Source organism: Streptomyces sp. NPDC033178 (genome assembly GCF_055577685.1).
The window spans coordinates 57672-114488 of sequence record NZ_JBVIPT010000026.1; the positions used below are offsets into that span (position 1 = coordinate 57672).

Sequence of the window (56817 nt, forward strand, 5' to 3'; positions counted from 1 at the left end):
CGCCGGGGTGGTCGCCGGGCGTGGCGCCCGCCGGGACGCTCACGGTGAACGGAACGTCCGCGCGGGTACGGGCCGGGATCCGCACCGTCCGCTCGGCGAAGGTGATCCAGGCACCGGTGTCCGTCGCCCTGGTCCGCACGGAGAATCCGCCGCTCCTCGTGTTGTCGGCGTCCGCACCCCGGAGCCGTACGGTGAGCGGCCTGCCGCCCGGATTGAGCACCGACACCGTGTCCTGCAGGACCGTGCCGGGTGCGCCCTCCGCGTAGAAGTACGGCCGTGAGTCCCGCCCGCCCGCCGACGGCACGACGGACCAGCCGCCGTCGGCCGCGGCGGTGGGGGCGACGGCCAGAAGTACGACGGCGGCGAGACAGAGCACACGGGCGGCGGGCGGTACGAACGGCATCGGCGGCTCCGAAACCAGAGGGGGCGGCGCGCAGCGCCTCGTTGAGGGGCGGTGGTCGGGCGACGGGTGGGCGGGTCGTGCGAGACGTGCAGGTCGTGCAAACCGTGCGGTTCGCACGGGCCGCGCACTTGTACGAGACGTGCGGGTCAGCGGTGGGCCTGGTTCCTCCGGGTCAGCCACAGCACTCCCGCCGCACCCGCCAGCAGCACCGTGCCGCCGAGCGTGCCGAGGGCGATCGCGGAGTCCTCGGGGCCGGTCTGCGGGAGTTCCTCGCCGCCCGCGGGGGCGTCCTGCGAGGAGCCCGTGGTTCCGCCGCCGGCCGCCGTGACGTCCAGGGTCAGCGAGACCTTCGGGCTGTTGGAGGGCGTGCACGTGGTCGTCGTACCGAGGGCCTTGATGGTCAGCACACCCGGCGTGAAGGTGACCTTGCCGGTCTTCTTCGGGGTGTACGTACCCGTGAGGTCGGTGATCTTGATCGGGGTGTTGGCGGGCACGGTCTCGGGGTTGGCGGGTCCCTTGACCGCCAGCGTGCCGGTCTCGGCGCCGCCCAGTTTGATGACGGCGCTCGGGTTCATCGCGCCCTTGCCCAGGTCGACGGGGCTGGACGAGACGCCCTTCTCGAAGGTCATCGTGATCTGGTAGCCGCTGCCGCTCTTGACGCCCTTGATGTCGATGGGCGAGACGGCGGACTTGTCACCGATGGGTGTCTTGCACTGGTAGTTGACGTCCACCACGTCGGCCCGGGCAGCGGGGGCGGCCATCAGCACCGCCGAGCCGGCCAGAGCCGCGGCGGACGCGAGCGCGGCGGTTCGTTTCGGGTACATCCGGTATGACACGGTCCCCTCATTCCTGAAGGCTTTCCTGATGGCGTTCCTGACGGCACATCAGATCGGCCGTCAAGGTACGCCCGGGGCCTTGCCGAGGGAAGACAAAGTGCGCGCCCGATCCGTGGGGATCCGGCGCGCATCAAGTGAGGGAAGGGGAAGAACCCGAACCGCGGGTAACCCCCAGAGGGGCCAGGAGGTTGGCCCTACGCAGGTCCGGCAATGTCTGGCTGCGGCTCGACCGCGCCCCAAAGGGGCGCGGGGCGGTGACATGTGCGGCTCCGCCGCAGGGCGCGCCCAGCCACAACGCATCGCAGGCAAGAAACCGCAGGCCACGCCAATCAGCCAAACCAAGCCGAGCGCTAAGCCGGCGCCCCGAGCTCCGCCCAGACCGTCTTGCCCGCAACCCCGTTCGTACGGATCACACCCCAGTCCAGACACAGCCGCTGCACGATGAACATGCCGTGACCACCGGGCCGGCCGGCCCGGTGCGGGGTGCGCGGAGCGGGCTGACCCGTCCCCCGGTCGGAGACCTCGACGCGGAGCACCTTGTTCTCGCACGCGATCGAGAGCTCGTCCGGACCCTCGGCGTGCAGGCAGGCGTTCGTGACCAGCTCGGAGACGACCAGCAGGACATCCTCGGCCGCGGCCCGTTGGTCGGCGGTGGCCGCGGGCAGCCAGCCCCACTCGTACAACGCCTGACGGGCGAAGTCGCGGGCGAGCGGGACGACTCCGCTCGCGCCGTCGAAGTTCAGCCGACGGGCCCGACGCACGACAGGCGTGCCGCCCGGAGGCGTCCCGGAAGCGCCGCCGTCGCCCGGTTCCGGGCCGCGGTCGCCCGGCGGGTAAGGCCGGGTGGTGCTCATCAGCGCTTCACCTCACCGATTCACCAGTTCACGATTCAAGACTCAGCACTCAGCACATTCAGGACATTCGGAAAGCTCAGGGACACTCGGGATCCGGGAGTCGTCCGGGGACTGCCGCGCGCTTGCCGTTCGGTCTGTTGACATATTCAGGATGTCTCCTGCCCGACCGAACCGTCAGAACACCCACTTATTCGGCATGGATGCTGTGACTCTGGTAACGCGCTGATCACACGGACACAACCGAGGCATAACTTTGCCTCAGAGGAGTGCCGCGCGGCGACTACTCGCCCCGGTCGGGCTCGGGTTTTCCCGCCTCGGACCCGTCGGACCCGGGATCGCTCAGAGCCTCTTCGAGCGTGTCGTGGAGGGTGAAGACGGCTTCCGCCCCGGTGATCTCGAAGACCCGGGACACCACCGGCAGCATGCCCGCCAGATGGACCCCGCCGCCCGCGGCCTCGGCCTTCAGCCGGGCACCGAGCAGCACGTTCAGCCCCGTGGAGTCGCAGAACTCCAGCCGCGAGCAGTCCACGACGAGGCGCGCGAACCCGCGGTCGAGGCATTCCTCGATGGGTTCACGCAGTAGATCCGCCGTATGGTGATCCAACTCACCGGCCGGGGTCACGACGGCGCTAGCGCCCTCTTCCCGCACCTCGACCAGAAGCCGGCCCGACTGTGCGCTGCCGACCGTCCCGCGGTCCATGCCGTGTCTCTCTTCCGACCGTCGTGGCTGTTGATACGCCCTCGAACCCTACGCCTTCCCTGCACCCTTCAACACCCGAACAACCGCCAAGAAACGGACATTTCTCCATGAAACACACTTGCGAGAGAGTCGCGAAAGCGGGTAGGGCTAGTAGAGACAGTTTTCGACACGGCCGGCTTTGGAGGCGCCGCACACCGCAGTGCACGTATTGGCATCGGCAGCCATATGCCGAGAACGATGGAGGACATCATGTCACCCCGGCTCGACGCATCGCAGACCCAGAGGGCGACGTCGACACCCCCTCTGGAACGACTGGAAGACGAGTCCGCCGACGAGAACGTCGGCCTCGCCGGACTTCCGGAGATCCCGCCTTTCGACGAGGTCGGGCCAGTGGACGCACGGGCCCTGTCCAAGACCCTCTTCGAGCGGCTGGAGTCGCTGGAAGAAGGCACCCACGAGTACTCGTACGTACGCAACACCCTGGTGGAACTCAATCTCGCCCTGGTGAAGTTCGCCGCCTCCCGGTTCCGCTCCCGCAGTGAGCCGATGGAGGACATCATCCAGGTCGGCACGATCGGCCTGATCAAGGCGATCGACCGGTTCGAGCTCAGCCGTGGCGTCGAGTTCCCGACCTTCGCGATGCCGACCATCGTCGGCGAGATCAAGCGCTTCTTCCGCGACACCTCATGGTCCGTGCGGGTACCGCGCCGACTGCAGGAACTCCGCCTCGACCTGGCCAAGGCGGGCGACGAACTCGCGCAGCAACTGGACCGCGCTCCGACAGTGGGAGAGCTGGCGGAACGTCTGGGCCTGTCGAACGACGAGGTCGTCGAGGGCATGGCCGCGTCGAACGCCTATACGGCAAGCTCGCTCGACGCCCAGCCCGAGGAGGACGACTCCGAGGGCGCGCTGGCGGACCGGATCGGCTACGAGGACCACGGGCTCGAAGGCATCGAGTACGTCGAGTCGTTGAAGCCGCTGATCGCCGAACTCCCGCCGCGCGACCGGCAGATCCTTTCCCTGCGGTTCGTCGCCAACATGACCCAGTCCGAGATCGGTGACGAACTCGGCATCTCGCAGATGCACGTCTCGCGGCTGCTCTCGCGGACGCTGGTGCGGCTGCGGAGGGGACTGACCGTCGAGGAGTGACGGTCGCCGTCGCCACCACCACCGCACGACCGCGCAGGGTGCGTGGTCGTACCGGCGCACGAGGCGCGTAGGTGTGCGCTCGGGGCCGGGCCGGATGATCCGGCCCGGCCCCGAGTGCGTTGCCCTCGGGTCACACGGGTTCGCGCCCGCGGATCACGCGCCTCCCGCCCGCGGCTCACGCGGGTTCCGGCACGCGGATCTCGCCGCTTCACGCCCTCGGAGCGCCCGGGTCCGTGCCCCCGCATCCCCCGAGTTACCCACGGGAACCCCTTTCTTCACTGTTCACCTTCCATCACTATGGTCACCCACCAAACTGGCTGGTATGTCAGTTGTCCGGCGGGGGTGGCACGGGGGTGCAGGGAGGCACGTGGATGGTTCGGGGCGAGGGGCAGGGAACCGGCGATGACGCCGGGAACGGGGGCGCGGGCGAGGGCGGCGTGCACGCGGGTGCGGCCGACGCGCGGCTCACCGAGCTGCTGCGCGCGGACACCAAGACCGCGTACGCGGCACTGCGCGAACTGCGCGTGCGCCACCGGCCGGCGGTCCTCGCGTACGCCCGCCTGTGCACCACCGTCGACTCCGCGGCGCGGCAGCTGACGGACCGGGCGTTCGCCCTGGCGGCCCAGGAGACCGCGCGCGGCTCCGACCCGGGCGGTCCCTGGCGGCACCAACTCCTGCTGCTGGCGGGGCGGGTGGCCGTCACATGGGCCGGGGACGAACGGGCCGGCCGGCTCGACCCAGGGCTGCTCGCGAGGCTGCGCACGGCCGGTCCCGAGGGCCCGACGCCACCGCTGCTCGACGCCTTCCGGTCGCTCCCCTCCCGGGTCCAGGGCCTCGCCTGGTACGGGATCGTGGAGCAGGAGCCCGAGGAGAACACGGCGGGCCTCCTGGGACTCACTCGCGAGGACGTGACGTACGGAACGGAGCCCGCGCTCCAGGCACTGCGCGCATCCTTCCTGAAGAGCCATCTCGCCGCCTCCGGCGATCCGCGCTGCCAGGACTTCCGCCGGCTGATCGAGGAGTCGGTACGCCCCGACAGCCCGCGCCACAGCACGGATCTGCGCGCCCACATGGCCGAGTGCGCGCACTGCGCCACCGCGTACGAGGAGTTGTCCGCGCTGCGGGACGACCCGCACACGGGCCTGGCCGAGGGGCTGTTGCCGTGGGGCGGCACGGCGTACGGCACGGGCGCGGCGGCCCGCTCGCGCGCCACCGCCCGGACGGAGTCGGCCAGTTGGGGGTCCCTGGCGGCCTGGCCGCCCTCCCGTCGCCTCGTGCTGGCCTCCGCGGCACTCGGGGTCGCCCTGGTCCCGCTGCTGCTCTTTCTCGTCCCCTCGGGCGGCTCAGGGCCCGACACGGCGGGAAACGCGGGGAGTCCGGTGCCCCCGCCGGCGGTCACGGTGACGGCCACGGTCCCCACGGCACCGTCCGCGTCCCCCACGGGCAGCGGCAAGTCCCCGTCCCCGACGAAGAGTTCGCACCCGTCGAAGTCGGCCTCCCCGAGCCCGTCCCACCCGACGTCCGGCCCGCCGTCCGCCCCGGCGCCGCCTCCCAACGGCAGTTACGCCCAGGTCGTGAACCGCTCCACCGGCCGCTGTCTGGACATCCTGGACGGCGACATGGAGAAGGGCACGGACGTCATCACGGCACCGTGCTCCTCGTCCGGCACCCAGCGCTGGCGCGTCGACACCGACCGGGGCGCGCTGCAGTCGTACGCGGACCCCGACTTCTGTCTGGACAGCCGCGGCGCGACCGACGACGGCGTGGGCATCTGGGAGTGCGACTCGCTCGGCGGCCGCAACGCCGTGAACCTGCGGTTCGCGGTGACCGCCGACGGCGCGATCCGCCCGGCCGTCGCACCGGACCACGCGCTGACTCCGTACGGCGACGACGGCCTGGACCTGGCCCCGGACACGGAACGGACTGAGCAGTTGTGGCGGGCGGGGGCGGGGCCTGCCTGAGCCTATGGGCGGACACCGGGCCCGGATTCCGGGCCGGGATTCCGGGCCGGGATTCCGGGCCGGGATTCCGGGCCGGGGTGCCTCGCCGGGATTCCTCGCCGGGTTCTGACCGAGGGGGGCGTTCGGCGGCGACTTTGGTCGCGGTCCTCCGGCTCGGTGTCATCCCTTGGTCGGTCGGTGCTGGACCGCCGACCGATATCGACCAGGTCACGGGCTTCCTAGCTTGGGGTCATGACGACCACGAGCGAAGAGACGCCGGTGCGACGCGGGGGCGTGCGGGCCGAGGAGCGGGCGCTCGCACCCGACCTCGCACGCGGGATCATGCTGTTGCTCATCGTTCTGTCCAACACCGCCTTCCACCTCTGGGCGGCCCGGCGCGGGCCCTCGGGCTGGCAGCCCGCGGACGGCTCATGGCTCGACCACGCGGTGCAGTTCACCATGATCATGGTGCTGGACCTGCGGGTCTATCCGCTCTTCGCGTTCCTCTTCGGCTACGGGATGATGCAGCTCTTCCTCCGGCAGACCGCCGCCGGCAACTCCGAGCGGGGTGCCGCCAGGATCCTGCGCAGGCGCAGTCTGTGGCTGATCGTCATCGGGCTCCTGCACTCCACCCTGCTGATGGCGGGCGACATCGTCGGCTACTACGGAGTGCTGAGCCTCGTCCTCGGTCTGGTCTTCCTGCGGCGGAGCGAGCGCGCCCTGAAGCGGTGGATCTGCGTCGGCGCCGTACTGATCGTGTTCTTCGCGGCCCAGCCCGTCGTGTCGGCCCTGCTCCGGGGCGAGTTGGGCACGCTCGGGGACGCGGGCGCGGAGCCCGGCTTCATGGCGTACGCGGCACAGGAGGGGAACTGGCTCACGGCGGCCCAGACCCGGCTGGAGACCGGGCTGTTCGTCACCTTCCTGGCCTCTGCGCTGGCCCTGGTCGGCGGCGGGTACGTCGTCTTCCTGCTCGGCTTCTGGGCGGCCCGCCGCCGCGTCCTGGAGGAGCCGGGACGCCATCGGACCCTGTTGCGCCGCACGGCCGTCATCGGCATCGCTGTCGGCTGGCTCGGCGCCCTGCCCGCCGCGCTCGCCCACGTCGGCGCCCTGGACGTACCGGCCGACGCGCAGAGCGAGGAGGGGGCCCTCACCCTGCTCCGGGACGTCACCGGCAACGCCGCCGGGCTCGGTTACGTCGCAGCCGTCGCGCTCTTCGTGCACTGGTGGAGCAGTCGCGGGGCGCGGGTGGGTGAGGGTGAGGGTGCAGTTGCGGGTGCGGGTGCGGGTGCGGGTGCGGGTGCGGGTGGGGGTGCGGGTGGGGGTGCGGGTGCGGGTCAGGTTGCGAGGGCCGGGGCGGGTACGAGTGTTGGGGTTGGGTTTGGGGCCGGCGCCACGGTCGTCGCCGCGGTGTCGGCGGTCGGCAAGCGGTCCCTGTCCTGCTACCTCGCGCACTCGCTGCTCTTCGCGCCGGCGCTGGCCGCCTGGGGCCTCGGCCTCGGCGAGCACCTGTCCAGCTGGACCATGGCACTCTTCGCGGTCGGCGTCTGGCTGCTGACGGTGGCGGGGGCGTACGCCCTGGAGCGCGCGGGGCGCAGGGGCCCGGCCGAGGCGGTGCTGCGGCGGCTGATGTACGGGGCCAAGGGCAAGGCAGGCCGAGTGGCCAAGGCGGGCTGAGTGACCGGCCCGCCCGGGCTCGCCTCAGGCCACGCGTACGCCCCGCCGCCACACCTGGTCGACCAGCGGTACGCCCGGCCGGTAGGCCAGGTGGACGTGGCTCGGAGCGTCGAGGAACGCGAGGTCCGCGTACGCGCCCGGGGCGAGGCGGCCGACGTCGGTGCGGCGCAGTGCCCGGGCTCCGCCCGCCGTGGCCGACCACAGCGCCTCGTCCGGGGTCATGCGCATGTCCCGTACGGCCAGGGCGATACAGAAGGGCACGGACGACGTGAAGGACGAGCCCGGATTGCAGTCGGTGGAGAGCGCGACGGTGGCACCCGCGTCGAGGAGGCGGCGTGCGTCCGGCCATTCGGCACGGGTGGAGAACTCCGCGCCGGGGAGCAGGGTCGCCACGGTGTCACCGCTCGCGAGGGCGTCGACGTCCGCGTCCGTGAGGTGGGTGCAGTGGTCCGCCGAGGCGGCGTCCAGCTCCACGGCCAACTGCACTCCGGGGCCGTACGAGAGCTGGTTGGCGTGGACGCGCGGGTGCAGACCCTTCGCCTTGCCGGCCGTGAGGATCGCGCGAGCCTGGTCACCGTCGAAGGCGCCCTTCTCGCAGAAGACGTCGACCCAACGGGCGTACGGGGCACAGGCGTCGAGCATCTCGCCGGTGACGAGCGCGACGTATGCGGCGGGGTCGTCGGCGAAGTCCGGGGAGACGATGTGGGCGCCGAGGTAGGTGACCTCGTCGGTGTGCGCGGACGCGATGCGCAGGGCCCGGGCCTCGTCCTCGACCGTCAGCCCGTAGCCGGACTTCGTCTCGAACGTGGTCGTGCCCTGGCGCAGGGCCTCGGCGAGGTAGTGGGTGAGGTTGCGCTCCAGCTCCTCGTCGCTCGCCGCCCGGGTGGCGGCGACGGTCGTACGGATGCCGCCGGCGCTGTAGGCCCGGCCGGACATCCGGGCGTTGAACTCCTGGGTGCGGTCGCCCGCGAAGACGAGGTGCGAGTGGGAGTCGACGAAGCCCGGGATCACCGCGCGGCCACCGGCGTCGACCCGATTGTCAGTGGCGGGTGCTTCTCTTGAATCACCGGTCCACGCGATGCGGTCGCCGTCGATGACGACGGCCGCGTCCTGGATCAGACCGAGGGGGGAGCCGTCACCGAGGGAGGGATCGTTGGTGACCAGACTGGCGATGTTGGTGATGACGGTCGTCGTGCCGTTCGTGGTGCTGCCTGTGCTGCTCATGGCGTCCTTGTCGGGGCTCGGGCTGGGGACAGGGGCGGGAATCAGGCGCGCAGGGCTTCGACGGCGTCGGCCAGGGCCCGCGGGACGTTCGGCACGAGGGCATGGGCCCCGTCGCGTACGACATGGCGGCCGCCCACTACCGTGTGGCGCACGTCCGCCGCGGTCGCCGCGAATACAGCCGTCTCGGCGCCGAGCCGCGGCACCGGCCCCGCTGTTCTGACCGAGTCGAGCGCGATCGTCGTGAAGTCGGCGAGCGCGCCGGCTTCGAGCGTGCCCGCGTCGTCCCAGCCCAGGGCCGCATGACCGTCCGCGGAGGCGGCGCGAAGGAGCGCCGCCGCCGTCCAGTGGCCGCGGGTGCGGGTGCGCAGGCGCTCGTTCAGCTCCATGGCGCGTGCCTCTTCGAGCAGGTCGATGACGGCGTGGCTGTCGGAGCCGAGGGACAGCGGCGAGCCCGCCCGCTGGAGCGCTACGGCCGGTCCGATGCCGTCGGCGAGGTCGCGCTCGGTGGTGGGGCACATGCAGGTGCCGGTCGTGGAGCCGCCGAGCAGCGCGATGTCCTCGTCGGTGAGGTGGGTGTTGTGGACGCCCGTGGTGCGCGGGCCGAGCACCCCGTGGTCGGCGAGCAGCCGGGTCGGCGTGCAGCCGTGCGTCTCCAGGCAGGCGTCGTTCTCCGCCGTCTGCTCGGACAGGTGCACATGGAGCGGGGCCCGCCGCTCCTCGGCCCACCGCGCCACGGTCTCCAACTGCCCCGCGGGCACGGCCCGTACGGAGTGGATGGCGGCCCCGATCCGTGCGTGATCCCGGTCCTTGAGAACTGAACAGCGTTCGGCCCAGGCCTCCGCGGTGCCGTCGGAGAAGCGGAGCTGGTGCCGGTTCGGGGGCTGCCCGGTGCGCTTGTTGAGGAGGCCGGCGGCGAGGTAGGCGGTGTCGAGGAGGGTGATGCGGATGCCCGCCTCGGCGGCGGCCTCGACGAGGGCTTCGCCCATCGCGTTCGGGTCGGCGTACGGGGTGCCGCCCGGCGCGTGGTGGACGTAGTGGAACTCGCCGACGGCCGTGATCCCGGCGAGGGCCATCTCGGCGTACACCGCACGGGCGAGCGCGTGGTACGTGTCCGGGGTCAGCCGGTCCGCGAAGGAGTACATGATCTCGCGCCAGGTCCAGAAGGTTCCTGAGCCCACCTGGACGGTGCCGCGCAGGGCGCGGTGGAAGGCGTGGCTGTGGGCGTTGGCGAGACCGGGAAGGGTCAGCCCGCGCAGGATCTCGGCGCCCGGGGGCGGGCCGTCGACGCCCGTGCGGACGGCGGCGATCCGCCCCTCCGAGTCCACGTCCAGGGCCACGCCCGGCTCGACGAAGGAGTCGAGCCAGGCGTGCTCCAGCCAGTAGGTCGTGCCTCGCGCGCTCACGTGCAGGCCAGCCCTTCCAGTACGTCGGCGAGTGCGGTCACCCCGGCCACGCAGTCGTCCTCGGCGGCGTACTCGGCCGGCGAGTGCGAGACGCCCGTGGGGTTGCGTACGAACAGCATGGCGGTGGGGATGGATCCGGAGAGGATCCCGGCGTCGTGTCCCGCGCCCGTTCCGAGCACGGGGACCTTGAGCTCCGCTTCCTTCTCCCTGCCCAGAATGCGGGCGATCTCGTCCCGCAGGGCGTGCTCGAACTCGACGACGGGGGTGAACGACTCCCTGACGATGTCCAGTTGGACCCCGTGTTCGTCGGCGTACTCGCGGGCGGCCTTCTCGATGCCGCTCACGACCGTGTCGAGGGTCGCCTGGTCGGCGGCGCGGGAGTCGAGCCAGCCGCGCACGAGGGACGGGATGGCGTTGACGCCGTTCGGCTCGACCGAGATCTTGCCGAAGGTCGCCACGGCACCCGCGAGCCGCGCCTCCCGCCGGGCGGCGAGCACGGTCTCGGCGTAGGACAGCATCGGGTCGCGGCGGTCCACGAGCCGGGTGGTCCCCGCGTGGTTGGCCTCGCCCCGGAAGTCGAACCGCCACCGCCCGTGCGGCCAGATGGCGCTCGCGATGCCGACCTGGTCGCCGGAGAGGTCGAGGGCACGGCCCTGCTCGACGTGCAGTTCGACGAACGCGCCGATCCGGGCCAGGCGCTCGGGGTCGGCCCCGATGGCGTCCGGGTCGTGGCCGGCGGCCTCCATGGCCTGCGGAAGGCTGACCCCGTCACCGTCCCGGAGCTGCCGCGCCTGCTCGACGGTCAGCTCCCCGGCCGCGAGCCGGGACCCCACACAGGCCAGCCCGAACCGGGCCCCTTCCTCGTCACCGAAGTTCACGATGGCGAGGGGCTTGGTGAACTCCGGGTTCCTGCTCCGCAGTTCGTCCAGCGCGGCGAAGGACGACACGACACCGAGGGGGCCGTCGAAGGCGCCGCCGTCCGGGACGGAGTCCAGGTGGGACCCGGTGACCACGGCGTCCCCGGCCGAGGGGTCCCCGAGCCAGGCCCACTGGTTCCCGTTCCGGTCCAGCTCGTAGGTCAGTCCCCGCGTCCGGGCCTGCTCCTCGAACCAGTCCCGGCAGTCACGGTCGGCCCCGGTCCAGGCGAACCGCCGGTAGCCACCGGAGTCGGGGTGGCGCCCGATGGGCTGCAGCTGCCGCCACATGTCGTGGAAGGAGGGAGGCGCTGAGCGCGGCTGAGCCTTCGAGTCCGCTCCAGGCATTTTCAGCCCGTCCGGCGATTGAGGACGAGGCCGTTCAGGCCGATCGGGGGTCTGGGGGCGGAGCCCCCGGCGGGGTCCAGGGGCAGAGCCCATGGTTTCGGGAAGGGGCGGGGTGGGGGAAGAGGAGTCCCGCTCTCCACCGAACGGCAGGCTCACGCGGACTCGCCTTCCCGCATGGGAACCCGCACGCCCCGCTCGTCAGCGACCGACTCCGCGATGTCGTACCCGGCGTCCACATGCCGAATGACACCCATCCCGGGGTCGTTCGTCAGCACCCGCCGGATCTTCTCCCCGGCCAGCTTCGTACCGTCCGCCACCGACACCTGCCCGGCGTGGATGGACCGCCCCATCCCCACACCGCCACCGTGGTGGATGGACACCCAGGACGCCCCGGAGGCCACGTTCACCATAGCGTTCAGCAGTGGCCAGTCGGCGATCGCGTCGGAGCCGTCGAGCATGGCCTCGGTCTCCCGGTAGGGAGAGGCGACGGACCCGCAGTCGAGGTGGTCGCGCCCGATGGCGAGGGGAGCCTGCAGCTCACCGCCGGCCACCATGTCGTTGAACCGCTCGCCCGCCTTGTCCCGCTCTCCGTAGCCGAGCCAGCAGATACGGGCGGGCAGGCCCTGGAAGTGCACGCGCTCGCCGGCCAGCTTGATCCACCGGTGCAGGGACTCGTTCTCCGGGAAGAGGTCGAGGATCGCCTTGTCCGTCTTGTGGATGTCGGAGGCCTCGCCGGACAGGGCGGCCCAGCGGAAGGGGCCCTTGCCCTCGGAGAAGAGGGGGCGGATGTAGGCGGGGACGAAGCCGGGGAAGGCGAACGCCCGCTCGTAACCGGCAAGTTGGGCCTCGCCCCGGATGGAGTTGCCGTAGTCGAACACCTCGGCACCGGCGTCCATGAAGCCGACCATGGCCTCCACGTGCCGGGCCATGGACTCGCGGGCACGGGTCGTGAACCCGGCCGGGTCCTTCGCGGCGTACGAGGCCATGTCGTCGAAGTCGACGCCCACGGGGAGGTAGGCCAGCGGGTCGTGGGCCGAGGTCTGGTCGGTCACGATGTCGACGGGGGCGCCCTCGGCGAGCATGCGCGGCAGCAGTTCGGCGGCGTTGCCGAGGAGTCCGATGGAGAGCGGGCGGCGGGCGTCGCGGGCCTCGACGGCGAGCTGGAGGGCGTGCTCCAGGGAGTCGGCCTTCACGTCGAGGTACCGGTGCTCGATGCGGCGCTCGATGGCGCGCGGGTCGACGTCGATACAGATCGCGACGCCGTCGTTCATGGTGACGGCGAGCGGCTGGGCGCCGCCCATGCCGCCGAGGCCGGCGGTGAGGGTGATCGTGCCCGCGAGGGTGCCGCCGAACTTCTTCGCGGCGACGGCGGAGAACGTCTCGTAGGTGCCCTGGAGGATGCCCTGGGTGCCGATGTAGATCCAGGAGCCGGCCGTCATCTGCCCGTACATGGTGAGGCCGAGGGCCTCCAGGCGGCGGAACTCCTCCCAGTTCGCCCAGTCGCCCACCAGGTTGGAGTTGGCGATGAGGACGCGCGGGGCCCACTCGTGGGTCTGCATGACGCCGACGGGCCGGCCGGACTGGACGAGCATCGTCTCGTCCTGCTTGAGGGTGCGCAGCGTACGGACCATGGCGTCGAAGGAGCGCCAGTCGCGGGCGGCCTTGCCGGTGCCGCCGTAGACGACGAGCTTGTCGGGGTGCTCGGCGACCTCGGGGTCGAGGTTGTTCTGCAGCATCCGCAGCGCGGCTTCCTGCTGCCATCCCAGGGCGCTCAGTTCCGTACCGCGCGGTGCTCGGACGGGGCGGGGTCCTGACATGGTCTGCCTCCTGGCGGCTGGTGAGTGCTCCGGGTGGTGCCGGTCATTCAGTCGATATTCACATCCTGATCTCCTGAATAGAACTAGTCAATACCTCCGTGGGCCAGCACGGGCGCGGCGCGGATGTTTGGCTGGATGTATGGCGGCATACACAGGCACGGGAGACGCGGACGCGACGGGCGAAGAACCGGACGGATCTCCGAAGGGTCCGGTCGCATCTCCGAAGGGTCCGGTCGCATCTCCGAAGGTCCCGGGCGGATCCCCGAAGGGTCCGGACGAGGTTCCGACGGGGCTGAACAGGGTTCCAACGGGGTCGGACAGGGTTCCGACGGGGCCGGACGGCGTTCCGCACGGACCGGGCGGAGGTCCGGACGAGGAGCCGGGAGGCGCTCCGGACGGGGAGCCGGGACGCACTCCGGAAGGGGAGCCGCGCCCGGCCCTGGACGGGGGCCTGCGGCGGGACGAAGCCGTTCGCGCGGCCGTGGAACAGGGGCTGGTCGGTCCCGGCACCCCCATCGTCGGGCTCCTCGACATCACCGGTATCCGGGCCTCGGCGGCGGCCCTGCACGCGGCCTTCGACGCGGTGACGGCACCGGGGACGCCCGTGCTGCACGCGTTCGCGGTGAAGGCGACCCCGCTCGTGCCGGTGCTGCGGCTGCTGCACCGGGAGGGCATCGGCGCGGAGGTCGCGAGCCCGGGCGAGCTGGCCCTCGCCCGCGCGGCCGGGGTCCCGCCGGCCCGTACGGTCCTCGACTCGCCCGCCAAGACCCCGGCGGAGCTGCGGGAGGCGCTCGCCCTGGGCATCGCGGTCAACGCGGACAACCCGCAGGAGCTGGACCGCCTCGACGCGCTCGTACGCTCGGCCTCGACCCGCTCCCCCATCGGGATCCGAGTGAACCCGCAGGTCGGCGGGGGTTCGATCGGAGCGCTCTCGACGGCGACGGCGACCTCGAAGTTCGGGGTGGCGCTGCGGGACGAGGGGGCGCGCGAGTGGGTCGTGCGGGCGTATCTGGACCGGCCGTGGCTGACGCGGCTGCACGCGCACTCCGGTTCGCAGGGGATGCCGCTCGAACTGATGGCACGCGCGGTCGCGGAGACGTACGGGCTGGCGGAGGAGATCAACGAGCGGGCCGGGCGGCGGCAGATCGACACCCTCGACATCGGCGGCGGACTGCCGGTGAACTTCGGGTCGGACGCGCACACGCCCACCTACGAGGAGTACGCGCGGCTGCTCGCGGAGACCGTGCCGGGGCTGTTCGACGGGCGGTACGGGCTGGTCACGGAGTTCGGGCGGTCGCTGCTCGCCAAGCACGGGGTGGTGCTGGCGCGGGTCGAGTACGCGAAGTCGGCCGGCGGGCGGGCGATCGCCGTGACGCACGCGGGGGTGCAGGTGGCGGCACGCACGGTGTACGCGCCACGGTCCTGGCCGCTGCGGGTGGCCGCATATGACACGAAGGGGCGGCCCAAGGCGGGGCCCGACGTGGTGCAGGACGTGGCGGGTCCCGCGTGCTTCGCGGGTGACCTGCTGGCGGAGGGGCGCTCGATGCCGTTGCTCGAACAGGGCGACTACCCGGCCGCGTTGGACACGGGCGCGTACTACTTCGCGCACCACTACGCGTACAACTCCCTCGCGCGGCCCGGGATCTACGGCTTCGGGCCCGACGGGGCGGGCGGGGTGCGGTTCGCCGTGGTGCGGACGCCGCAGACGCTCGACGAGATCGTGGCGGAGTCGGGAGGGGCGCATGCGGGGTCGCTGACCGGCATGCTCTGAGGCGCCCGACGACGTGCCCACGCGGGTGCGAAGCTTCGATGAAGCTCTGAGAAAGCTCTGAGACGAGGTCCCACAGGCATCCCGCGGGCGCCCTCGGGAAGAAATCCCCCGGACGGATCACCGATCGGGGGAGGTTCTCTTGTCCACCGCAGAAACCACCGCGGGCACACCGTCGCCCGCCGAGGAGCCGGGGCTCAAGCGGGTCCTCGGCCCCAAGCTGCTGATCCTCTTCGTGATCGGCGACATCCTCGGGACCGGCATCTACGCCACCACCGGCAAGGTCGCCGGAAAGGTCGGCGGGGCGCTGTGGCTGCCGTTCGCCATCGGCTTCGTCGTGGCGATCCTGACGGCCGCGTCGTACGTGGAGCTGGTCGGCAAGTATCCGAAGGCGGCCGGGGCGGCGCTCTACACACAGAAGGCGTTCAAGGTCCCCTTCCTGACCTTCATCGTCGCGTTCATGGTGATGTGCTCGGGCCTGTCGTCGGCGAGCGCGGCGGCCCGCGCCTTCAGCGGCGACTACCTGTCGGAGCTGACGGGCGACGCGCTGCCGCCGACGCTCGTCGCGATCTGCTTCATCCTGCTGCTGGCCGCCCTGAACCTGCGGGGCGTGTCGGAGTCCGTGAAGACGAACGTGGTCCTGACGCTGGTCGAGCTGACGGGCCTGGTGATCATCCTCGCGATCGGCGCGTGGGCCGTGCTGAACGGCGACGGGGAGCCGTCCCGGCTGAGCGAGTTCGAGGCGAGCGGCACCGGATACGCCCTGATGACAGGGGTGTTGGGCGCGACGGCTCTCGGCTTCTTCGCGTTCGTCGGGTTCGAGGACTCGGTGAACATGGCCGAGGAGACGAAGGATCCCGTCCGCACCTTCCCGCGGGCGATCTTCGTCGGCGTGGCGGTGACGGGCACGATCTACGTTCTCGTGGCGCTGGTCTCGTCGCTCCTGGTCGACTACAAGGTGCTGGAGGGTTCGAGCGGCCCGCTGCTGGAGGTCGTGAAGGCGGGCGGTGTCGACTTCCCGCACAAACTCTTCGCGCTCATCGCTCTGTTCGCCGTCACCAACTCCGCGCTCATCAACATCATGATGGCCTCGCGCCTGTGCTACGGCATGGCCAACGAACGCATCCTGCCGCGTGGCATGGCCCGCGTCCTGCCCACGCGTCGCACACCCGTGGTCGGCATCGCCTTCGTGACGCTGCTCGCGATCGGGCTGGTCTCCACGGGCGAGATCGAGGGCCTGGGCGACACGACGTCGTTCCTGCTCCTGTGCGTGTTCGCGGTGGTCAACATCGCGGTTCTCGTACTGCGCCGCGACCCCGTCGACCACCAGCACTTCCGTACGCCGACCGTGCTTCCGGTGCTCGGCGCGCTCACCGCCCTGATCCTCGCCAGTCCGCTGGCCGACCGCCCCGCGGACGTCTACATCCGCGCCGGGGTGCTGCTGGCCGTCGGGGTGGGCCTGTGGGCGCTGAACAAGGTGGTGCTGCGTGTAAGGAGCGAGGACTGAAAGAGAAAATCCACACACTCTAGCCAGCCGCTGGCATGTTCCTCAGGAAAATGCCAGAACCATCACCCCTCGCGCACACGTTGCGTAGTTTCGGCGTCACTCAGCCGAACCACAACGGGCGGGAGGGAAGCACCGTGCCCGGAATCGACGAGTGCCTGCTGGAGGCCATGAGACTGCCCGGAGCCCGGGGAGCCTCGGTGGTCGACTGGACCAGCGGACTGGCTCTTGGCACGGTCGGGGACTCACCCAACGGAGACCACGAGGCCACCGCGGCCGAGGCGGCGGAACTCGCCCGCCTGGCGGCGGAGCACAAGGCCTTCGCCCCCGAGGAAGGAGCCGACTGGTCCGGCGGTCAGCCGCCGGTCGAAGATCTCATCATCTGCAACAAGGACAGCTACCACGTCCTGCGTTTCGTCCGTACGACGTTCGACAGCAGTGTGTTCCTGCATCTGTGGCTGGGTCGTTCGGACGGCAATCTCGCCCTGGCCCGCATACGCCTGGGCGAGATGGCGGAACGGCTGGTGGTGGGGTGACCACGGTGGAGGCACGCCCCCTGCCCGGCCGCGACAGAGCCGACGACGGCAGAGCCGATGGCAACACGGCGGATCCCGTCAGGACGGACCACGTCCCGGCGGGTCGCACCACCCCGGACCGCGGCTCCCCGAACCGCGCGGAACCCCGGTCCGGCATACCGCCCACCCTCAGCCCGATGCTCAGCCGTCTCGCCGAGGAGCGCGCCACCGGCGTCCTGACGCGGGAGCGCGGTGTGCTGTATCTGGTCGAGGGCCAGGTCGTGCACGCCGAGAGCCCGGCGACACCCGGGCTCGACGTGCTGCTCACCACCCGCGGCGCACTGGGCTCGGACGGCTGGTGGGAGGCGGTCTCGGAGGCGGGGGCCGAGCGGCGGGTCGGACGGTTCCTGGTGGACAGCGGGCGACTGACGGCGGGCGCCCTTGAGCTGTGCCACCTGGGCGCGCTGTACGACGCGGCGTTCTTCACGCTCGGCCCGAGCAGCGGTCCGGCGCGCTTCCGGTACGGGGTCGCGCACTGGATCGGTCCCGTGCGGCCGGTCTCCGTGGACGCGGTGGAGCGGGAGACGCTGCGGCGCCGCGAGCTGCTGCACCGCATCTGGCCGGAGCCGGGCACGGACACCGAGCCGCTCGTACGGACCGGCCGTGCCGTCGACTCGATCCTCCCTCCGCGTCAGCGCACCGTCCTCGACCAGGTGGACGGTGAGCGCACGGCGTCGGACATCTCGCTGGTGCTCGGCCGTCCGGGGTTCCACACCCTGGTCGACCTCCGGCGGCTCGCGGCCGCCGGGATCGTGACGACGCGATCGCCGACGGTCGCGTCCGGGCCGCTCCCGTCCGGGTCCCTCGCGTCCGGTCCGGACGAATCCGGGCTCGCCGAATCCGGGCCGGTCCCGTCCGGACCGGACGGAGCCGGGGCGCCGGAAGCATCCGTACCACCCCCCTTGCCCCCCGTCTCCATGGTGGTCGCGCAGGCCGCGGAGGCGGCGCAGGCGTCGGCCGATCCCGACGTCGCCCTGCTGCGCCGGCTCAGAGACGCCTTGGAGGCCTTGTGATCCGCGCGCTCCGACAGCGTGCCGAGAGGAGACAACTGATGGCGGCCGAGGCCGAAGTCCTCGACGAACTACACCGGTTGCGGGCCCGAGTGCCCCAGCTGACGGGTGCCCTCGCGGCCAGCGTCGACGGCCTCGTGCTGGCCCAGGACACCCCGGGCGTGGAGGCGGAGGGACTCGCCGCGCTCACCGCCGCCGCGCTGGGAGTCGCCCTGCGCATGGCGGACGCGACCGGGCAGGGCGATTTCCGCGAACTGCTGGTGCACGGCGAGCACGGCTATGTCGCGACCTACGCAGCGGGACCGTCCGCCGTGCTGACGCTGCTGGCCGGCGACCGGGCGAACGTCGGCCGGCTGCACCTCGAAGGGCGCCGCTCCGGCACCCGCATCGGGGAGCTCGTCGAGGCCGCGGCCGAGAGCCGGCCCGCCCCGGCCGCGCGGGCCCCAAAGCCCACCGCGCCCCGCACCCGAACCGCGCGCGTCGCGCGCACCACCACCGAGCCGACCGGCAAGAGCCGTTGAGCACCGGCAACAGCCGTTGAGCACGGATCCACCGGACCGCACTCACCGGTCCGACCTCACCGAACCGAAAGGACGGGCACGACCATGGCCAACACCGAAACCGCTCTGAAAGAGGCACTGGCCTCCATCGAGGGCGCGACCGGAGCCGCTCTCGTCGACTACACCAGCGGCATGGCGCTCGGCACGATCGGCGGCAGCAAGGGCTTCGACCTCACGGTCGCGGCGGCCGGCAACACCGATGTCGTACGCGCCAAGATCCGCACCATGGAGCACCTGGGCCTCAAGGGCGACATCGAGGACATCCTGATCACGCTGTCCGACCAGTACCACCTGATCCGCCTGATCAAGGGCCGCGGCGGCAACGGTCTCTTCCTCTACCTGGTGCTCGACGCCAAGCGCTCCAACCTCGCGATGGCCAGGCATCAACTGAAGAGGATCGAGGCGGATCTGGAGGTCTGACCCCGCCCCGAGGCTCAGACGAGCACGCCACCCCGACGCCGCGCCCCACCGGGCGCGGCGTCGCCCGCGGCGATCCCCGTGGCGCGATAGCCCTTGACCCGCTTGCCCGCCGGAACGCCGGCGCCGCGCCCGAGCCAGTCGACACGGACCCAGACGAGCGACTCGGCCGCCCGTTCGAGCCGTCCGATCCGGGCCGCCTTGAGGCGAAGGCCCGCCCCGGCTCCGGCGAGCAGCATCCCTCCGGCCGCGGGGACGGCGAACGCCGAGCCCAGTGCTCCCACGAGGGCGAGCAGCAGCCACCACCGGTGCCCGCGCCGCCAGTTCCGTACGGTCACGGCCCGGTCCTGGAGCACATCGTGCTTCCCGGCCCGGGCGGCCCCGCCGACCAGCGCCACGTACCGCTTGTGCCGTACCAGGGCCACCACGGCCGCGGTGATCAGGAAGAGCGCGGCTCCCGCCATCACCCCGATCCGGCGCCCGGTGATCCCGGGCACCAGCACACCCACACCCGCCGAGATCACTCCGAGCCACCACAACGGTGCCGCCCCGGCCCGTACGACGACGGCCACCCGCGCCAGTCCCTGCCCTCCGCGCGTCACGATCCGCTCCTCACCGACTCATCGACGCCTCTTTTGGGCACGCAGGTTAGCGAGCAAAAGTGAGACACGTCTGAGAGCGCCCAAAAAAACCACGCGGTACCGCTACTCGACGAACAGGCCCCGTGCGGCGGCCCGCGCGTCGAACTCCTCCAGGCGTGCCTGTGCCTGGGGCAGCCCGTCGCACATCGCCTCAAGGAGCACCCGCCCGAGCAGCATCGGCGCGCACGCCGTGTCGAAGGCGAGCCCGGTCCCGACGGCGGCGGGCAGCAGCAGGTCGGACACCTTGGCCACCGGCGCGAACGCCGAGTCCGCCACGGTGACGACGGTCAGCCCGGCCTCCTTCGCGTAGGCCAGCGTGTCCACGACCTCCCGCGGGTGCCGGGGCAGCGCGAAGCACAGCAGGGTCGTGGCCCCGGCCCGTACGGCCGAGTCGATCCGGTCGTGGACCATCGTGCCGCCCTCGTGCAGCAGCCGTACGTCCGGATGGACCTTGGCGGCGAAGTACGCGAAGCCGTAGGCCTGGGACGCGGCGGCCCGCAGTCCGAGGACGGGCAGCGGCCGTGAGGCGGCGAGCAGCCGTCCCGCCCGCTCCACGGGACGCGGGTCCGCGAGCACGGAGGCGAGATGGCGCAGGTTCTCGATCTCGGCCTCGACGGCCTGCTGGTACTCGTTGTACGAGCCCGTGTCCGCCGCGGGTTCGGCGGGCGCGACCTCGCGCAGGTGCTTGCGCAGCGCCGGATAGCCGTCGAAGCCGAGGGCCACGGCGAAACGGGTGACGGACGGCTGGCTGACCCCGGCCAGCTCCGCGAGCTCCACACTCGACAGGAACGGCACCTCGGCGGCCCGCCGCACCATGCTGTGCGCGATGCGCCGCTGCGTGGGGGTGAGCCGGTGGCCCTCGAAGAGCGTCTGCAGACGCCCGGCAGGACTGTCCGTCACACCCGCGCTCCCGTCGCCTGCGCCCGTCTCGCCGGCCGGGCCCGTGTCCATGCTCGTGTCCATGTCACTGTCCATGCCCATATTCACGCTCATGTTCCCGTCCACGCTCATGCCGTGCTCCCCCTCCAGATGTCCGTGAACCGGTCGAGCAGCGCGGCCGCCGCCGTCACGTCGTCCGTGAGCGGCCGGTCGGTCGGGTCCGCGTCGAGCACCGACTCGGCGAGTTCCAGCGCCCGCGCCACCGGCAGCTCCGGATCGGGCCGCAGCTCGCGCTGGCGCAACGCCCGTACGGCGGCGACGAGTTCGCAGCCCACGACGAGCCGGTACGCATCGCACGCGCGCAGCGTCTGACGGGCGGCGAGCGAGGCGAAGCTGGCCTGCTCCTCGACGCCCCGGGAGAGTACAGCGTGGCCGAGCGAGGCGGGCGCGGAGAAGGCCCGCAGATCACCGAGGGCGGCCCCGGCGGCGTACTCCAGGATCATCACGCCGGAGGAGGCGGGCTCGTGGTCGGCGAGGAAGGGGCGCAGCCGGGTGTAGGCGGGTTCGTTGAGGGTCGACAGGCGGGAGGTCGAAAGGCGGGCCACCTGGGTGAGGGAGAGCCTGAAGTGGTCCAGGGCCAGGGCGAGTTGGGCCTGGTAGAAGCCGCCGTGGTGGTAGGCGGCCATGTCCTCGGCGCAGATCAGCGGGTTCTCGGCGGCCGCGTTGATCTCGACGGCGAGGACCTCTTCCAGGGCGTCGGCGGCGTCGTGCGCGGGCCCGTGGATCTGCGGCAGACACCGGAATCCGTACGGGTCCTGGATCCGGCCGAGCGGCGGCGTCGGGTGGTCGGCCGCGCCGATCAACTGCCGCATGCGGCGGGCCACTTCGCTCGAACCGCGGTGCGGACGCGCGGCGTGCACGGGCGCCGCGTAGGCCTCGTACGAGCCGTCCACCGCGACCAGTGACAGTGCGGCGACGACCTGTGTGGCCCCGATGAGCCCGCGCAGTTCGTGCAGCGCGAGGGCCGCCTGTCCGAGGGTGAGGGCGTTGCTGCTGATCAGCGCGAGGGCGTCGTTGTTGTCGAGCGGCTGGGGCTCGGGCGCCCCCACGGACTCCGGCGTACCGGTGACCGCGCCCGTGGCCGCTCCCGCGATCGCCCCGCCGAGCACGCCGCCGCCCACACTTCCCGAGGCACCGGCGCCCACGACCGCGCGCACACCGGTCGACGCGTCCGCACCCCGCCAGGGGTGCTCCCCGGCCAGCGCCAGCCCCAGCTGCGCGAGCGCCGCGATGTCCCCGGTCCCCACCGAGCCGAACTCGTTCACGACGGGGTACGCACCGGCCTCCAGCGCCTCGCACAGCGCCGTGACGACGGTGGGCCGCAGGCCCGCGCCGCCCGCGAGGAGCTGGTTCGCACGGACGGCGAGCATGGCCCTGACCTGCCGGGCGGGCAGTTCCTCGCCGATGGCGCCGGCGTGGCTGCGCAGCAGACGCAGACCGTGTTCGGCGGCCGCCTCGGTCGGCACGTCCTCGTTCCGGTTGGCGCCGACCCCGGTGGAGCGGCCGTACACGCGCCCGGTCGCGGCGATCCGCCGGGCGGCGTCCCAGGATTCCTCGACGCGTTTCATCGCCTCGGTGCCCGGAACCGGCCGCGCGGTCCCGTCGGCGAGCCGTACGACGTCGGCGACGCCGGTGCTGCAACCGTCCAGCACCACGAGGCCGGTGGTCACCGCACCCGGTGCGTCCACATCCCGAGACGACATAGAGCGCGAACTCCCCTCAATCCGGACATTGGATCTTGCCTGACGGTCATAAGTAACCGGCGATTAACACCGAACCGTTGACAACCTATTCAGATACAGAGAACTCTGCATGACGATATGCAGCCGGGCAAGGGACACCTCATGATCCAGTTCGACGCGGTCCACAAGCGCTTCCCGAACGGCACCACAGCGGTCCACGACCTCTCCCTGGAGATGCCAGAAGGCGGCGTGACCGTCCTCGTGGGATCTTCCGGTTGCGGCAAGACGACCACCCTGCGAATGATCAACCGCATGGTCGACCCGACCTCCGGGACCATCCGGGTCGGCGGCCGTGACGTGCTGGACCAGGACGCCGCCGACCTTCGCCGTTCCATCGGTTACGTCATCCAGCAGTCGGGCCTCTTCCCGCACCGCACGGTCCTCGACAACATCGCGACCGTGCCGCTGCTCCTCGGCCACGGCCGCCGCAAGGCACGGGCCCGGGCCGCGGAGCTCCTGGAGACGGTCGGCCTGACCGCCGAGTCCGGGAAGCGCTACCCGCACCAGCTCTCCGGCGGCCAGCAGCAGCGCGTCGGCGTGGCCCGCGCGCTCGCCGCCGACCCGCCGGTACTCCTGATGGACGAGCCCTTCGGCGCGGTCGACCCGGTCGTGCGAACCCAGCTCCAGGACGAACTGCTGCGGCTCCAGAAGGAGTTGAGCAAGACGATCGTCTTCGTCACGCACGACATCGACGAGGCGGTACGGCTCGGCGACCAGATCGCGATCTTCCGCACCGGCGGCCACCTCGTCCAGTGCGCGACCCCCTCCGAACTGCTGGCCCGCCCGGCCGACGACTTCGTCGCGGACTTCCTCGGCGCGGAGCGCGGCCTGAAGCTCCTGTCCCTGACACCGCTCAAGGGCATACCGCAGGCGCCGGCCCCCGAGGGCGGCACCTGGGAACTGGCCCTCGACGCGGCCCGAAGGCCCCTGCACTGGCGCGCCAGGAACACCGGGGACACCGAACTCCCCGTACGGCCGCTGCGCGACACCGACTCCCTGCTCGCCGCGCTCAACGAGTCCATCGCCTCCCCGACCGGACTCGTGGCCCGCGTCGACGCCGACGGCGCCCTCACCGGCGTGACCTCGCGCGACGAGATCCACCAGCACGCGGGCCAGGCCCACGCGGAAGCCCGGGTGGCCTCGTGACCATCGACTGGTCGTGGATAGGCGACCACACCGACGACCTCACCACCCTGACCGTCTCGCACCTCCAGGCGGCCCTGTCCGCGGTCTTCTTCGGCCTGCTGATCTCCCTCCCGCTGGCCGTGGTCGCCCACCGGATCCGCCCCCTGCGCGGCGTGCTCCTGGGCCTCTCGAACGTCCTCTTCACGATCCCGTCGATCGCGGTCTTCGTACTGCTCCTCCCGGTCTCCGGCCTGACCCGCACCACCACGGTCGTCGGCCTGACGATCTACACCCTCGTCGTCCTCCTGAGGAACACGGTCGAAGGCCTCGACTCGGTCCCCGCGAAGACGAAGGAGGCCGCGAAGGCCATGGGCACACGCCCCCTGCGCGCCCTCCTCACGGTCGAGCTCCCCCTCGCGCTCCCCGTGATCATGGCGGGCGTCCGTATCGCCACGGTCATGTCGATCTCACTGGTCTCCGTGGCCACGTACATCGGCGACGGCGGCCTCGGCCAGCTCTTCACGGACGGCTTCCAGCGCAACTTCCCGACCCCGGTCATCGCCGGCGTCGTCCTGACGCTCCTGCTGGCCCTGGTCGCGGACGCGCTCCTGGTAGCCGTCCAGTACGTACTCACCCCGTGGACGAGGCGGCGAGCCTGACATGTACGAACTCTTCAAGGACCTCGGCGACTGGCTGGTCAGCGGCGAGCAGTGGACCGGCCCCGACGGCATCGGCCACCGCCTCGCCGAACACCTCCAGTACTCCCTCCTCGCCACCCTCGTGGCCGCCGCGATCGCCCTCCCCCTGGGCCTGCTGATCGGCCACACGGGCAAGGGCGCGTTCCTCGCGATCAACCTCGCGTCCTTCGGCCGCGCGCTGCCCACCGTCGGCCTGGTCGTCCTCGTCTTCCTGGCGAGCGGCCTGTCGATGTGGCCGGTGTACGTGGCGCTGGTCGCCCTCGCCGTCCCGTCGATCGTGACGAACACGTACGCGGGCATGACCGCCGTCGACCCGGACGTGAAGGACGCGGCGCGCGGCCAGGGCATGCGCTGGCACCAGGTCCTGTTCCAGGTCGAACTGCCCCTCGCGCTCCCGCTGATCATGACGGGCCTGCGGCTGGCGCTGATCCAGGTGGTGGCCACGGCCACGATCGCCGCGTACGTCTCCTTCGGCGGGCTGGGTCGGTATGTGTTCGACGGGCTTGCGCAGCGGGATCTTGTGCAGGTGCTGGGCGGGGCGGTGCTCGTGGCTCTGGTTGCCGTTGTCCTCGACCTCGGCCTGAGCGGCCTCCAGCGGGTGCTGTTCCGTCATCGCCCCGCGTGACCCCGCCGCTGACGCCGTCCTGACTCCGCGGGCCGTATGCGGCCGGTCGCGCCCACGCGGCGGAGCCACAGTCTGCCAAGCCCCGCGCCCCTGACGGGGCGCCCCTCGACCTCTGCAACTCCCCTCAGGAGCTTCCTCCCATGAATCGACGTACTCTCCTCGGCGGGCTCTTCGCCGCCGCGTCCGTTCCCGCTCTCGCCGCGTGCAGCAGCGGGATCACCTCGCTCGACGGCGGGGGCAGTGCCGGTGGCGGAGGCGGGTCCAGCAAGGACGGTGTCACCATCGGCACCGCCAACTTCACCGAGAACCAGGTGCTCGGCTTCCTCTACGCGGCCGTGCTGGAGGCCGCCGGTGTGAAGACGAAGGTCCGCCCGAACCTCGGCACCCGCGAGATCCTCATCCCCGCCCTCAAGGGCGGCGACATCGACCTGCTCCCCGAGTACCAGGGAGCCCTCCTGCACTACCTCTCCCCCAAGGCGGAGGCGACGGAGGAGGGCGAGATGCAGAACGCCCTCGCGATGGCGCTGCCCGCCGGGCTCCAGGTGCTGCCGTACGGCAAGGCCGAGGACTCCGACGCGTTCGTCGTCACCCAGGAGACGGCCGACAAGTACGGTCTGGTCTCCCTCGCCGACCTGAAGAAGGAGAACGGCAAGCTCGTCATCGGCGCCGCGCCCGAGGTGAAGAAGCGCGAGGTCGGCTCGGTGGGCCTGAAGGACGTGTACGGGGTGGAGTTCAAGGAGTTCAAGTCCCTCGACTCCTCCGGACCGCTGGTGAAGGGCGCCCTGAAGAAGGGCGACGTGGACGTGGCGAACCTCTTCACCACCGACACCGACATCGTGGCCAACAAGTGGGTCGTCCTCACCGACCCCAAGAACCTCATCCCCGGCCAGCACATCGTCCCCCTCATAGCCGACCGCAGGGCCGACTCGACGGTCCGCAAGGCCCTCGCCGAGCTGGGCAACGTGCTCACCACCGCGGATCTGACCGAGCTGAACCGTCAGGTCGACAAGGACAAGAAGGACCCGGAGGACGTGGCGAACGCGTACGCGAAGGAGAAGGGCCTGACGAAGTAGGGCCTGAGCCGGCGGGACCCGTCGGCGGCGGCCCCACCTGGTGGGGAACAGCCCAGCAAGGACAGGGGGGCTAACCCCCGTGCCAACCGGGCTCCGGCTCTCTACCGTTGGATTATGACCGGTATGGAAGCCCGCGACGCCGAACTCAAGAAGGAACTCGACGCCACCTTGCACGCACGCAAGGAACTGGGCGAAGAGTACGAGTCCGCGCTGGTCGACTCGTTCCTGGAAAAGGTCGAGCAGCGCCTGGACGGCGCGGTCGACCGCCGGGTGCGTCGTCAGCTCGCGGAACAGCAGATGGTGGTGGCCCGGGGCTCGCGCTCCCCGCAGGGATCCTCCGATTCCTTCGGCGAGCGCTTCGGCTTCGGCATCGTCTCGCTGGTCCTCGCGATCCCCCTGTCCGCGATCGGCGGCGGAGTCGCGGACCTGCCCGGCCTCCTCGTCGCCTGGGCGGGCATCGCGGGGGTCAACGTGGTCCAGGCCGCACGCAACTCGCCGAACTTCTTCGGCCGCCGCCGCAAGTCCTCCCAGGACAGCGAGTGGGAAGAGTGAGCCACCGCTGACCGCCAACGCGCCCCGTAAGGGGCGCGGGGCTGTGACAATTTGCGGCTCCGCCGCGTGGGCGCGACCAGCCCTCACCGGCCCGCAGCACAGCAAACGACCCAAAAGCGGAACACCCAAACGCCAAAGGGGCCCGGTGCCGCAAGGCACCGGGCCCTTCGCGAGCTTGCGCGGGGACCGCCGCACCCCCGTTGCCGGGGGGCGGGACGACGGCGGTCCCCGCGAGGGACGCGGGCCGGGTCAGGGCCAGGCTTACGCGTCCGTGGCGTCCATGGAGGTCCGGGAGCCGCTCCGGAGGTCCTTGGCGCCGTTTCGGTGCCGGCCGGGGCGGGGAGCCGCTCCCGCCCTTGCCGACATCCACCAATGTGCCGGACGCGTGTTAAGCGTGTGCTGCGCGGACGTGACGCGCTCGTACCACTTCCACGAAGTTCCGCCGTGATCGCTCACACCGGAAGTTCCCCTCCGGGGTGCGCAGTTCACCGGACGTTCCTACTGACGTCCGCCCTTGGCCAGGAAGGACAACAGGTCCTGCCGGCTGACGACACCGGTGGGCTTGCCCTCGACCAGGACGATCGCCGCGTCGGCGCCACCGAGCACGGTCATCAGGTCGCCCACGGGCTCACCAGAGCCGACCTGGGGCAGCGGCGCCGACATGTGCTTCTCCAGCGGGTCGGAGAGCGAGGCGCGCTGGGTGAACAGCGCGTCGAGCAGCTCCCGTTCGACCACGGATCCCACGACCTCGGCGGCCATCACGTCCGGGTGACCCGCGCCCGGCTTCACGATCGGCATCTGCGAGACGCCGTACTCCCGCAGCACCTCGATGGCCTCGCCGACCGTCTCGTCCGGGTGCATGTGGACGAGGGACGGGATGGCCCCGTGCACCTTGTCGCTCAGGACGTCGGCGACGCGGGCGCTGGGCCCCTCGTCCTCCAGGAACCCGTAGTCGGCCATCCACTCGTCGTTGAAGATCTTGCTGAGGTATCCGCGCCCGCTGTCGGGCAGCAGCACGACCACGACGTCGTCGGGGCCCAGCCGCTCGGCGACGCGCAGCGCGGCCACGACGGCCATGCCGCAGGAGCCGCCGACGAGCAGCCCCTCCTCCTTGGCGAGCCGCCGGGTCATCTGGAAGGAGTCCTTGTCGGACACGGCGACGATCTCGTCGGCGACGGTCCGGTCGTACGCGGTCGGCCAGAAGTCCTCGCCGACGCCCTCGACGAGGTACGGGCGCCCGGAGCCGCCGGAGTACACGGACCCCTCGGGGTCGGCGCCGACGACCTGGACCTTCCCGTCACTGGCGTCCTTCAGGTACCGCCCGGTCCCGGAGATGGTGCCGCCGGTGCCCACACCCGCCACGAAGTGGGTGATCCGCCCGTCCGTCTGCTCCCACAGCTCGGGGCCGGTGGAGTGATAGTGCGAGAGGGGATTGTCGGGGTTGGAGTACTGGTCGGGCTTCCAGGCACCGGGCGTCTCGCGCACGAGCCGGTCCGAGACGTTGTAGTACGAGTCGGGGTGCTCGGGATCAACGGCGGTGGGGCAGACGACGACGTCCGCGCCGTACGCCCGCAGCACGTTGATCTTGTCGGTGCTCACCTTGTCGGGGCACACGAAGATGCACTTGTAGCCCTTCTGCTGAGCCACGATGGCAAGGCCCACACCGGTGTTTCCACTGGTCGGCTCGACGATTGTGCCGCCCGGCCGCAGCGCGCCGCTCTTCTCGGCGGCCTCGATCATGCGCAGGGCGATGCGGTCCTTCACGGAACCGCCGGGGTTGAAGTACTCGACCTTCGCGAGGACGGTCGCCTGGATGCCGGCGGTCACGCTGTTGAGCCTCACCAGCGGGGTGTTGCCGACGAGACTGATCATCGAGTCGTGAAATTGCACCGTTGTCTCCGGAGCTGAAAAAGAAGTGGTTGGGGTGGTGTCGTCAGCCTAGAGCCTGTCCGGCAGTTCCCGTCGTCGCCCGGAGGGCGGCCTCGCGGCGTCAGGTGCGTGCTCTCGGCGTGCCGGGCGTAGATCCTCGTACTGGACGTACTTGGGTCTGCGCCCGGTGCGGCGAGAGTGCGTGCATGGCGTCGCGAGGCTGGGGGCACCTCCCGGCCGGAGGCTGGGGGAGGGAATTGCCGGACAGGCTCTGAGCCCCCTCCTGGGCGTTCACGTCTCGTTGAGATTGGCCGACGGTCTGTACGGGGCAAGCAGTGGGTGTACGGCAAAGAGGAGGTGGCGGCTACGCATGACGAGCTTGTCAAGAGCGAGGGTGGCACGCCGGATCGCCGCGGGCGCCGCGTACGGCGGCGGCGGGATCGGTCTGCTGGGCGCGGCGACGGTCGGAGTGGTACTGGCCGAGGTCCAGCTGGCGAAGCGCCAGGTGGGGAACGGCCACAGCCCCCATCCGCCGAGCGCGGACGGGCTGTACGGGTATGTGTACGCCGGCTCCGAGGAACCGTTGCGCCTGACGATGCTGGGTGACTCCACGGCGGCGGGGCAGGGCGTGCACCGGGCCCGCCAGACACCGGGAGCGCTGCTCGCCTCCGGGCTCGCGGCGGTGGCGGAGCGGCCGGTGCGGCTGCGGAACGTGGCGCTGCCCGGCGCGCAGTCCGACGACCTGGACCGCCAGGTCGCGGTGGTTCTCGGGGAGCCGGACGGAATCCCCGACGTATGCGTGATCATGGTCGGCGCGAACGACGTGACGCATCGGATGCCGGCGACGCGCTCGGTCCGTCACCTCTCGGCTGCGGTACGGCGTCTGCGCACCGCCGGTGCCGAGGTGGTCGTGGGCACGTGCCCCGACCTCGGCACCATCGAGCCGGTCCAGCAGCCGCTGCGGTGGCTGGCGCGGCGGGCCTCGCGGCAGCTGGCGGCCGCCCAGACCATCGGGACGGTGGAGCAGGGCGGGCGGACGGTGTCGCTGGGCGACCTGCTGGGGCCGGAGTTCGCGGCGAATCCGCGGGAGCTCTTCGGGCCCGACAACTACCACCCCTCCGCCGAGGGCTATGCGACGGCCGCGATGGCGGTGCTGCCCACGGTGTGCGCGGCGCTGGGCCTGTGGCCGGCGGAGGAGGAGCGGCCGGACGTCTCCCGTCGGGAGGGGTTCCTGCCGGTGGCTCGGGCCGCCGCGGAGGCCGCGTCCGAGGCGGGTACGGAGGTCACTGCGGCCATGCCCACAGGTCCGCGTGCCCCCTGGGCCCTCCTCAAGCGACGCCGCCGCCACCGTGTCCCGGCCACGGACCCGTCTCCGACGACGACCAGGGAACCGTCCGCCTGACCGGGCCCTTTCTCGCCCCCGCCGCCCCTACCCATTCCCTTCCCCTGGGGGCTGACGCCCCCAGACCCCCACTGAAATTCAGCCTCTCCGGCGTTTGAGGAGCGGGGGTTCGGGGGCAGCGCCCCCGAGTAGTGACGGGAATGGGTAGGGGCGGCGGGGGCGAGGAAAGCAAGCGCTTAGACAAATGCGGCCGGAGTCACACACCCACACCCGTGACCTCGCCCATACGTCCGGGTAACTTCCCAGACAGGTCCGCCTACACCCCCGTACGCCAATGGAGCCGTAGATGCCCGAAGCCGTGATCGTCTCGACCACCCGCTCCCCCATCGGCCGCGCTTTCAAGGGCTCCCTCAAGGACCTGCGCCCCGACGACATCACCGCCACGATCATCCAGGCGGCCCTGGCCAAGGTCCCGGAGCTCGACCCCAGGGACATCGAGGACCTGATGCTCGGCTGCGGCCTCCCCGGCGGCGAGCAGGGCAGCAACCTCGGCCGCATCGTCGCCGTACAGATGGGCATGGACCACCTCCCGGGCACCACCATCACCCGCTACTGCTCCTCCTCGCTCCAGACGACCCGCATGGCCCTGCACGCCATCAAGGCGGGCGAGGGCGACGTCTTCATCTCGGCGGGCGTGGAGATGGTGTCCCGCTTCACGAAGGGCAACTCCGACAGCCTCCCGGACACGCACAACCCCCTCTTCGCGGACGCGGAGGCCCGCACCGCCGAGGTCGCCGCCAGCGAGGGCGCGAGCTGGCACGACCCGCGCGAGGACGGCATCGTGCCCGACCCGTACATCGCGATGGGCCAGACCGCGGAGAACCTCGCCCGTATCAAGGGCGTCACCCGCCAGGACATGGACGAGTTCGGCGTCCGCTCGCAGAACCTCGCCGAGGAAGCCATCAAGAACGGCTTCTGGGAGCGCGAGATCACCCCGGTCACGACCCCGGACGGCACGGTCGTCTCCAAGGACGACGGCCCCCGCGCCGGCGTCACCCTCGAAGGCGTCCAGGGCCTCAAGCCGGTCTTCCGCCCGGACGGGCTCGTCACGGCGGGCAACTGCTGCCCGCTGAACGACGGCGCCGCCGCCGTGGTGATCATGTCCGACACGAAGGCCCGCGAGCTCGGCCTGACCCCCCTCGCCCGGGTCGTCTCGACCGGCGTCACCGGCCTCTCCCCCGAGATCATGGGCCTCGGCCCGGTGGAGGCGTCGAAGCAGGCCCTGGGCCGCGCCGGCCTGACCGTCGACGACATCGACCTGTTCGAGATCAACGAGGCGTTCGCCGCCCAGGTGATCCCCTCCTACCGCGACCTGAACATCCCGCTGGAGAAGCTGAACGTGAACGGCGGCGCGATCGCGGTCGGCCACCCCTTCGGCATGACCGGCGCCCGCATCACCGGCACGCTCATCAACTCCCTCCAGTTCCACGACAAGCAGTTCGGCCTGGAGACGATGTGCGTCGGCGGCGGCCAGGGCATGGCGATGGTCATCGAGCGCCTGAGCTAGCACCGGGAGCCGGCACGGCAGCCACCACAGGAACCGGCGCCCGAACCGAAGCGCCGCACCTGTAACCGCAGTTGGACTCAGCGTGACCGAATCGGCCCGGAACCCCGCAACCACCGGGGCTACGGGCCGATTTGTGATCCAATCTCCCCCAGGATGTGACCTATCTCCCTCCGGAGAGGGATTTACGCAGGTCAGAGCCGTTACGCAACCAAACATCAGGGCTAAAGTCCTGTCCCTTTCGTGACGTTACGCACTGACAGCTGGTTAGTCCGCCCTTCAAGCTGATGTAGGAAGTCGGGGGTCGACTTTGAACCGGGAGTACGTCAGTGAGCACCACGTCTCTTGCTCTGCTGCTCGCCACAGCCACCACCACGGCCGTGGGCGTCGCCGTTCTGCGCACCCTGCTGGCGCTGCGCCGACAGGTCGCGGCTCTGCACACCCAGCTCGCCGAGAGCCGTGCCACCGCCGTCCGCGGTCTCGTGCCGTCCGCGCGCTCGACCACGGACACGGACGAGATACGCGCCGCCGTGGCCGAGGCGCTCGCCGAGGAGCGGGAGCGGGAGCTCGCCGAGGCCCGGGCGTTCTGGGCCGCCCAGGAGGCGCGTGACGCCTCGGACGCGCCCACCCTGCTCGGCCTGCCGGACAGCGATCTGTTCCTGCCCCGGCAGTCGGACTTCGCGGGCCTCGAACACCTGGAGCCGGTGACCGAGCCTGCCGCCGACGCCGACGAGTTCGCCGGGGACTCCCCCGAACTGGCCGCGGCCCGCCGCCGTCACCCCTCGCACCCGGACTTCGTACCGGTCCAGTCACCGGGCGTGAACGACCACGAACGCACGGTGTCCTGCCTGGAGGAACTGGCCGAGTCCCGCACGGAACTCACCGACATCCGCCCCGGCCCCCTCGGCACCCTCGACGTCTATGTCTTCGCCGACGGCACCACCCTCTGCATGACCCCGGGCCACCGCGAAACGGCCGAACGACTCGCCGACTCCCTCCGCACCGGCCACCCCCCGGTCCTCCTGGGCGGCTCCGGAGTCTCGGGCGCCTACGCCCTGACCTTCGAATGCGCGGACGAAAACGTCTACGTCCTGGCGGACAGGGTCATAGCCTCGCTGTAGCCCTTCACCTCCAGGGCTCAGCGACGCGGGAACCCCTCAGACCCCCGCTCTCTTCTGCGCCTCCTCGACAACCCGCACCGCTTCCGCGACCCCGTCCTCGGAAGTCAGCACAACAGCCAGATCGTTCCCGGCCAGAGTGATCTGATCCGCCGCGGCGAACATCCCCGCGTCCGGCATCTCCAGAGGCTCCCGCAAGGGATCCTCCAGCCGCTGGGCACGCAGTGCCAACTCCCTGGCCAGCCCCAGCGCTTCCGCGGCGGCCCCCCGTTGCAACCGGCTCTGCGGAGCGGCCCGCAACCGGTCGGCGAAATGTTCCACGGCCCGCGTCAAAGGCGTCGTATCAAGCACGCGCCGACCCTACGCGCCTCATCTGGACTGTTGCCAACAGGCCAACGCTCAGGCACGGTGACTTGAAGGACCGGCTTACATCCCATGCGTCCGGAGGCGCCGATGTCCCAAGTCTTCTCCGAGGAGACCCATCGCAATCTGCTCGCCCGCATCCCCCACTGCACCGGTCGTGAGATCTCCGACTGGCTGCGCACCGTCGACGAAGGCCCCGCCCTCTTCCGCTTCGAGGAGAAGGTCAGCTGGCTCCGCGCCGAGCACGACCTCGCGTACGGCCACGCCAAGGCGATCATTCACGAGTACGACCTGAGGAGGGCCGCGCGCAAACTGCTCTGAGCCGTTGCGCTCAGCTCCAGCACCCGAAAAACACGGAAGGGCCCGCGAACCGAGGTTCGCGGGCCCTTCCTACTGCGGTCCTGCTAGTCGTTGCCGCTGAAGATCGCGACCAGGCGCAGCATCTCCAGGTAGATCCACACGAGGCTCATGGTGAGGCCGAAGGCGGCCAGCCAGGACTCCTCGCGCGGGGCACCGTAGGCGATGCCGTCCTCGATCTGCTTGAAGTCGAGCGTCAGGAAGAACGCACCGAGGACGATCGCGAGAATGCCGACGATCGCGCCCAGCGGGCCCATGCTCCGCAGCCCGCCGTCATCGGCGACACCGAAGACGACCAGCAGCAGGTTGACCGCCATGACGAGCACGAAGGCGATGGCGATGGCCATGCCGATGCGCGCGTACCGGGCGGTGACGCGGATCCAGCCCGCCTTGTAGATCAGCAGGGTGGCGCCGGACACCGCCATGGTGCCGAGCACGGCCTGGAAGGGCGCGCCGCTCCACCGGCTGTTGAACATCTCGCTGATCACGCCGAGGAAAACGCCCTCGAAGGCGGCGTACGCCAGGATCAGCGGGGGCGAGGCCTTGCGCTTGAAGGCCTGCACCAGCGCGAAGACCATCGCGATCAGCGCGGAGCCGATGGCCAGGCCGAAGCTGCTCGACGTGACCGGCAGCAGGGCCCATGCGAGCACGGCACCGACGGTGACCGTGCCGAGCGTCATGGCCGTACGCGTGACGACGTCGTCCATCGTCATACGGCCGGCGGCGGGCGGGGCCTGCGGCGGCGCGCCGTGCTGGAGGTCCTGCGGGGCGTAAGGATTCTGCGCGTACGGGTTGCCGCCCTGCGGGGCGTGCGGGGTGCCCGCGTACGGGTTCCCCTGCGTTCCGACAGCGGGGCCCCCGGCCTGCGGCGCGGTGTTGAAGCCCGCGTAGCCGTTGTCGCGGCTGAACCCCCGTCGCGAGAAGACCGGGTTGCTGCTCCTCATTTCACTCCTCCATGGCCACCCTGCGTGGCCTTGGCTCAAGAGTAATGGGTAGGCAAAAGAAAGCCTCTAGTGCCTGGGGAGGATCTTTCCCCTCTTGTGACCGGGAACACCGGGTCGGGACCCGGCATTCCCCGCACCGCTACAACGCCGGTACGCACTGTTCCGGTTCCCTCTTCCGGGGCATCTCACTCCAGCGGGAAGCCCGTGTATCCCTCGGCGAGGTCCTGCTCGGCGGCCCGCGAGCCGGCGATCCGCGCCAGCCGGGCGAGCTGGATCCGGTCCTCGAACGGCGTCGCGTCGGCCGTGCGGTGCAGCAGCGTCGTCATCTCGTACGAGAACCGCTCGGCCTGCCACACCCGCCGCAGACAGGTCTCGGAGTACGCGTCGAGCCGTTCGGCCGACCCGGTCTCCTTCTCGTACGCCAGAGCCCGCGCGAAGGTGACGACGTCACCGACCGCGAGGTTCAGCCCCTTGGCGCCGGTCGGCGGCACGATGTGGGCGGCGTCACCGGCCAGGAAGAGCCGCCCGTACCGCATCGGCTCGTGCACGTGGCTGCGCATGGGGGTGACGGACTTCTGCGTGATGGGCCCCCGCTCCAGCCGCCACCCGTCCCCCGTCTCGAACCGCCGCTCCAGCTCGTCCCAGATCTCCTCGTCCGCCCACTCCTGCGCGTCCGTGCCCTCGGGCACCTGGAGGTAGAGCCGCGAGACGACGGGCGACCGCATGGACAACAGGGCGAAGCCACGGTCGTGCCGGGCGTAGACGAGCTCGTCGTGCGAGGGCGGCACATCGGCGAGGATCCCAAGCCACCCGAACGGGTACGTCCGCTCGAAGACCCGGGTGAGCTCCGAGGGAATCGCCTTGCGGGCGACCCCCCAGAACCCGTCGCACCCGACCACGTACGAGCACTCCAGCACGTCCTCGCGCCCTTCATGCCGGAACCGCACCCGCGGGGCATCGGTGTCCGCCCCCTCCACGGCGAGGGCCTCCGCCTCGAAGAGCAGCGGACCGCCCTCCTTCAGCTGCAGCGCGATGAGGTCCTTGCACACCTCGGTCTGGGCGTAGACCATCACGGACCGCCCACCGGTGAGGGCGGGAAAGTCGACCCGGTGCCGCCGCCGGTCGAACCGCAGCTCGATGCCGTCGTGCCGCAGCCCCTCACGGTCCATGCGCTCACCGGCGCCCGCGGCCCGCAGCACGTCCACGGTCCCCTGCTCCAGGATCCCGGCCCGCTGCCGATGCTCCACGTAGGCCCGGTCCCGGCTCTCCAGCACGACGGAGTCGATCCCCGCGTTGTGCAGCAGCCGCGCCAGCAGCAGCCCGGCCGGTCCGGCCCCGATGATCCCGACGGTGGTACGCATCGACTCGCTCCGTTCGCCCAGTGAAATTTAATTCACCAAATCGCTACGCTGAGTTTCCGACGGACAGAACCCACTGTCAACGGTTGCGAGGTGAAGTCTTCAATGAAGGGTGCACCCTTCATTGGGATACGCCGGAAAAAGCGCAAGTGTCGGAGGTGCCCGGAACCGGACTTGAACCGGTACGCCCGCGAGGGGCAGCGAGGTTTAAGCTCGCCGTGTCTGCATTCCACCATCCGGGCAGGCCATGGGCTCCGCGTCGAGTGTTCCGAGCCTATCGGGACAGATCCCCCGAACAGCGGAAGGGCAGCCCGATGTTGTCTTATTTTATTGACGTCTGAGGGTGCATCAGCCCACGGTACGCGCCATCCGCACATGCCAAATGCCCTTCGACCGAAGCTTGACGGCGTATGGGGAATGACGTGATTTCACCGCCCGAACGAGCGGAACCTGACGAACCGTCGCCGATTCCCTCTCAGGGACGGACGTCATCCCCAGGTATGACACGGGCTCGCCGGGTCCGACCCAAGGCTGCCTTCGGAACCAGAACAGCGGGTGACTACACGGCGCCGATCGGCACAGACGATGGAACGGTCGTCCTCACTCGTCGTCGTACCGACAAGGAGCACCCTCCCGTGACCACCATGCCCCTCGCCGACCGTGCCACCACGGTGGCAGCCCGCGCCTCGGAACTGTCCAAGGTCTACGGACAGGGGGAGACCCAGGTGGTCGCCCTGGACCGGGTCTCCGTCGACTTCCGGCAGGCCGAGTTCACCGCGATCATGGGCCCCTCCGGCTCCGGCAAGTCCACCCTGATGCACTGCGTGGCCGGCCTGGACAGCTTCTCGTCCGGCTCTGTCCGCATCGGCGACACCGAACTCGGCTCCCTCAAGGACAAGCAGCTCACCAAGTTGCGCCGGGACAAGATCGGTTTCATCTTCCAGGCGTTCAACCTCCTGCCGACTCTCACGGCCCTGGAGAACATCACCCTTCCGATGGACATCGCGGGCCGCAAGCCGGACAAGGCGTGGCTCGACAACGTGATCCGGATGGTGGGCCTGGCCGACCGCCTCTCCCACCGCCCCTCCCAGCTCTCCGGCGGCCAGCAGCAGCGCGTCGCCGTGGCCCGCGCGCTGGCGTCCCGCCCGGACATCATCTTCGGCGACGAGCCGACCGGAAACCTCGACTCCCGCTCGGGCGCCGAAGTCCTCGGCTTCCTCCGCAACTCCGTACGCGAACTGGGCCAGACCGTCGTCATGGTCACCCACGACCCGGTGGCCGCCGCGTACGCCGACCGCGTCATCTTCCTGGCCGACGGCCGCGTGGTCGACGAGGTGCACACCCCCACGGCGGACGCGGTCCTGGACCGCATGAAGCAGTTCGACGCGAAGGGCCGCACCAGCTAGGCGCGCTCTCCCGTGTCGCGTTCCGTCCGCGGGCCGCGAGTGGCTGACCACGCAGTTCCCCACGCCCCTGAACGGGCACGCCCCCCAGCGGCAGGCGCACCACCCACCGACGTGCAGTCGCCCGGACCCGCACCACAGGCGTGCCCCTGCGCCCCACCAAACCTCGTACACCTCGTACACCTGGACTGAGAAGACATGTTCCGTACCGCCCTGCGCAACGTGCTGGCGCACAAGGCCAGGCTGCTGATGACCGTGCTCGCCGTGATGCTGGGCGTGGCGTTCGTCTCCGGCACCCTGGTCTTCACCAACACCATCTCCGACGCGTACCAGAAGAGCTCGGCGAAGGGCTTCGACCAGGTCGACGTCGCCGTCCAGCCGGAATCCAGGGAAGCCGAGGGCGACAGGCTCGGCAAGGACCCGGAGCTCACCCAGGCGCTGCTGGACAAGGCCGCCAAGGCCCCCGGCGCCGAGTCGGCCATCGGCGTGGTCACCGGCTTCACCGCGATCGCCGACAAGGACGGCAAGCTGATCGGCGGCGGCTTCCAGTCGCAGGGCGGCAACTACTGGGGCGACAAGGACCCCCGCTACCCGCTCGACAGCGGCAGGGCCCCGACCGGCAAGAGCGAGGTCGCGATCGACGCCGAAACGGCCGAGCGCGCCGGCTACAAGGTCGGCGACACGATCCGGATCTCGATCGACGGCCCGGTCCTCACCCCCACCATCACCGCCGTCTTCACCACGGACGACGGCAACGTCGCCGCCGGCGGCAGCCTCGCCCTCTTCGACACGGCCACCGCACAACAGCTGTTCCACAAGACCGGCACGTACGACGAGATCGACGTGAAGGCGGCCCCGGGCACCAGCCAGACCGCCCTCCGGACGAGCCTCGACAAGGTCCTCCCGAAGGACATCGCCTCCACCACGACGGGGCAGCAGCTCGCCGACGACCAGGCCGCCATGATCGAGTCGTCGATGAGCGGCCTCAAGACCGGCCTCCTGGTCTTCGCCGGCATCGCCCTGTTCGTCGGCACGTTCATCATCGCCAACACCTTCACCATGCTGGTCGCCCAGCGCACCAAGGAACTCGCGCTCCTGCGAGCCGTGGGCGCCTCGCGCAAGCAGGTCACACGCTCCGTACTCCTCGAAGCGTTCGTGGTCGGCACGGTCGCGGCCGTCACGGGCCTGATCGCCGGCATCGGCATCGGCGCGGGCCTGCGCAGCCTGATGGGCATGCTGGACGCAACCGTCCCGGCGGGCCCGCTGGTCATCTCACCGGGCACGGTCGTCACGGCGTTCGCCGTCGGCATCCTCATCACGATGCTCGCCGCCTGGCTCCCGGGCCGCCGCGCCGCGAAGATCCCGCCGGTCGCGGCGATGAGCTCGGTGCACGCGGCGGCGACGGCCAAGTCGCTCGTCCTGCGCAACACCCTCGGCGCCCTGTTCTCCGCGGCGGGCATCGCGGTGGTCCTCTACGCGACGACGATGGACGGCTCGGACGGTCAGGCCCCGATGGGCCTGGGCGCGGTCCTGCTGATCATCGGCGTCTTCATCCTCACGCCGCTCCTCTCCCGCCCGCTGATCGCCGCCGCGGCCCCGGTCCTGCGCATCTTCGGCGTCTCGGGCAAGCTGGCCCGCCAGAACTCCGTACGCAACCCGCGCCGCACGGCCGCCACCGCCTCCGCGCTGATGATCGGCCTCACGCTCATCACGGGCATGACGGTGATGGCGGGCAGCCTGCAGACGTCGATCGACAAGATGGCCACCGCCGCGCTGAAGGCGGACTACGTGGTCTCGATGGCGAACATGAGCTCCCTCTCCCCCGACGTCGAGAAGAAGCTCGACAAGGTGGAGGACGTCACCGCCACCAGCCCCCTGCGCAACGCGCCGGCCCGCATCGACGACCGGACCGAGTACCTGACGGGTGTGAAGGGCTCCACGATCGGCGAGCTGACCGACCTGAAGGTCGACAACGGCTCCTTCAAGGTCGGCGGCGCGCAGGTCGTCGTGGACGACGAGACGGCCAAGGACCACGGCTGGAAGGCCGGTTCGACGTTCACGGCCTCGTTCGAGGACGAAAAGAAGCAGCAGCTGACGATCTCCGGGATCTACGAGGGCAACGAACTCATCCGGGGCATCATGATCGACACCGCGACGCTCGCCCCGCACCAGGCGGACCAGGCGGACCCGGCCGACATGCAGGTCATGGTGAAGACGTCCGGTGGCGCGTCCGACGCGACCAAGGACGGCCTGGAGAAGGCACTCGGCAACAACCCGGCCATCAAGGTCCAGGACAAGCAGGACGTCTCCAACGAGATCGCGCAGATGTTCACACTGATCCTGAACATGCTGTACGGCCTGCTGGCGATGGCGGTCATCGTCGCCGTCCTCGGCGTCATCAACACGCTCGCGATGTCGGTCTTCGAGCGCTCGCAGGAGATCGGCATGCTCCGCGCGATCGGCCTCGACCGCAAGGGCATCAAGCGGATGGTCCGTCTGGAGTCCCTGGTCATCTCGCTCTTCGGCGGCGTGCTCGGCGTGGGCCTGGGCGTGTTCTTCGGCTGGGCGGCCGGTGAACTCCTGGCCGGCAAGATGCCGACGTACGAACTGGTCCTGCCCTGGGCCCGGATGGCCGTCTTCCTGCTCCTGGCGGCGACGGTCGGCATCCTCGCGGCCCTGTGGCCGGCCCGCCGTGCGGCGCGTCTGAACATGCTGACGGCGATCAAGTCGGAGTAGCGGCGGTCAGCACGAAGCACCGGGAAGGGGCCCGTTCCACAAGGAACGGGCCCCTTCTGCACCCCTGCCGAACCGGAAAGACCGCCCGAGTGCTACTCGTGATTCCAGGTACGGGCCCGAAGAGGCATCCCCGACGCCCCCGACTCGGGCGTCCGCACCGCCAGCACCTGGTTCACCCCGATCCGGTTCCGCTCGAAGGCAAGGGCGGAGGCAGCCATGTAGAGCCGCCAGACCCGGGCCCGGCCGGGGCTGGTGAGCCGGACCGCGTTCGGCCAGTCCGCCTCCAGGTTGGCGACCCAGCGGCGCAGCGTGAGCGCGTAGTGCTCGCGGAGCGACTCGACGTCACGGACCTCGAACCCGGCCGTCTCCAGCCGGCTCACGGTCCCGCCGACCGGAGCGAGTTCGCCGTCCGGGAAGACGTACGCGTCGATGAACTCGTCGATCTCGTACGCCGATTCGTCGCGCCGGGGCCGACGCCCGATCTGGTGGTTGAGGAGCCGTCCGCCCGGTTTCAGCAGGGCGAACAGATCCCGCGCGTACTCCAGATAGCGGTCGCTGCCGACGTGTTCGGCCATGCCGATGGAGGAGATCGCGTCGTACGGACCGTCGGTGACGTCGCGGTAGTCCTGGACGCGGATCTCGATCCGGTCGGTGAGCCCCTCTTCCGCGACGCGCTTGCGGGCGTACGCGGCCTGCTCCTGGGACAGGGTGACGCCGACGACGCTCACGCCGTACTCGCGGGCGGCGTGGATGGCCATCGAGCCCCAGCCGCAGCCGACGTCGAGCAGCCGCATGCCCGGCTTCAGGTCGAGTTTGCGGGCGACGAGTCCGAGCTTGTCGCGCTGGGCGTCCTCCAGGGTGCCGTCCGGGGAGTCCCAGTAGGCGCACGAGTAGACCATGGACGGCCCGAGGACGATCTCGTAGAAGTCGTTCCCCACGTCGTAGTGGTGGCTGATCGCCCGTCTGTCGCTGCGCTTGGTGTGCAGATGGGAGCGCCTGCGCACCTCCTCGCGGGGCGGTGCGGGGGGCAGTGGCGGCCCCGCCATCCGCACGAGCCCCCACACGGCGGCCCGCACCTCGGGATCCCGCAGGGCCTCGCGCAGGGTCCGGGCGTCCTCGCCGCGCTCCCACACCAGCCCGGCCATGACGTCCAGGACGGCGTACAGATCGCCGTCCACGGTCAGGTCTCCGGCCACCCAGGCGCGGGCCATGCCCAGTTCGCCGGGCTTCCAGAGCAGTCGGCGCAGGGCCCGGCGGTTCCGTACGACGAGTACGGGGCTCTCGGGCGGTCCCGCCTCCGAGCCGTCCCAGGCGCGAATGCGCACCGGGAGCGGGGCTCCCAGCAACTGCTCCATCAGCGCCTTCAGCCGCAGCGCCGCGTCCTGCATGACGCACACCTCCGTGACGAGGGATCCCACAGACTCCAACACCACGTAAACACCAACGGGCCCGATGCGCAGTCCCGCCAAAGCGTTACTTCTGAGCAAAATACATGCACCCAACACGCAAACCGCGGGGCCGACGACCCTCGAACCCAAGCGTTGTCGCCCCCGCCGCCCCTACCCGTCCCGTCCCTGGGGGCTGCCGCCCCCTGACCCCCGCTGATCGGCCTGAACGGCCTGAACGGCCTCGTCCTCAAACGCCGGACGGGCTGAAAGTGTCGGCCCGGGCCGCGAAATCTTCAGCCCCTCCGGCGTTTGAGGAGCGGGGGTTCGGGGGCGGAGCCCCTGAGTAAGGGACGGGAATGGGTAGGGGCGGCGGGGGCGAGATAAGAACGCCGAAGGGGGCCTCCCGCACCACGGATGGCGGGAGGCCCCCTTCGGGGTGGAACAGGTGACCGGAGGTCAGGAGGCCTTGGCCTTCTCCTCGGTCTTGGCGACCGACGGCGCGGACGCCGACTCGGCCTTCGCGGCAGCCGCAGGCGCCGGCTTCGCAGCCTCGTAGAACTCCTCACGAGGAGTCTCCATGGCCCCGAGCGACACAACCTCACGCTTCAGGAACATCGCGAGAGTCCAGTCCGCGAAGACGCGGATCTTCCGGTTCCACGTCGGCATGGCCAGCCCGTGGTAGCCCCGGTGCATGTACCAGGCAAGACGACCCTTGAGCTTGATCTTCATCTTGCCCATGACGATCATCGCGACGCCCTTGTGCAGGCCCAGACCGGCGACCGCACCCTTGTTGGCGTGGCTGTAGTCCTTCTGCGGGAAGCCCCGCATACCGGAGATCACGTTGTCGCCGAGGACGCGGGCCTGACGCAGCGCGTGCTGCGCGTTCGGCGGGCACCAGGCGTTCTCGTTGCCGGCCTTGCGGCCGACGAGGTCCGGCACCTGGGCGTTGTCGCCGGCGGCCCAGACGTAGTCCGTGCCCTGCACCTGGAGCGTGGTCTGCGTGTCCACGTGACCACGGGGACCGAGCGGCAGACCGAAGCGGGAGAGCACCGGGTTGGGCTTGACGCCGGCCGTCCACACGATGGTGTTGGAGTCGACCTCCAGGCCGTTCTTCAGCACCACGTGGCCGTCGACGCAGGAGTCCATGGAGGTGGAGAGGTAGACCTCGACCCCACGTCCTTCGAGGTGCTCTTTGCCGTACTGGCCGAGCTTCGGGCCGACCTCGGGAAGGATCTTGTCTGCGGCGTCGACGAGGATGAACCGCATGTCCTCGCGCGACACGTTGTTGTAGTACTTGGCCGCGTCCCGGGCCATGTCCTCGACCTCACCGATGGTCTCGGCACCGGCGAAGCCACCGCCGACGAAGACGAAGGTGAGCGCCTTGCGCCGCACGTCCTCGTCCGTCGTGGAGTCGGCCTTGTCCAGCTGCTCCAGCACGTGGTTGCGCAGGCCGATGGCCTCCTCGATGCCCTTCATACCGATGCCCTGCTCGGCGAGGCCGGGGATCGGGAAGGTGCGCGAGACCGCGCCCATCGCGATGACGAGGTAGTCGAAAGGCAGCTCGTACGCCTCGCCCACGAGGGGGGCGATCGTGGCGACCTTGCGGTCCTGGTCGATGGTCGTGACCCGGCCGGTCAGAACTTCCGCCTTGGGCAGCACGCGTCGCAGCGGGACGACGACGTGCCGAGGCGAAATGCTGCCGGCGGCGGCTTCGGGGAGGAAGGGCTGGTAGGTCATGTACGACCGGGGGTCGACGACCGTGACGGTCGCCTCGCCGTAGCGCATCTTCTTGAGAATGCGCCGAGCTGCGTACAGGCCTACGTACCCACCGCCTACTACGAGGATCCTGGGACGCTCCGTGGTGCTCATGCCATCGAGTATCCACCTGCCCCAGGGGGGTCGCTCGTGCGCCCCTTCACAAGCTTCTTCACACCCTCTGCTACACTGCGCGGCCCACATGAGCGAGGTCATGGTCGGGCAGGGGAACCAGCGCGTGATGCGGGCCGTTGTCAATGCCGCGTGAGCTGCCGCTCCGGCTGTTCGACCCCTCCGAACCAGCCCCCTTTTTCATACGATCGCGGCACTCGCGGAACACCCTGTTGATCATGCTCCTGGGCCGCTCGGGGGCCCCGGGGGACCCATAGGGACGAAAACCTCGCCCAACAGGGCCGATTCTCTTGTGAAGAACTTCACGAAGTTTTCCGACGGGGCGTTCCCGGGGCCGTTTCCAAGACCGTTCAGAGGCCTTCCGGGGCGCTCATACGTCATGCGACCTGCTCAGTCGAGGGGCACTCCAGGCCGGCTCTAGGCCACTGACCACGCGATGCCGTCGAGGATGTCGTGCTCGCTCACGACCACCTCGTCCGCCCCGATCCGCTCCATGACCGAGAGCAGTACGAGGGCGCCGGCGCCGATGACGTCGACCCGGCCCGGGTGCATGGAGGGGATCGCGGCACGCTCGGCGTGGGTGGCCGACAGCAGCCGCTCGGTGATCTCGCGGACCCGGTCGTAGGAGACCCGGGAGTGGTGGATGGCCTCGGAGTCGTACTCCGGGAGGTCCTGGGCGATCGCCGAGACGGTGGTCACGGATCCGGCGAGACCGACGAGCGTACGGGCCTCGCGCAGCGGCACCGACTCCTCGGCGAGGTCGAGGGCCGCCTCGATGTCGGCGCGGATCGCCTCGATCTGCTCCCGCGCGGGCGGGTCACTGACCACGCCGTCCTGCACGAGGTGCCGCTCCGTCATCCGTACGCAGCCGATGTCGACCGAGCGGGCGGCGCGGACGTGGTCCTCACCCACGACGAACTCCGTGGAGCCGCCGCCGATGTCCACCACGAGGTAGGGCTTGGCGAGGTCGTCCCGCCCCGTCAGCTCCTTGGTGGCGCCCGTGAACGAGAACTCCGCCTCCTGGTCGCCGGAGATGACCTCGGGCTCCACGCCCAGGATGTCGAGGACTCCTCGTACGAACTCGTCGCGGTTCTCTGCGTCGCGGGAGGCGGAGGTTGCCACGAAGCGGAGGCGTTCCGCGCCGTGTTCCTTGACGATCGCCGCGTATTCGCGGCAGGCCGCGAAGGTTCGTTCCAGCGCGTCCGGGGCGAGTCGGCCCGTCCGGTCGACGCCCTGTCCCAGCCGGACGATCGTCATCCGGCGGTCCAGGTCGACGAGTTCCCCCGTCGCCGGATCCGCGTCCGCGACGAGCAGGCGGATCGAGTTGGTACCGCAGTCGATGGCGGCGACGCGAGTCATGAGTGGTGGTCTCCTGTTGCGATCGTGTCCGGGGGCCGTCCGGGCTTTTCCTCGCCCCCGCCGCCCCTACCCATTCCCGTCCCTTGCTCAGGGGCTCCGCCCCCGAACCCCCGCTCCTCAAACGCCGGAGGGGCTGGTTTTCAGTGGGGGTCTGGGGGCGTCAGCCCCCAGGGGAAGGGAACGGGTAGGGGCGGCGGGGGCAAAATCACACCTCGGTGGGCACCACGCACGCCCCCTTGCGCCACCACTCCGGCAGCATCGCGAGCGCCTCGTCGCCCAGGGGGTTCACCCCGGGCCCGGCGGCCAGGGAGTGGGCGACCAGGACGTGGAGGCACTTCACCCGGTCCGGCATACCGCCCGCGCTCGGAAAGCCTTCGAGCACCTCGATGGAGTCGCGCCGAGCGATGTAGTCCTCGTGCGCCGCCCGGTACGCGGCCGCCAACTCCGGATCCGTGGCGAGCCGGTCCGTCATCTCCTTCATGACGCCGTTCGCCTCCAGCGTCCCGATGGCGGAGGCCGCCCGGGGACACGTCAGGTAGTACGTCGTCGGGAAGGGGGTCCCGTCCGGCAGCCGGGGAGCCGTCTCGACGACGTCCGGCTGCCCGCACGGACAGCGGTGCGCGATCGCGCGCAACCCGCGCGGCGGCCGCCCGAGCTGCTGCTTGAAGGCCTCGACATCCGCGTCGGTGGGCTCGGTGCGCGGGGTGGGCGGCGGGGGCGTTTGCATGCCTGTGGGTAAGTCTCTCTAGTCAGTTCTCTGAGTGGATCACCGGCGAACCACCGGCTGGATCACCGGGGTCACCGGTCGGGTCACCGGTCGGCGGCGTCTGCCTTGTCGACGCCGTCCCAGACGTTGGCGTACCAGGCCCGGTCGGCCGCCGTCTGATCCGTACGCGTCTTCTTCGCCGCGTCGGGGTCGATCACGATGTAGCCGGTCTCGCCCGGCATCACGTAGTGCAGCCGCTCCCGGATGCGCTGCTCGGCGTACGCGTCGTCCTGCCACCGCGCCTTGAGGTCGCGCAGCTGCTCGACCCGCCGGCGGGCCTCCTCCCGCTCGCGCTGGAGGTCGGCGACCTCGGCGCGCTGGGAGACGTACTGCCTTATGGGATAGGCGAGGGCCACCACGAGCGTGCACAGGACGAGGGCGAGGAGTGCCGCCCGGCCGGTCAGCCGTGAGCGGCGGGCCTGCCGCTTGGTCTGCGAGCGGTAGACGCGGGCGGCGGTCTGCTCACCGAGCAGCCGCAGCCTGGTCGAGGTGGAGAACCGGTCGCGGTCCTTCACGGCCATCTGTCCCGCCTCCCCGGTACAAACCCGTCGAGTACGTCGAGCCCGCCGAGCCCGTCACGTACGTACGTCCCCGCACACGGTACGGGACCGAGTACGGGGACGTACGTACGACGGGGCTGTCACCCCGGCCGAAGGGCCGTGCTCAGCCCTTGCTGTGCCCGATGTCCGCGGAGCGGAACTGCGGGAAGGCTCAGCCCTTGAAGCGCGGGAAGGCCGAACGGCCCGCGTACACCGCCGCGTCGTCGAGGATCTCCTCGATGCGCAGCAGCTGGTTGTACTTGGCGACGCGGTCCGAGCGGGCCGGGGCGCCGGTCTTGATCTGGCCGCAGTTCACCGCGACGGCGAGGTCGGCGATGGTGACGTCCTCGGTCTCGCCGGAGCGGTGGGACATCATGCACTTGAAGCCGTTGCGCTGGGCCATCTCGACGGCGTCCAGCGTCTCGGTCAGCGAGCCGATCTGGTTGACCTTGACGAGCAGGGCGTTGGCGGAGCCCTCCTCGATGCCGCGGGCGAGGCGCTCCGGGTTGGTGACGAAGAGGTCGTCGCCGACGATCTGGACCTTGTCGCCCAGCTTCTCGGTGATGACGTTCCAGCCGGCCCAGTCGTCCTCGTACAGCGGGTCCTCGATGGAGACGAGCGGGTAGGCCGCGACGAGCTCCTCGTAGTACTCCGTCATCTCGGCGGCGGAGCGCTCCTTGCCCTCGAAGAGGTACTTGCCGTCCTTGTAGAACTCAGAGGCGGCGACGTCGAGCGCGAGGGCGACCTGCTGGCCGGGGATGTAACCGGCCTCCTTGATCGCGTCGAGGATCAGGTCCAGGGCCTCGCGGTTGGAGCCGAGGTTCGGGGCGAAGCCGCCCTCGTCGCCGAGGCCGGTGGACAGGCCGCGGCTCTTCAGGACCTTCTTGAGGGTGTGGTAGACCTCGGCGCCCCAGCGCACGGCCTCGGAGAAGGACTCCGCGCCGATCGGGGCGATCATGAACTCCTGGATGTCGACGTTGGAGTCGGCGTGCGACCCACCGTTGAGGATGTTCATCATCGGGACCGGCAGCAGGTGCGCGTTCGGTCCGCCCAGGTAGCGGAAGAGGGGGAGGTCGGACGCCTCGGACGCGGCGTGGGCGACGGCGAGCGAGACGCCGAGGATGGCGTTGGCGCCGAGCGAGCCCTTGTTGTCGGTGGCGTCCAGGTCGATCATGGCCTGGTCGATGAGGCGCTGCTCGGTGGCGTCGTAGCCGACGAGCTCCGGGCCGAGCTGCTCGATGACGGCGAGGACGGCCTTCTCGACACCCTTGCCGAGGTAGCGGTTGGGGTCTCCGTCACGGAGCTCAACAGCCTCGAAGGCACCGGTGGAGGCGCCGGACGGAACGGCGGCACGACCCGTGCTGCCGTCGTCGAGGCCGACCTCGACCTCGACCGTGGGGTTGCCTCGGGAGTCCAGGATTTCCCGGGCTACGACGACGTCGATGGACGGCACGAGCATCTCCTTCTGGGATGTGACGCAAGCTGTTCCGGGCCGAAGGCCCGGTTGGGTGCGGACCTGTGGTGGCCCCGCGGCATGAGCCTAACCGGCTGCCGGGGTTCGGCCAGCCCTCGACCGCCTCCTGGACAGAACCGAGAGTAAATTGTTTCCGAACGGAACAAAGCGAGAGGGAAGCGTGGGAACGCCGAAGAGGGAAGCGCGGGAACGAAAAGCCCCGCCCCGGTGCGTACGGGGGAACACGCACCGGAGCGGGGAGCCCGTGGGGGACGGGGGTGGCCCTCACGAGGCCTCCACTATGGGGGACACGGATGTGAGGGCACTGTGGTTCAGCCGCGATTCGAATATGGACCGGAGATCCGGCCGAGGCTGAGCGGCCAGGGCCTCGGCCGTCACGTGAGGTGACATGACGTCCGGACGATCGAAGTGGGGGTCGCGGCCGACGGGTGTCAGCTGAGGTGCAGCTGCTGGCCCGGGAAGATGAAGTCGGCGTCGTCGACGATGTCGTCGTTCAGCTTGTACAGCTTCTCCCAGCCGCCCTTGACGTTCTTCTTCTCGGCGATCTCGCTGAGGGTGTCACCCTTGACGACCTTGTACTCACCGTCGCCCTTCTCGACCTTCTTGCCGGTCGGGGTCTCGACGGTCTTCTTCGCCGTCGAGCGCTCCTGGGAACGCGAGGCGCGCTCCTCGGAGGACTTGGTGCTCTGCTGCGGCTGCGACTGCGAGGCGCCCTGGCCGGAGTTGCCCGAGTCCGAGGGAGTCGTGGCGCCACCGGTCGAGGCGCCGGACAGGCCCACGCCACAGCTCGGCCAGGCACCCTTGCCCTGGCCCGCGAGGACCTTCTCGGCGACGGCTATCTGCTGGGACTTGGAGGCCTGGTTGGCGGTGGAGGCGTACGCCGTGCCGCCGTACGCGGCCCAGGTGGAGGCCGAGAACTGCAGGCCGCCGTAGTAGCCGTTGCCGGTGTTGATCGACCAGTTGCCGCCGGACTCGCACTGGGCGACGGCGTCCCACTCGGAAGCGGTGGCGGCGGAGGCTCCCGTGGCGCCCATCAGCGGGACGGCGACGGCGGCGGTGGTGACACCGGCCAGCGTGGCAATGCGGGTGGCCTTGGACGGGCGGCGGTGCTTGCCCTTGCCGGAAAGCAGCATGAAGTGATCCCCTCACCGACGCCTGCGAGGTGAGCTGTCGGGTTCGGGCCGAGTGAGTTGCCCGGCCGCGCGACTGCTGTCACGCGGCTTAACCCCAAGCCGTACCTGGCCTCAACGACCGGGTCCGGCACTTACCTTGGGTCCCCCGCTCCTGCCTACGGCGCTTGACGCGACGACTGTTCCCGTACGGCCGCTGGCAGGATTCGGCGTTGCGACCATCGGGGCTCACCAGTGGCGAGCGGTCACGACCGTAGACACGCGATCCGCCGAATTTCAAAGACGATCAGGGTCTTGAGATCCATGTCTCACTTTCACCAAATCGGACATTCAACGCGAACTACCGCTGTTTTTCGCCCGATTCGACGCCTTGATGACCACATGGCACACCGCGCGGACCGCTACTTGTCCGCCGTCTGCAGGCCCTCCACGTCGAGGCTCTGACCGGGGATGATGAAGTCCGGGTCGTCGCCGACGGCTTCCTTGTTCTCGGCGTAGAGCGCCCGCCATCCGCCCTTGACGCCAAGGGAGTCGGCGATCCCCCAGAGACTGTCCCCGGAACGCACGGCGTACGAGCCCTCGGCGGCGACGCGCGACTCGCTGTCGCTGCGCGAGGCGTGCCGGCCGGCGGAGTCGTCGGTACGGGAGTCGGCGGCACCTTCGTCGGCACTGCCACCGCGGTGGCGGCCGGAGCCGGTGTCCTCCGACCCGGCACCCTCACTCGCCTCGGCCGAAGCCTCCCCGTTCTGGGACGACTTGTCCGAGTCGTCACTCTTTGCGGTGGCACCCGTGGAGGGGCTGTCGGAATTCTGTGAGTCCGCGCTGTCGCCACTGTCAGTGGACGAGTCGGATGAACCGGACGTGTCGGACTTCGTCCCGTTGGTGCCGTCCTCCATGCCCAAGCCGGACAACGGAGTGGGAGTGTCGTCCGCGACTCCCGTGTCGACGTCGGCCGAGTCGGAGTTCTGGGTCAGACCCGCGACGAGACCGCAGGTGGCCCAGGCGCTCGTGCCCTGGGCCGCGAGGATCTTCTCGGCGACGGCTATCTGCTGCGAACGGCTGGCCTGGTCGGCGCTCGGCGCGTAGTCGAGGCCGCCGTGGTCCTCCCAGGTCTCCTGGGTCATCTGGAGGCCGCCGTAGTACCCGTTGCCGGAGTTCGCACTCCAGGAGCCGCCGCTCTCGCACTCCGCGACCGCGTCCCAGGTGGTGCCGCTTGCGGCGCTCGCGCCGGTCGCACCGAGCAGAGGGATCGCGATGGCCGACCCGGTCACGCCCGCCGCGACGAGGAGAGCCGGAGCCTGACGGGGGCGACGGTGACGACCGTTCCCGGAGAGCATGCGGTTGCCTTTCGCGTGACAGCAGGGACTGCGCACAACGCACAGCCCGATGACTGTGCTTGTGACTGCTGCGGCAGGTGGGACCGGCCGCATTGATGGGTGAACGTATAGGCAGTCGAACTCTTGTCACAAGTCGATGCAGCGCGGATAACGTGAAGATCACAAACTTGACGGAGTCTCATGTTCCGTCGACCCGTCTGCTAGTCCGTACGGACCTTCCCCGAAGGGGCGAACTCCACCGGAAGCATGCGCAATCCCCGCATGATGAGCCCCCCACGCCATCGCAAATCGGCAGAATCTCCCGCGAGTTGCAGATCGGGGAGGCGCGTGAGGAGCGTGGCCAGCGCGGTCTGGCCCTCCAGCCGGGCGAGGGGCGCGCCGAGGCAGTAGTGGATGCCATGGCCGTAGCCGAGGTGCTGGTTGTCACGGCGGGAGAGGTCGAGGGTGTCGGGCTCGGCGAACCTGGCGGGGTCGCGGTCGGCGGCGGCGAGCACGACGAGCACGGGGTCGCCGGCGGCGATGTCCTGCCCGCCGATGCTCAGCGGTTCGGTGGCGAACCGCCAGGTGGCCAGTTCCACCGGCCCGTCGTAGCGGAGCAGTTCCTCGACACCGGTCGCGAGAAGGTCCGTACGGCCGGCCGCGAGGGACTGCTGGAGCTGCTGCCGCTGCTCGGGGTGGGTGAGCAGCGCGTACGTGCCGTTGCCGATCAGGTTCACGGTCGTCTCGAACCCGGCGAACAGGAGGATGAAGGCCATCGCGGCGGCCTCGTTCTCGGTGAGGTGCTCGCCGTGGTCGGAGGCCCGGATGAGACCGGAGAGGAGGTCCTCGCCCGGGGCGGGTACCTCCGTCAACTCCTCGCGCTTGCGATGGATGAGCTCGGCGAGATAGCCGCGCATCTTCTTCACCGACCGCGCCACGCCCCCGCGCGGCCCTCCTCCGTGCCGGATCATCATTCCGGCCCAGTCCCGGAAGTCGTCCTGGTCCTCGCGTGGGACGCCCAGCAGATCGCAGATGGCGTAGATGGGGAGCGGAAACGCGAACTCGTGAATGAGGTCGGCTTCCCCCTTCTCCACGAACCCGTCGATGAGCCGGTCGGTCAACTCCTGCACCCGGGGCGCGAATTCGGCCACTCTCCGAGGTGTGAACGCCTTGCTGACCAGTCGCCGGAGTCTGGTGTGGTCGGGCGGGTCGATGTTGAGGAGGTGCGTCATCAGCTCGGCCTTGCGCTCGCCGGGGATACCGGTCTTCCCCTTCGCGTGCGCGGGCTCGTCGTGATGGGCGGGGTTCTTGCTGAGCCGGCCGTCGGCCAGGGCCTGCTTGGCATCCGCGTACCGGGTGACCAGCCAGGCTTCTACTCCACTGGGGAGTTTCGTCCGGTGCACGGGGGCGTGCTCCCTGAGCCAGGCGTACGCCGGGTAGGGGTCGGTCGCGAACTCCCAGGTGAAGAGTTCCGGGGCAGGTTCCCCGGCGGAGGGCTTGGCAGGTGTTTCCGTCACTCCTCGACCGTATCGGGAGGGGTGGCGGGAACCGGTGCGGTGGGCGGCGAGGCCGATCCGGTCCGGGGGTGGCAAGGGCCGGTCCGGTGGGTGGCGGGAGCCGATCCGGTTCCGTTGTGGCGCGTCTCGGCGGCTCTCCGAGCCGGGCTTCACTCCGCAACTTGCACCGATTGCCAGAGAACGTCCCTGAATCACCTGCTCCTTGACCCCACGAGCCGGAACCTCCATACATTCGCGCCCGTGGACCCCGATCTCCTCCGGACCAGTTTCGCGGTCGTCGAAAGGCGAGCCGAATTCGCGGCCAAGTACTTCTACTCGCACCTCTTCTGGCACCACCCCGATGTCCGCGCCCTGTTCCCGCTGGATTTCCCGGAGGACATGGAACGTCAGCGGGACCGTCTGTTCGCCGCGTTGACGCTGGTCGTGGGGCGCCTGGGGGAACCGGGGATGCACGAGTACCTGTGGGAGCTGGGGCGGGACCACCGGAAGTATCTGGCGCGGCCGGAGCACTACGCGGCGGTGGGCACGAGCCTGACCGCCGCGTTCGCCGCCGTGTCGGGGTCGGCGTGGAGCACGGAGGTGGAGAAGGCCTGGGACGAGGCGTACGCCGTGATCGCGGACTCCATGATGGACGGCGCATGGGAGGCTGAGAGCCAAGGGGAGCCGCCGTGGTGGGACGCCGAGGTGCTCGACCGCACCAGGCACGGGGACGACCTCGCCGTGCTGAAGCTGCGCCCCCACCGCCCCCTCTCCCATCTGCCCGGCCAGTACGTGAGCGTCAACAGCCCCCGCATCCCGGGCGTCTGGCGCCCCTACTCCCTGGCCAACGCGCCGCGTCCCGACGACACCCTCGACCTGCACGTCAGCCTCGTCGAGGACGGCGTCCTGTCCACCGAGCTCGTCCGCCACACCCGCGCGGGCGACATCCTGCGGCTCGGCGCGCCCGGTGGCCGGCTGACCCTGCGTACGCCGGTGGAGCGGCCCGTCACGTTCATCGCCGCGGGCACCGGCTGGGCACCGGTCAAGGCGCTGCTGCAGCAACTGGCATGGGAGCCGGGCTCGTACGACGAGGCCCGGCTCTTCGTGGTCGCCCGGGACACCGCCTACCTGTACGACCGGGCCGCGCTCGGGGAGTTATGCACGCGGCTGCCGCATCTCGACGTCACCGTCATAACGCCCGCGCCCGGCCGGCCGAAGGCCCAGGCCACCGGCCGGCTGCTGACGGCGCTGGGCAACCGGGCCAACTGGGCCCGCCATGACATCTATCTGGCCGGTCCGCCCAGGCTGGTCGACGAGACCGCCGAGGTCCTCCCCGTGCTCGGCGCCGACCCCGAGCGTGTCTTCTGCGACGATCTGCCGCCCACCGATCGGGGACAGGCCCGCCCGCTCGGCCCGGGCGAATGGCTTCTCCACCGACCCCGTCCGCACTGGCACAACCCGTCGGCGCGTGCGCCCGACTGAGAGCCTCGGCACGGGATACCTGACCGGCTCCCGCCTAGCCTTCACTCGCCCGTATCGCGTCCCGGTACGCCCGCGCCGCCACCCGGAGCGCCGCCTCCGGGTCCACGCCGTCCGTCTCGGCGCGGACCGCCAGCGCCAGTAGTTCGTAGCCGACGCCCTCGCCCTGGGGCAGTGGCACCTCCAGGCCCGCCGTGCGTGCGCGGGATGCCAGCTTGGCGGCGAGTGCGAGGCCGGGCTGGCCGAGCGGGACGCCCTCGGTCACGGATGTCCGCTGCTTCTCGACGGCCTTGGTGCGCAGCCAGTGCTCCTTGACCTCCTCGGGGGTCGAGGCGGTCTCGTCGCCGAAGACGTGCGGGTGGCGGTGGATGAGCTTGGTGACGATGCCGCCCGCCACGTCGTCGATGGAGAAGGGCTCCTCCCCGTCCTCCGGGCGGCCCTCCTCGGCGATCCGGGCGTGGAAGACGACCTGGAGCAGAACGTCGCCGAGTTCCTCGCGCAGTTCGTCGCGGTCGCCCTCCTCGATGGCCTCGACGAGTTCGTACGCCTCCTCGATGCCGTATTTCGCCAGGCCCTTGTGGGTCTGCTGGGACGACCAGGGGCACTCGGCGCGGATGCGGTCCATGACCTGGACGAGGTCGAGGAGGCGGGCGCCCGGGAGGTCGTACGACGCGGGGAGCAGTTCGAGATCGGGCATCTGAACGCGCCCGGAGCCGGCCAGCCGGGCCAGGCCGTCGGTCAGGCGCGGCTCGCCCTCGCCGGTGGCCACGACGACGACCGTGTGCCCGCCGGCGCAGGTGTCGACCAGGTCCTCCGCGGTCGGCGCGGCCTCGTCGACCTGGATGCCCGCCTCGCGCAGATACGGCAGCTGGGGGTGCGTGCCGTCCGCGCACAGGACGCGGTCGGCGCCGTGCAGCGCCTGCCAGGCGGGCCAGGACAGGAGTCCGGGCGCGACTCGGTGGCTGGTGGTGAGCAGGACGATGCGCCCCGGGCTGGATGCGTTCACACACCGAACGTAACCCACGCCACTGACATCAAGGTCACGTGCCGTGAACAGGGCGGGGTCACGACATGGCCGGACCGGTTACGCCGTTTCCTTGCTTCCCGACGAGGTGACCTCGCGCAGCCAGGGCAGCTTGGCGTCGACGCGGCTGCTCTTCTCCACGTCCCAGTCGCCGTAGCGCGGGTTCAGGTCGACGTCCATCTTCTTGGAGGCCTCGGACAGTGCCTTCCAGAAGGCGGGCTGGCTGGTGTCCGTGCCGAGTGCGGCGGCGAGCTTCTGGGCCTCGATCTGGACGCGGAGGTTGTCGTCGAGCCGCTCGGGCGCGACGCCGTACTGCTGGAGCCAGGCCACTTCCAGTGCCTTCGCGTCGCCCGCCTGCTTCTCCAGGTCGCCGCGGAAGCTCTGGACCTCCTTGCGGGTGACGGTCACGCCCGCGTCCTGTGCGGCCCGGTGCAGGACGCGGTCGAGGACCATGCCGTGCAGGGTGTCGCGGGTGAGGCCGCCGGACTTGGCGATGGCCTGTTCGTACTGCGCTTCGCCCGTGGTGGCCGCCCGCTGCGCGGACCGTACCTCGTTCACCCGGTTCTCCAGCTGGGAGACGGTGATGCGGTCGCCGCCGACGACGGCCGCGGCACCGGGATGCGCGTCGTTGCCGCAGGCGGTGAGGAGGGGGGCCGCGGTGACGAGCGCGGCGGAGAGGAGGAACGCGGTGCGACGGCGGTGCAAGGAGACCTCCTGTAGGAGCTTGTGCGACGGTGCACAAAGTCTTGCGGTGATCGATGGTAGGCAGGGGACCGGCTCTCGGCCACCCATTCGACCCAACGATTCGCCAGGACTTCGGGCACCGTCCCCGGGCCGTCTCCATCCTCACGCCGCACAGCGGTCTCAGCCGGTGATCGCCACCGGCGCGTCCCAGGCGTCGCGGTCGACGATGATCGTGTGGCCGCCGCGGCTCTCCTTGGGCCAAGGCGGCGCAAAACCTGCCCGAAGGCGGGCGATCGGCCCTGGACTCAAGGCCCTTCGGGGCAGGTCAGCCGCGGACCTGCCCCAGCCATTGCAGGGTCCTGCTGATCTCCGCGACCAGCGGATGGCCGGGGCCCCTCAGCCGTTCGACGTCGTACTGGAGGCGGGCCAGGGTGTCGTGGGCGGCGGCGCGGTCGCCGAGGGCGAGCAGCAGGTGGCCGATGCGGCGGCGGACTTCGAAGGAGAGCTCGGCGTCCTGGGCGACGTACTGGTTCTCGTAGTACGGGAGCAGCGCGCGGTACTCGGCGAGCGCGGCGGCCGGTTCGCCGAGCTGTTCCAGGCACTGGGCGGCCTCGTAGCGGAAGCGCAGGGACTGCGGGTCGGCCTGGCCCGCCTCGGCGGCGCGCTCGTCGGCGAGGAGGCGCAGTTCGGGCAGGGCGCGGCGGTACTGGCCGTCGTCCATCAGCGTGGCCGCGTACTGCTTGCGCAGGGTGCGGACGACGGGTGAGTGCTCGCCGTGCTGGGCGGCGGCGGCCGGGAGGATGCCGCCGAGGATGTCGACGGCCTGCGTGATGCGGCCCTCGCCGAGGAGGCGCTTGACCTCGTCGACGGCTCCCGCGACATCGGGCTTCTCGGCGGCCGGGGTGGCCTGCGGCTGGGCCGCGGGGGTCCTGGCCCGGTCCGGCCAGGGGGCGTGCGGGCGCAGGAAGGGGCGGGTGGGGTCGAGCGGGCCGCCGGACGGGATCCCGCGCGCGGGAAGCAGGGGCAGCAGTTGCTCGTACGTCTCCTGTGCGGAGTCCGGGCGGTGCTGCGGGTCCTTGGAGAGCAGCCGCAGTACTAGCGCTTCGAGCGCTTCCGGGACCTCGGGGCGCAGGCGGCGGACCGGAAGGGGCGGTTCGTAGAGGTGGCGATGGAGGACGCCGAGGGCGGTGGAGCCCGAGAACGGCACGTCTCCGCTGAGGAGTTCGTGCAGCAGCACCCCGAGCGCGTACAGATCCGTGTACGGGCCGACCGCGCCGCCCATCGCCTGCTCGGGGGCCATGTAGGCGGGCGAGCCGATGGGTGAACCGGTGTGGGTGAGACGGGTCGTGTCCGTGTCCATGACCGACGCGACGCCGAGGTCGAGGACGGTGACCGTGCCGTCCTGCTTGACCATCACGTTCCGCGGCTTGAGGTCGCGGTGGACGATCGGCACGGCGTGCACCGCGGACAGTACGGCGCACAGCTGGGCCGCGACCGAGACGGCCCACTGCCAGGGGTACGGGTCGTGCTCGGCGAGGTGGTCGGAGAGGTCGGCGCCGTCGACGTACTGCATGACGAGGAACAGCTCCTCGCCCTCGCTGCCCGCGTCGTGGACGGTGACCAGGCCGGGGTGGTCGACCTGGGCGGTGACGCGGCACTCGCGCACGAAGCGGCGGCGCAGTTCGTCGGCCTCGGCGCCCGCGACCTTGTCGGGGCGCAGCAGTTTGACGGCGACGCGCCGGTCGAGGCGCTGGTCGTACGCCGTCCACACCTGGCCCATGCCGCCCTGTCCGATGAGCGTGGACAGTTCGTAGCGGCCGGTGATCACACGTCCCGACGCCACGGTCACCTGCCGTCCTCGTGCTTGCGGAGATAGTCACTCAGCTCGTCGAGCTCGGCGCGCACCTGGTCGATCCGGGCGGGCGCGGGGCGCTGCGGCTGGGGCGGCGGGGCCGGGGTCGGGGTCGGCGTGCCGGGCTGGGGCGCGGCGGGCTGGGGTATCGGCGCCATCGGGGGCACCGGGGTGTGCGGGCCCGTCGCGGCGGTGTACGGCGACTGCTGCTGCGGGTAGCCGTACACGGACGACGGGGGCTGCTGGTGCTGCGCGTAGCCCGCTGTCGCGTAGCCGAGCTGGTGGAAGTGGCGGATGTCCGCCGCCAGGTAGTACGAGATCACGACCACGAGCGAGCCGAAGAGCAGGGCGAGGCCGAGCCAGCCGCCGACGGTGTGGATCTCCTCGCCGGGCTCGGTGCCGAGCAGGACGAGGCCGAGGATCTCGGCCGCGAGGGTGGCCACGAACAGGCCCCAGTCGAGGGACTTGCGGGTCACGAGTGCCAGGCGCAGCATCATCGTCCAGCCGAGCAGGCCGAAGCTGCACACCGAGATCACCACGAAGAACACGCGCAGGAAGACCAGCAACCCGGTCGAGGGTGGCGGCTTCACCGGCTGCGCCTGGCCGTGGCCTTGCATGGTTGCTCCTGGAGGCCTGATGAGGACGGACGAAGGTCGGACGGAGAACGGACGGAGGACGAACCTACGAGTTGGAAGTCCGAGCGTATAGGCCGACAAGGACAACTGTTCCCGGGTTGTACCGAACCGTTGTCGTGCTGATCACTCCGTCCGCCCCAACCGTCTCAGCCGGGCTCGACAGTGCCGTCCGTCAGGCCGTCGTACATGCCGCGGACCAGCTGTTCGCCGAGGCGCCCGGCCAGCCGTAGCGCCTCCTCGAAC

General features: G+C 70.6%; 50 protein-coding genes, 1 tRNA gene and 1 riboswitch (2 of these 52 running past the window's edge). Of the genes, 21 read left to right on the forward strand and 30 right to left on the reverse strand.

Annotation, left to right across the window (positions count from 1 at the left end; all coding sequences use genetic code 11):
* From ACZ5VQ_RS43685 to ACZ5VQ_RS43700, 4 genes are all read right to left on the reverse strand, one after another.
* Positions 1-403: the start of a COG1470 family protein gene (locus ACZ5VQ_RS43685; protein WP_469109865.1), read on the reverse strand. 515 nt of this gene lie to the left of the window's left edge; the window shows 403 of its 918 coding nt (coding positions 1-403); the start codon lies at positions 401-403; its stop codon lies off the left edge, out of view.
* Between the two features lie 146 nt (positions 404-549).
* Positions 550-1227, reverse strand: a complete 678-nt coding sequence (locus ACZ5VQ_RS43690; protein WP_469109904.1) for an LPXTG cell wall anchor domain-containing protein — start codon at positions 1225-1227, stop codon at positions 550-552.
* Positions 1228-1589: 362 nt separating this feature from the next.
* On the reverse strand, positions 1590-2093 hold the full coding sequence (locus tag ACZ5VQ_RS43695; RefSeq protein WP_143639095.1) for an ATP-binding protein: 504 nt from the start codon (positions 2091-2093) through the stop codon (positions 1590-1592).
* 280 nt (positions 2094-2373) lie between these two features.
* On the reverse strand, positions 2374-2793 hold the full coding sequence (locus ACZ5VQ_RS43700) for an STAS domain-containing protein (RefSeq protein ID WP_362072010.1): 420 nt from the start codon (positions 2791-2793) through the stop codon (positions 2374-2376).
* A gap of 249 nt (positions 2794-3042) precedes the next feature.
* Here ACZ5VQ_RS43700 and ACZ5VQ_RS43705 point away from each other — a divergent pair, with 249 nt between their 5' ends.
* The 3 genes from ACZ5VQ_RS43705 (at position 3043) to ACZ5VQ_RS43715 (ending at position 7556) form a co-directional block, all read left to right on the forward strand.
* A complete protein-coding gene (locus ACZ5VQ_RS43705; RefSeq protein ID WP_055614815.1) occupies positions 3043-3942 on the forward strand; it encodes an RNA polymerase sigma factor SigF in 900 nt (299 codons plus the stop codon).
* Positions 3943-4313: 371 nt separating this feature from the next.
* Positions 4314-5903 (forward strand): ricin-type beta-trefoil lectin domain protein, encoded by a 1590-nt coding sequence (locus ACZ5VQ_RS43710; RefSeq protein ID WP_469109866.1) that lies wholly within the window; start codon positions 4314-4316, stop codon positions 5901-5903.
* A gap of 231 nt (positions 5904-6134) precedes the next feature.
* The gene (locus tag ACZ5VQ_RS43715; RefSeq protein WP_469109867.1) at positions 6135-7556 is read left to right on the forward strand and encodes a DUF418 domain-containing protein; all 1422 of its coding nucleotides are present in this window, start codon (positions 6135-6137) and stop codon (positions 7554-7556) included.
* Between the two features lie 24 nt (positions 7557-7580).
* Here ACZ5VQ_RS43715 and hutI read toward each other — a convergent pair whose 3' ends face one another.
* From hutI to hutU, 4 genes are all read right to left on the reverse strand, one after another.
* Positions 7581-8780 (reverse strand): imidazolonepropionase, encoded by a 1200-nt coding sequence (gene hutI, locus ACZ5VQ_RS43720; RefSeq protein ID WP_469109868.1) that lies wholly within the window; start codon positions 8778-8780, stop codon positions 7581-7583.
* Positions 8781-8821: 41 nt separating this feature from the next.
* A complete protein-coding gene (locus tag ACZ5VQ_RS43725) occupies positions 8822-10183 on the reverse strand; it encodes a formimidoylglutamate deiminase (RefSeq protein WP_469109869.1) in 1362 nt (453 codons plus the stop codon).
* Positions 10180-11445 (reverse strand): allantoate amidohydrolase, encoded by a 1266-nt coding sequence (locus tag ACZ5VQ_RS43730; protein ID WP_469109870.1) that lies wholly within the window; start codon positions 11443-11445, stop codon positions 10180-10182. The genes ACZ5VQ_RS43725 and ACZ5VQ_RS43730 overlap by 4 nt, the downstream gene beginning before the upstream one ends.
* A 152-nt stretch (positions 11446-11597) precedes the next feature.
* Complete coding sequence (hutU, locus tag ACZ5VQ_RS43735; protein ID WP_469109871.1) at positions 11598-13262, reverse strand: urocanate hydratase; 1665 nt, start codon at positions 13260-13262, stop codon at positions 11598-11600.
* 439 nt (positions 13263-13701) lie between these two features.
* On the opposite strand from hutU, the gene ACZ5VQ_RS43740 reads away from it, so the two are divergent.
* From ACZ5VQ_RS43740 to ACZ5VQ_RS43765, 6 genes are all read left to right on the forward strand, one after another.
* Positions 13702-15033, forward strand: coding sequence for a type III PLP-dependent enzyme domain-containing protein (locus tag ACZ5VQ_RS43740; RefSeq protein WP_469109905.1), 1332 nt, complete (start codon positions 13702-13704; stop codon positions 15031-15033).
* Between the two features lie 139 nt (positions 15034-15172).
* On the forward strand, positions 15173-16537 hold the full coding sequence (locus ACZ5VQ_RS43745; RefSeq protein ID WP_469109872.1) for an APC family permease: 1365 nt from the start codon (positions 15173-15175) through the stop codon (positions 16535-16537).
* 134 nt (positions 16538-16671) lie between these two features.
* Positions 16672-17070, forward strand: coding sequence for a hypothetical protein (locus tag ACZ5VQ_RS43750; protein WP_055617535.1), 399 nt, complete (start codon positions 16672-16674; stop codon positions 17068-17070).
* Positions 17071-17246: 176 nt separating this feature from the next.
* The gene (locus ACZ5VQ_RS43755) at positions 17247-18122 is read left to right on the forward strand and encodes a transcriptional regulator (protein ID WP_469109906.1); all 876 of its coding nucleotides are present in this window, start codon (positions 17247-17249) and stop codon (positions 18120-18122) included.
* A gap of 38 nt (positions 18123-18160) precedes the next feature.
* Positions 18161-18640, forward strand: coding sequence for a roadblock/LC7 domain-containing protein (locus ACZ5VQ_RS43760; RefSeq protein WP_362072025.1), 480 nt, complete (start codon positions 18161-18163; stop codon positions 18638-18640).
* Between the two features lie 84 nt (positions 18641-18724).
* Positions 18725-19099 (forward strand): roadblock/LC7 domain-containing protein, encoded by a 375-nt coding sequence (locus tag ACZ5VQ_RS43765; RefSeq protein ID WP_359855550.1) that lies wholly within the window; start codon positions 18725-18727, stop codon positions 19097-19099.
* A gap of 14 nt (positions 19100-19113) precedes the next feature.
* On the opposite strand, the gene ACZ5VQ_RS43770 is transcribed toward ACZ5VQ_RS43765, so the two are convergent.
* From ACZ5VQ_RS43770 to ACZ5VQ_RS43780, 3 genes are all read right to left on the reverse strand, one after another.
* Positions 19114-19698: a hypothetical protein gene (locus ACZ5VQ_RS43770; RefSeq protein ID WP_384092401.1), complete on the reverse strand. Its 585-nt coding sequence runs from the start codon at positions 19696-19698 to the stop codon at positions 19114-19116.
* Positions 19699-19800: 102 nt separating this feature from the next.
* Positions 19801-20688, reverse strand: a complete 888-nt coding sequence (locus ACZ5VQ_RS43775; protein ID WP_469109907.1) for a MurR/RpiR family transcriptional regulator — start codon at positions 20686-20688, stop codon at positions 19801-19803.
* Between the two features lie 56 nt (positions 20689-20744).
* Positions 20745-22379, reverse strand: a complete 1635-nt coding sequence (locus ACZ5VQ_RS43780) for an aromatic amino acid ammonia-lyase (protein WP_469109873.1) — start codon at positions 22377-22379, stop codon at positions 20745-20747.
* 141 nt (positions 22380-22520) lie between these two features.
* Here ACZ5VQ_RS43780 and ACZ5VQ_RS43785 point away from each other — a divergent pair, with 141 nt between their 5' ends.
* The 5 genes from ACZ5VQ_RS43785 (at position 22521) to ACZ5VQ_RS43805 (ending at position 26491) form a co-directional block, all read left to right on the forward strand.
* Entirely contained in the window at positions 22521-23564 is a 1044-nt protein-coding gene (locus tag ACZ5VQ_RS43785; protein WP_469109874.1) for an ABC transporter ATP-binding protein, read from the forward strand.
* Positions 23561-24202: an ABC transporter permease gene (locus tag ACZ5VQ_RS43790; protein ID WP_055617530.1), complete on the forward strand. Its 642-nt coding sequence runs from the start codon at positions 23561-23563 to the stop codon at positions 24200-24202. Before ACZ5VQ_RS43785 ends, ACZ5VQ_RS43790 begins: the two co-directional genes overlap by 4 nt.
* Before the next feature lies 1 nt (position 24203).
* Complete coding sequence (locus tag ACZ5VQ_RS43795) at positions 24204-24866, forward strand: ABC transporter permease (RefSeq protein ID WP_200396376.1); 663 nt, start codon at positions 24204-24206, stop codon at positions 24864-24866.
* Positions 24867-25006: 140 nt separating this feature from the next.
* Positions 25007-25939 (forward strand): ABC transporter substrate-binding protein, encoded by a 933-nt coding sequence (locus ACZ5VQ_RS43800; protein ID WP_469109875.1) that lies wholly within the window; start codon positions 25007-25009, stop codon positions 25937-25939.
* Positions 25940-26062: 123 nt separating this feature from the next.
* Positions 26063-26491, forward strand: a complete 429-nt coding sequence (locus ACZ5VQ_RS43805; RefSeq protein WP_362072454.1) for a hypothetical protein — start codon at positions 26063-26065, stop codon at positions 26489-26491.
* A gap of 498 nt (positions 26492-26989) precedes the next feature.
* On the opposite strand, the gene ACZ5VQ_RS43810 is transcribed toward ACZ5VQ_RS43805, so the two are convergent.
* A complete protein-coding gene (locus ACZ5VQ_RS43810) occupies positions 26990-28381 on the reverse strand; it encodes a cystathionine beta-synthase (protein WP_469109876.1) in 1392 nt (463 codons plus the stop codon).
* Positions 28382-28730: 349 nt separating this feature from the next.
* Here ACZ5VQ_RS43810 and ACZ5VQ_RS43815 point away from each other — a divergent pair, with 349 nt between their 5' ends.
* The 3 genes from ACZ5VQ_RS43815 (at position 28731) to ACZ5VQ_RS43825 (ending at position 32387) form a co-directional block, all read left to right on the forward strand.
* On the forward strand, positions 28731-29762 hold the full coding sequence (locus ACZ5VQ_RS43815; protein WP_361904380.1) for an SGNH/GDSL hydrolase family protein: 1032 nt from the start codon (positions 28731-28733) through the stop codon (positions 29760-29762).
* A gap of 286 nt (positions 29763-30048) precedes the next feature.
* Entirely contained in the window at positions 30049-31269 is a 1221-nt protein-coding gene (locus ACZ5VQ_RS43820; RefSeq protein WP_469109877.1) for an acetyl-CoA C-acetyltransferase, read from the forward strand.
* A 326-nt stretch (positions 31270-31595) separates the two neighbouring features.
* Positions 31596-32387, forward strand: a complete 792-nt coding sequence (locus tag ACZ5VQ_RS43825) for a hypothetical protein (protein WP_469109878.1) — start codon at positions 31596-31598, stop codon at positions 32385-32387.
* A 36-nt stretch (positions 32388-32423) separates the two neighbouring features.
* On the opposite strand, the gene ACZ5VQ_RS43830 is transcribed toward ACZ5VQ_RS43825, so the two are convergent.
* Positions 32424-32735 (reverse strand): hypothetical protein, encoded by a 312-nt coding sequence (locus tag ACZ5VQ_RS43830; RefSeq protein WP_189837141.1) that lies wholly within the window; start codon positions 32733-32735, stop codon positions 32424-32426.
* A gap of 102 nt (positions 32736-32837) precedes the next feature.
* On the opposite strand from ACZ5VQ_RS43830, the gene ACZ5VQ_RS43835 reads away from it, so the two are divergent.
* The gene (locus ACZ5VQ_RS43835; protein ID WP_103550712.1) at positions 32838-33068 is read left to right on the forward strand and encodes a DUF4287 domain-containing protein; all 231 of its coding nucleotides are present in this window, start codon (positions 32838-32840) and stop codon (positions 33066-33068) included.
* 83 nt (positions 33069-33151) lie between these two features.
* Here the strand turns inward: ACZ5VQ_RS43835 and ACZ5VQ_RS43840 are convergent, their stop codons facing one another.
* The 3 genes from ACZ5VQ_RS43840 to ACZ5VQ_RS43850 form a co-directional block, all read right to left on the reverse strand.
* Positions 33152-34048, reverse strand: coding sequence for a Bax inhibitor-1/YccA family protein (locus ACZ5VQ_RS43840; protein WP_143639052.1), 897 nt, complete (start codon positions 34046-34048; stop codon positions 33152-33154).
* Positions 34049-34233: 185 nt separating this feature from the next.
* Positions 34234-35409: a 4-hydroxybenzoate 3-monooxygenase gene (locus ACZ5VQ_RS43845; RefSeq protein WP_469109879.1), complete on the reverse strand. Its 1176-nt coding sequence runs from the start codon at positions 35407-35409 to the stop codon at positions 34234-34236.
* A gap of 156 nt (positions 35410-35565) precedes the next feature.
* A tRNA-Leu gene (locus tag ACZ5VQ_RS43850) sits at positions 35566-35648 on the reverse strand.
* A 393-nt stretch (positions 35649-36041) separates the two neighbouring features.
* Between ACZ5VQ_RS43850 and ACZ5VQ_RS43855 the strand changes: the two genes are divergently transcribed.
* Together ACZ5VQ_RS43855 and ACZ5VQ_RS43860 are read left to right on the forward strand one after the other, a co-directional pair.
* Positions 36042-36812 carry an ABC transporter ATP-binding protein gene (locus ACZ5VQ_RS43855; protein WP_469109880.1) on the forward strand — a complete coding sequence of 257 codons (771 nt, stop codon included), beginning with the start codon at positions 36042-36044 and terminating at the stop codon, positions 36810-36812.
* Between the two features lie 195 nt (positions 36813-37007).
* On the forward strand, positions 37008-39545 hold the full coding sequence (locus ACZ5VQ_RS43860) for an ABC transporter permease (protein WP_469109881.1): 2538 nt from the start codon (positions 37008-37010) through the stop codon (positions 39543-39545).
* 92 nt (positions 39546-39637) lie between these two features.
* Here ACZ5VQ_RS43860 and ACZ5VQ_RS43865 read toward each other — a convergent pair whose 3' ends face one another.
* From ACZ5VQ_RS43865 to ACZ5VQ_RS43905, 9 genes are all read right to left on the reverse strand, one after another.
* On the reverse strand, positions 39638-40933 hold the full coding sequence (locus ACZ5VQ_RS43865) for a class I SAM-dependent methyltransferase (protein WP_469109882.1): 1296 nt from the start codon (positions 40931-40933) through the stop codon (positions 39638-39640).
* Positions 40934-41389: 456 nt separating this feature from the next.
* The gene (locus ACZ5VQ_RS43870; protein ID WP_469109883.1) at positions 41390-42802 is read right to left on the reverse strand and encodes an NAD(P)/FAD-dependent oxidoreductase; all 1413 of its coding nucleotides are present in this window, start codon (positions 42800-42802) and stop codon (positions 41390-41392) included.
* Between the two features lie 435 nt (positions 42803-43237).
* Complete coding sequence (locus ACZ5VQ_RS43875) at positions 43238-44179, reverse strand: Ppx/GppA phosphatase family protein (RefSeq protein WP_469109884.1); 942 nt, start codon at positions 44177-44179, stop codon at positions 43238-43240.
* Positions 44180-44384: 205 nt separating this feature from the next.
* Positions 44385-44906 carry a DUF501 domain-containing protein gene (locus tag ACZ5VQ_RS43880; protein ID WP_469109885.1) on the reverse strand — a complete coding sequence of 174 codons (522 nt, stop codon included), beginning with the start codon at positions 44904-44906 and terminating at the stop codon, positions 44385-44387.
* 83 nt (positions 44907-44989) lie between these two features.
* Entirely contained in the window at positions 44990-45466 is a 477-nt protein-coding gene (locus ACZ5VQ_RS43885) for an FtsB family cell division protein (protein ID WP_362075755.1), read from the reverse strand.
* A gap of 190 nt (positions 45467-45656) precedes the next feature.
* On the reverse strand, positions 45657-46937 hold the full coding sequence (eno, locus tag ACZ5VQ_RS43890; protein WP_186001238.1) for a phosphopyruvate hydratase: 1281 nt from the start codon (positions 46935-46937) through the stop codon (positions 45657-45659).
* 452 nt (positions 46938-47389) lie between these two features.
* Entirely contained in the window at positions 47390-48091 is a 702-nt protein-coding gene (locus ACZ5VQ_RS43895; protein WP_469109886.1) for a transglycosylase family protein, read from the reverse strand.
* Between the two features lie 4 nt (positions 48092-48095).
* A riboswitch (cyclic di-AMP (ydaO/yuaA leader) is annotated at positions 48096-48264 on the reverse strand.
* 225 nt (positions 48265-48489) lie between these two features.
* Positions 48490-49425, reverse strand: coding sequence for a transglycosylase family protein (locus tag ACZ5VQ_RS43900; RefSeq protein WP_469109887.1), 936 nt, complete (start codon positions 49423-49425; stop codon positions 48490-48492).
* Between the two features lie 200 nt (positions 49426-49625).
* Positions 49626-50921, reverse strand: coding sequence for a cytochrome P450 family protein (locus ACZ5VQ_RS43905; protein ID WP_469109888.1), 1296 nt, complete (start codon positions 50919-50921; stop codon positions 49626-49628).
* A 240-nt stretch (positions 50922-51161) separates the two neighbouring features.
* Between ACZ5VQ_RS43905 and ACZ5VQ_RS43910 the strand changes: the two genes are divergently transcribed.
* Positions 51162-52382 (forward strand): globin domain-containing protein, encoded by a 1221-nt coding sequence (locus ACZ5VQ_RS43910; protein ID WP_469109889.1) that lies wholly within the window; start codon positions 51162-51164, stop codon positions 52380-52382.
* A 34-nt stretch (positions 52383-52416) separates the two neighbouring features.
* Here ACZ5VQ_RS43910 and ACZ5VQ_RS43915 read toward each other — a convergent pair whose 3' ends face one another.
* The 5 genes from ACZ5VQ_RS43915 to ACZ5VQ_RS43935 form a co-directional block, all read right to left on the reverse strand.
* Positions 52417-53403, reverse strand: coding sequence for a nucleoside triphosphate pyrophosphohydrolase (locus ACZ5VQ_RS43915; RefSeq protein WP_469109890.1), 987 nt, complete (start codon positions 53401-53403; stop codon positions 52417-52419).
* Positions 53404-53463: 60 nt separating this feature from the next.
* Positions 53464-54108 (reverse strand): SurA N-terminal domain-containing protein, encoded by a 645-nt coding sequence (locus ACZ5VQ_RS43920; protein WP_469109891.1) that lies wholly within the window; start codon positions 54106-54108, stop codon positions 53464-53466.
* A gap of 304 nt (positions 54109-54412) precedes the next feature.
* Entirely contained in the window at positions 54413-55894 is a 1482-nt protein-coding gene (locus ACZ5VQ_RS43925) for a serine/threonine-protein kinase (RefSeq protein ID WP_398894131.1), read from the reverse strand.
* 38 nt (positions 55895-55932) lie between these two features.
* Positions 55933-56556, reverse strand: a complete 624-nt coding sequence (locus ACZ5VQ_RS43930; RefSeq protein ID WP_469109892.1) for a hypothetical protein — start codon at positions 56554-56556, stop codon at positions 55933-55935.
* 164 nt (positions 56557-56720) lie between these two features.
* A protein-coding gene (locus tag ACZ5VQ_RS43935; RefSeq protein ID WP_469109893.1) for an N-6 DNA methylase crosses the window boundary here: on the reverse strand, positions 56721-56817 show its 3' portion. Its footprint extends 1967 nt past the window's final position; only the last 97 of its 2064 coding nucleotides appear in the window; the start codon falls outside the window, past its right edge; the stop codon is at positions 56721-56723.

Excerpts from the sequence above, each read along its gene's own strand:
- ACZ5VQ_RS43840 (WP_143639052.1), bottom strand. The coding sequence starts at position 34,048 with ATGAGGAGCAGCAACCCGGTCTTCTCGCGACGGGGGTTCAGCCGCGAC.
- ACZ5VQ_RS43795 (WP_200396376.1), top strand. The coding sequence starts at position 24,204 with ATGTACGAACTCTTCAAGGACCTCGGCGACTGGCTGGTCAGCGGCGAG.
- ACZ5VQ_RS43765 (WP_359855550.1), top strand. The coding sequence starts at position 18,725 with ATGGCCAACACCGAAACCGCTCTGAAAGAGGCACTGGCCTCCATCGAG.
- hutU (WP_469109871.1), bottom strand. The coding sequence starts at position 13,262 with ATGTCAGGACCCCGCCCCGTCCGAGCACCGCGCGGTACGGAACTGAGC.
- ACZ5VQ_RS43755 (WP_469109906.1), top strand. The coding sequence starts at position 17,247 with ATGCTCAGCCGTCTCGCCGAGGAGCGCGCCACCGGCGTCCTGACGCGG.
- ACZ5VQ_RS43785 (WP_469109874.1), top strand. The coding sequence starts at position 22,521 with ATGATCCAGTTCGACGCGGTCCACAAGCGCTTCCCGAACGGCACCACA.
- ACZ5VQ_RS43775 (WP_469109907.1), bottom strand. The coding sequence starts at position 20,688 with ATGGACACGGGCCCGGCCGGCGAGACGGGCGCAGGCGACGGGAGCGCG.
- ACZ5VQ_RS43895 (WP_469109886.1), bottom strand. The coding sequence starts at position 48,091 with ATGCTGCTTTCCGGCAAGGGCAAGCACCGCCGCCCGTCCAAGGCCACC.
- hutI (WP_469109868.1), bottom strand. The coding sequence starts at position 8,780 with ATGAGCAGCACAGGCAGCACCACGAACGGCACGACGACCGTCATCACC.
- ACZ5VQ_RS43815 (WP_361904380.1), top strand. The coding sequence starts at position 28,731 with ATGACGAGCTTGTCAAGAGCGAGGGTGGCACGCCGGATCGCCGCGGGC.
- ACZ5VQ_RS43820 (WP_469109877.1), top strand. The coding sequence starts at position 30,049 with ATGCCCGAAGCCGTGATCGTCTCGACCACCCGCTCCCCCATCGGCCGC.
- ACZ5VQ_RS43835 (WP_103550712.1), top strand. The coding sequence starts at position 32,838 with ATGTCCCAAGTCTTCTCCGAGGAGACCCATCGCAATCTGCTCGCCCGC.
- ACZ5VQ_RS43730 (WP_469109870.1), bottom strand. The coding sequence starts at position 11,445 with ATGCCTGGAGCGGACTCGAAGGCTCAGCCGCGCTCAGCGCCTCCCTCC.
- ACZ5VQ_RS43695 (WP_143639095.1), bottom strand. The coding sequence starts at position 2,093 with ATGAGCACCACCCGGCCTTACCCGCCGGGCGACCGCGGCCCGGAACCG.
- ACZ5VQ_RS43705 (WP_055614815.1), top strand. The coding sequence starts at position 3,043 with ATGTCACCCCGGCTCGACGCATCGCAGACCCAGAGGGCGACGTCGACA.
- ACZ5VQ_RS43780 (WP_469109873.1), bottom strand. The coding sequence starts at position 22,379 with ATGTCGTCTCGGGATGTGGACGCACCGGGTGCGGTGACCACCGGCCTC.
- ACZ5VQ_RS43900 (WP_469109887.1), bottom strand. The coding sequence starts at position 49,425 with ATGCTCTCCGGGAACGGTCGTCACCGTCGCCCCCGTCAGGCTCCGGCT.
- ACZ5VQ_RS43710 (WP_469109866.1), top strand. The coding sequence starts at position 4,314 with ATGGTTCGGGGCGAGGGGCAGGGAACCGGCGATGACGCCGGGAACGGG.
- ACZ5VQ_RS43930 (WP_469109892.1), bottom strand. The coding sequence starts at position 56,556 with ATGCAAGGCCACGGCCAGGCGCAGCCGGTGAAGCCGCCACCCTCGACC.
- ACZ5VQ_RS43715 (WP_469109867.1), top strand. The coding sequence starts at position 6,135 with ATGACGACCACGAGCGAAGAGACGCCGGTGCGACGCGGGGGCGTGCGG.
- ACZ5VQ_RS43800 (WP_469109875.1), top strand. The coding sequence starts at position 25,007 with ATGAATCGACGTACTCTCCTCGGCGGGCTCTTCGCCGCCGCGTCCGTT.
- ACZ5VQ_RS43805 (WP_362072454.1), top strand. The coding sequence starts at position 26,063 with ATGGAAGCCCGCGACGCCGAACTCAAGAAGGAACTCGACGCCACCTTG.
- ACZ5VQ_RS43845 (WP_469109879.1), bottom strand. The coding sequence starts at position 35,409 with ATGCGTACCACCGTCGGGATCATCGGGGCCGGACCGGCCGGGCTGCTG.
- ACZ5VQ_RS43865 (WP_469109882.1), bottom strand. The coding sequence starts at position 40,933 with ATGCAGGACGCGGCGCTGCGGCTGAAGGCGCTGATGGAGCAGTTGCTG.
- ACZ5VQ_RS43870 (WP_469109883.1), bottom strand. The coding sequence starts at position 42,802 with ATGAGCACCACGGAGCGTCCCAGGATCCTCGTAGTAGGCGGTGGGTAC.
- ACZ5VQ_RS43760 (WP_362072025.1), top strand. The coding sequence starts at position 18,161 with ATGGCGGCCGAGGCCGAAGTCCTCGACGAACTACACCGGTTGCGGGCC.
- ACZ5VQ_RS43690 (WP_469109904.1), bottom strand. The coding sequence starts at position 1,227 with ATGTACCCGAAACGAACCGCCGCGCTCGCGTCCGCCGCGGCTCTGGCC.
- ACZ5VQ_RS43860 (WP_469109881.1), top strand. The coding sequence starts at position 37,008 with ATGTTCCGTACCGCCCTGCGCAACGTGCTGGCGCACAAGGCCAGGCTG.
- ACZ5VQ_RS43885 (WP_362075755.1), bottom strand. The coding sequence starts at position 45,466 with ATGGCCGTGAAGGACCGCGACCGGTTCTCCACCTCGACCAGGCTGCGG.
- ACZ5VQ_RS43875 (WP_469109884.1), bottom strand. The coding sequence starts at position 44,179 with ATGACTCGCGTCGCCGCCATCGACTGCGGTACCAACTCGATCCGCCTG.
- ACZ5VQ_RS43880 (WP_469109885.1), bottom strand. The coding sequence starts at position 44,906 with ATGCAAACGCCCCCGCCGCCCACCCCGCGCACCGAGCCCACCGACGCG.
- ACZ5VQ_RS43700 (WP_362072010.1), bottom strand. The coding sequence starts at position 2,793 with ATGGACCGCGGGACGGTCGGCAGCGCACAGTCGGGCCGGCTTCTGGTC.